Raw genomic sequence first — 57,671 nt, 5'->3', positions numbered from 1 at the left:
ATAGAAATAAAACAATGAAAAACACTTTTTTTTCGGTGGCTATCGCAGCTACTGTATTGTCTCTAGCTGCTTGCAAAGAGACTGCTCCTCAAGCTACTAGTGAAACTGCTCTTGAGTCTTCAGAAACTACTATCGAAGTGATAGAAAATGCACCAACTATGGAAGTAGAAGGTACTGAGGAAATTCAGACAGAAGTAACAGGAGAAGTAGAGGCTACTACTCCTGCTATAGATGAGCAAAACTAAGAAGGTATCCTAATAAGATAGTAAGAGGCAGGTCAGTTGACCTGCTTTTTTCGTTAATACGATTACCCCCTTTGCTTTACCCACAAATTAAGTAGCATTCCAAAAATGAGTAGTCCCATCCCAATCATTGGGTAAAAGCCATAGGTTTCTCCAAAAATAAAATAGCCTAATAGCAATGCATAAACTAGTTCCATATACTTTATGGGCGCCACAGTAGCTGTATCTGCAAGTTGAAATGCGCGGGTAAGAAATACTTGACCAAAAAGCCCAAAAACACCGATACCACAAACATACCACCATTCTTGACCTACAGGCATACGCCACTTACTTAAAAAGAAAAGACTACCAACTATAGAAAAAACCATAAAATAATTAATGATCGTAAGGTAATGCTCACGAGATCCTAGATATCGGACAATCGTAAACACACCACCTACCAAGATGGATGAGAGGATGACGAGTGTAAAACTCAAAGTGTCTATTCTTAAATCAACTTCTTTCATTACAAACGCACCTGCAATGGAAATTGCAATGGCAATCCATTGCCAAAATTTTACGTACTCCTTTAGGAATATTAATGCAAATACTGCGCTAAAAACAGGAGCGGTATATCGTAATGCTACCGCAGATCCTAGCGGTATTCTTTGTATTACAATAAAGTAAAGTGCAAGTGATACAAAACTTAGTACACCTCTAAAACTTAACCAAAACACATTTTTACCGATTATAGGAAGCTTTCGCGAAAGCATAAAAGGAAATATAAAAATAAAAGTTCCAAAAGCTCTAAAAAAGACTACTTGAAGCGGGTGAAAGTTCTCGAGGTATTTTGCAAACAGGTTCATCCACGAAAAGGCGAAAGCGGCAATGAGCATATAAATGACTCCTCTGAGCAAAAGAATGGTTTTGCACAAAGATACATTTAAGATTTTGCTAAGTTAAAAATAACGACATCTTAAGCACAACGTAGTCCAATATTTCATACTTTGCGTATATAACTAAAAACCATAACAACATGAAAAAAGTATTTGTAATTCTAGCATTAACAGCATTCACATTCTCGACTGTTTCTTGTAGAGAGACAACACAAGAAAAAATGGAAAACGCGGCAGAGTCTGCTGGAGAAGACATAGAAAATGGATTAGAAAACGCAGGAGAAGCTATCGAAAATGCAGCCGAGGAAACCGGTGATGCTATCGAAAATGCAGCTGAGGAAACTGGCGCTGCTATCGAAAACGCAGCTCAAGAAGTAGAAGATGAAATAGAAGGAAACGACGATAACTAGGTCGTCCTTTTAATACCTGAAAAAAAAGTCGGATGTTCTGAAACATCCGACTTTTTTATTTAGAAACTCATTTGTTTTACCCCTTTATCAAACTTCTAGAAATCACAATTTTCTGTATCTCTGAGGTTCCCTCGTAAATCTGAGTAATTTTAGCATCACGCATCATACGCTCTACGTGGTATTCCTTTACGAAACCGTTACCACCGTGTATTTGCACCGCTTCTACAGATTGTTCCATTGCAACTTTAGAGGCGTAGAGTTTTGCCATTGCGCTAGACTGGTCGTAGTTGTTTCCTTGGTCTTTATCCCAGGCCGCTTTCATCACAAGGTGACGTGCTGCTTCTATCTCCACAAACATATCTGCTAGTTTAAAGGCAATGGCCTGGTGGTTACAAATCTCCGTACCAAAGGCTTTACGCTCTTTAGAATACTTAAGCGCAAGCTCATAAGCACCAGAAGCAATCCCGAGTGCCTGAGCAGCAATCCCGATACGTCCCCCAGAAAGGGTCTTCATCGCAAATTTGAACCCAAAACCATCCTCTCCTATGCGATTTTCCTTAGGAACTTTCACATCGTTAAACTGTAAAGTGTGCGTATCACTCCCACGTATGCCCAACTTATCCTCCTTAGGTCCTATTTCAAAACCTTCCATCCCTTTCTCTACGATAAAAGCGTTTATCCCACGGTGTCCTTTTTCTCTATCTGTCTGCGCGATAACTAGATAAACGTCAGAGCGTCCTCCATTTGTAATCCAGTTTTTGGTTCCATTTATTACGTAATGGTCACCTTTATCTATTGCCGTTGTCGCTTGTGAAGTTGCGTCAGATCCAGCTTCTGGCTCACTTAAACAAAAAGCGCCTACAAACTCACCAGTCGCAAGTTTTGTAAGGTATTTTTGCTTCTGCTCTTCTGTTCCGTAAGACTCTAATCCGTAACACACCAGCGAATTGTTAACCGAAACAATTACAGAGGCAGAGGCATCAATTTTAGAAAGCTCCTCCATAATTAGCACATAAGAGATCGCGTCCATACCGCTTCCGCCGTATTTTGGGTCTACCATAATGCCCATAAATCCCAGGTCACCCATTTTCTTTACAAGCTCGTCTGGAAACGATTGTTTCTCATCGCGTTCTATAACGCCGTCCAGTAATTCTGTTCGGGCAAAATCGCGAGCAGCGTCGCGTATCATTAAATGTTCTTCGGTTAAGCCAAAATCCATATCGTGGTTTTATTATGATTTATGTAAAAAAAGCACACAAAGATACTTGATTTTTGCGTTTTCTTCAATAGATTTAACGTGATGAAGGGAAAAATCTACAACGTTATCGGAGTGATGAGTGGCACAAGTCTAGACGGGGTAGATTGCGCTTACGCGAAAATTGTTAAAACCAAAACCTATTCCGCCGAAATCCTGCTTGCCGAAACGATTCCGTATCCGGCAAATTGGCAAAAAAAACTAGCCCAAGCCCACAATCTCCCAAAAGCCGAAAGAGATGCTTTAAACGTCCAATACACTGCATATTTAGGCGAAATCATAAATAATTTCATAGACCAAAACAATCTAAGAGATATAGATGCCATCTGTTCCCACGGACACACGGTATTACATCAGCCCGACAAGGGATTCACATTGCAGATAGGTAATTTACCTAAAATTTCTATGATTACCGGTCATAAAGTGGTTTGTGATTTCCGCGAGCAGGACGTGCGACTAGGTGGTCAGGGAGCGCCTTTAGTTCCTATAGGAGACAGCATATTGTTTTCGGAATATGACTACTGCCTCAATCTGGGCGGATTTGCAAATGTTTCGACAGAGCAGGATGGTAAACGCATTGCATACGATATTTGCCCTGTTAATGTGGTACTGAATAGATATGCAAAGGAACTCGGAGCAGATTATGATAAAGGTGGCGCTTTCGCGAAAGCGGGAAACATCCACACCCCATTGTTTGAAAAATTAAACGCCTTGCCGTATTACGAAGCACCCGCTCCCAAATCGCTGGGCATCGAGTGGGTCCATCAGCATATTTTTCCGATTATCGAGCCTTTTCAGCTTTCGGCAAATGATGTGCTGGCTACATTTACGGAGCACGTAGCGTTTCAGCTGGCTCAGAATTTCGGCAATGGCGGGAAAGTTTTAGTTACTGGAGGAGGAGCTTTTAACGAATATCTGGTAGAACGAGTAAAGAAGTTGCACGATTCTGAAATACGTTTTCGCGAACCTGTCTCGCCGGCAGGCAGGAGCGTACAAATTATCGTTCCTGAAAATAAGCTCGTTGAGTTTAAAGAAGCGCTCGTGTTTGCATTACTGGGCGTGCTAAAAATGGAAGGTGATGATAATTGTCTAGCGAGTGTGACAGGCGCAAAAAAGGATCACAGTTCCGGAAAAATCTACGTTCCTGACCTCAATATTAAATAAATGTAAAATTCGGGTGCTGGCAATCAAGTTTATTATATTTGTGTTTCAACTACTAACCAAACTTAATGAGAGAACTCCTCCAGCGTTACGAAGATAAATCTCCAGAAATTGTTTTCCATTGGAACGACCCAGAAACCGAAGCCGAAGGTTGGGTGGTTATAAATTCCCTACGTGGCGGTGCCGCGGGAGGCGGAACGCGTATGCGCAAAGGGCTTGATAAGAACGAGGTACTATCACTTGCTAAAACGATGGAAGTTAAGTTTACCGTGTCTGGTCCCGCTATAGGTGGAGCAAAATCAGGGATTAACTTTGACCCGAAAGACCCTCGTAAGAAGGGCGTTCTAGAGCGTTGGTACAGAGCAGTTTCACCTTTGCTTAAAAGCTATTACGGTACGGGAGGTGATCTTAATGTAGATGAAATACACGAGGTGATTCCAATTACCGAGGAAAGTGGCGTGTGGCATCCTCAAGAAGGCGTGTTTAACGGTCATTTTCAACCCTCTGAGGCAGATAAGATTAACCGCATCGGGCAATTGCGCCAGGGTGTGATCAAGGTTATAGAAAATCCAGCATTTTCTCCAGACGTGCGGAGAAAATATACGGTGGCAGATATGATTACGGGCTATGGCGTTGCCGAAGCTGTTCATCATTATTATGATATTTATGGGGGTAGTATAAAAGGTAAACGTGCGGTGGTCCAAGGTTTTGGAAACGTGGGTGCTGCTGCAGCTTACTATCTCGCTCAGATGGACGCAAAGATTGTAGGAATAATAGACATCGTGGGCGGTCTTATAAAAGAAGACGGGTTCTCTTTTGAAGAGGTTAGGGAGTTGTATCTTAATAAAGATGGAAATACCTTGGGGAAGGACAATCTAATTCCATTTTCCGAAATGAACGAGCGTATCTGGAATCTTGAGACGGAGATTTTTGCACCTTGTGCTGCGTCGCGACTTATTACCCAAGACCAGATAGACCGTATGATAAGCACGGGGTTAGAGGTGATTTCCTGCGGGGCAAACGTGCCATTTGCAGATAAGGAGATTTTCTTTGGTTCTATTATGGAACATACAGATGCTCAGGTAAGTCTTATCCCAGATTTTATATCAAACTGTGGGATGGCACGCGTTTTTGCCTATTTTATGGAACGTAAGGTGCAAATGACAGATGATGCTATCTTTAACGATACATCGATCACAATAAAAAATGCTATTCAAAATACCTTTGATAATAGCAGCGACAAGAAAAACATAAGTAAAACCGCTTTTGAAATCGCTCTTAAAGAGCTACTATAAAATTTAAAACCAACTTTTATGGAATCAGTAATTATTCTCATTTTCGTAATAGGCTATTTGTCCATTACCTTAGAACATCCTTTAAAACTTGATAAAACAGTACCGGCGCTAATAATGGCGTCCCTGATTTGGGCAGTTCTTGCTGTAGGTTTCCACGCAGGTTGGTTTGATGTGATTGACACACACGAGCACGCTTGGAGCTTATTTCCTGACGGAAGTCTAATTACAGGAGATGCAGCAGAGGCTGCAGACGAAGGGTTTAAGAATACCTTACTACATCACTTAGGGAAAACAGCAGAAATACTCATATTCCTAATTGGGGCGATGACTATCGTAGAGATTATTGACCTACACAGAGGTTTTGAAGTGCTCAAAGGAGCGGTACGTACCAGAAGTAAGAAAAAATTATTATGGATTATTGGAATCCTTGCATTCGTTCTTTCGGCGATAATTGATAACCTTACGGCTACTATTGTACTAATTACGCTACTGCGCAAGTTAATAACAAACAGAGATCAGCGTCTTTGGTTTGCGGCTATGGTAGTAATCGCTGCAAATGCTGGTGGTGCTTGGTCACCTATTGGGGATGTAACGACTACAATGCTTTGGATTGCAGATAACGTAACGGCGATGAAACTTATAGAGTACGTTGTAGTTCCATCTCTTATCTGTTTTGCGTTACCATTTTTTATTGCAACCTACTTACCGGCATTTAAAGGCGATATTATAGTAGACACAACCGAAGACGAGGAGGCAGAACGATTACTAAGTAGTAAGACAATGCTTTTCTTAGGATTAGGGATGATCGTTTCTGTACCTATTTTTAAAACGTTGACACATCTTCCTCCGTATATGGGAATGATGTTAGCTCTTGGAGTTGTTTGGTTAGTTTCAGAATACATCCACCCTGAAGAAGACTTTACAAAGGAGCGCAAGCACCTGTATAGCGCTCACAAAGCATTATCTCGTATAGAGATTTCAAGCATTCTTTTCTTCCTAGGAATTCTTATGGCGGTAGCAGGATTAGAGAGTTTAGTGTATGGTGTGTCTGAATCTGGAGATCCAGTAGGCACATTACGTTATGTGGCTGAGATTCTAAACGCGGCAATTCCTAATCAGGATATCGTTGTAGCGATTCTAGGAGTGTTATCTGCAATTATTGACAATGTTCCTCTTGTAGCAGCTTCTATGGGTATGTATACTGCGCCTACAGATAGTCTACTATGGCACTTCATTGCTTACTCGGCAGGAACAGGAGGTAGTATGCTCATCATAGGATCTGCGGCAGGAGTTGCGGCGATGGGAATGGAGAAAATCGATTTTATCTGGTATTTAAAGAAAATAACTTGGCTCGCGTTTTTAGGCTTTGCGGCGGGAGCATTGGTATTTATCTTACTTACTGGAGGAACTATGGCTTCATAGGTACATACAATTTTATTATACAACCATCGTTTCACTTTAAAGCCTCAACTAAAACAAAATATGCTTTATACCCTAATTCAAGACGGAGCCCAAGATGCAACAGATGCACTTGGAACCGAAGAACCTGTTGAAAAGACACTTTCTATTATCGATTTGCTTGTTACCGGTGGTACGGCAGGGATAATTATTATAGCTGTACTTTTTGTGTTGCTATTTGTGGCGATTTACATTTATTTTGAACGTCTCTTTGCGATAAAAGCTGCCTCAAAAATAGATAGCAACTTTATGAATCAGATACGTGATAATGTCGCTTCTGGAAATATCGAATCTGCAAAGATTTACTGTGCGCAGGCTAATTCTCCCGTATCAAGACTAACGGCAAAGGGTATCTCACGTATCGGTAGTCCGCTTGAGGATATTAATACTGCCATAGAGAATCAAGGACGTCTTGAAGTATATAAACTTGAGAAGAACGTTTCAGTACTAGCGACTATAGCAGGCGCCGCGCCTATGATCGGTTTCTTAGGAACTGTTATTGGGATGGTACTCGCTTTCCACACGCTTGCAACCAGCAGTGGTCAAGCAGAAATGGGAACTTTAGCCGAAGGTATCTATACAGCAATGACAACAACTGTGGCCGGTCTTATTGTAGGTATTATTGCCTATATGGGATATAACCACCTTGTAGTGCGTACAGATAAAGTAGTGCACTCTATGGAAGCAAATGCGGTGGACTTCCTTGATATGTTAAACGAACCGAGCTAATATGAATTTACGCGGAAGAAATAAAGTGAGCCCAGAGTTCAGTATGAGTTCCATGACGGACATTGTTTTCCTGTTGTTGGTTTTCTTCCTACTTACTTCCCCGGCCATCACCCCAGACGCACTAGACCTCATATTACCTAAGGCAAAAGGAAAGACAAGCAACAAGCAAAACCTGTCCGTAAGTATTACAAAGGATTTAGATTACTATGTAAACAAGGAACGTGTAAGCGAGAACGGCATTGAGGCTTTCATCACAAGTGAGTTGCGAGGAGTTGAGGAGCCTACTATAATTTTAAGGGCAGAAGAGGGAGTTCCCATCGAAAATGCCGTTAAAGTTATGGACATTGCAAACAGGAATAAGTATAAGATTGTTTTGGCGGTGAGGCCTAATTAGGGTACTTCTTACGCTTTCGCGAAAGCGTACTCAAAATCAATCAAGTATTACAACCAGTTCAGAAGATTTAATTTTACTCACAACTCACAACTCACAACTCATAACTCAATAGTGGCATACCTAGACACCGTACATAAACGTAAATCCTTTACCATAAGTAGCATTATTATGGCAATTATCTTGTTGCTGATGTTTGTGGTAGGAATGAAGTACCTAGACCCACCTATAGAAGGAGGAATTGCAGTTAATTTTGGAACCTCAGATACTGGGTCGGGGGATATACAGCCTACACAACCTGTTGCGTCTGCACCTAAAAATACTGCTCCGCAACCAGAACCTACACCTCCGGAACCAGAAATAAAGGATGAGGTCGTCACTCAGGATAATGAAGACGCCCCAGTAATTGAGGAGAAACCTAAAGAAACTCCAAAACCCAAGGTTGAAAAGCCAAAAGATAAACCTGTAGAAAAGCCTAAGGAAGAAGCAAAGCCAGATCCAAAGCCGGATCAATCTACGACTAGTGCACTCGATGCACTCATTAATGGTCCCAAAAGTGATGGTGCAGCCCAACAAGGACAGGGTAATGATAGCTCTGGAGGAGATAAAGGCGACCCAAACGGAGACCCAAACGCCTCAAGCTACTACGGGACAGGAACAGGTTTGGATGGTGACGGAAACTACCAACTCGGCGGTAGAAAAGCTTTAGGTAAACCAAAACGCCAGCAAGACTGTAATGAAGCAGGAATTGTCGTCGTAAGTATAGAAGTGGATCGTAACGGGAAAGTGATAAAAGCTGTTCCTGGTGTTCGTGGTACGACAAACAATTCCAGATGTCTTACAGAACCTGCAAAAGCTGCTGCACTTGCAACGAAGTTTAATGCAGATTCTAAAGCTCCTTCCAAGCAAATTGGGAAAATTGTGTACCGCTTCAGTCTTTCAGATTAGGACATATTTTTACGTTTAAATCATCATACTATCACATATCAAGAAACACTAGACTGGCTATTTGCTCAGCTCCCAATGTACCAACGTCAGGGGGCAGCAAACTATAAGATAAATCTAGACAAAATTCAGGCGCTTGCCCAATATCTAGAAAACCCGCAAAAGGAATTTAAATCCATTCACGTTGCAGGGACTAATGGTAAGGGATCTACGAGTCATATGTTAGCCTCGGTTTTACAAGAAGCAGGATATAACGTCGGGTTGTATACATCACCCCATCTCAAGGATTTTCGAGAGCGCATCCGGCTTAATGGAGAAGTGGTTTCTAAACAATTTGTGATAGGGTTTGTAAAAAAGCACAAAGCCTATTTTGAAGCACATCAACTTTCATTTTTTGAAATGACCGTGGGTATGGCCTTTGCCTTTTTTGCTTCAAAAAAGGTAGACGTAGCCGTTATTGAAGTAGGACTGGGAGGACGTCTTGATGCGACAAACATCATTACGCCAGAACTTTCTGTAATAACTAATATAGGGATGGATCATACGCAGTTTTTAGGAAATACACTCCCAGAGATTGCAACCGAAAAAGCTGGAATCATAAAAGAAGGAGTTCCCGTAATCATTGGCGAGTATCAAAAGGAAACGGAGGAGGTTTTTAGTACGCTTTCGCGAAAGCGTAATGCTCCCTTACACAAAGCTTATGATTTTAATCTAATGCCGATGGAGTCTGACCTATTGGGCTCATATCAAAAACAGAATATGCGTACCGTTCAAGTTGCGATTTCTGTATTGCAGGACCAGGGATTTGCCGTTGGGATACAGCATATTGCAAAAGGTTTAAAAAACGTCGTTAAAAATACAGGGCTTTTAGGGCGATGGCAAACATTACAGGAATCACCAAAAGTGATATGCGACACAGGCCACAACGCCGAAGGTTTGCACTACGTGGTAGATCAACTTTCTAAAGAAAAATTTGAGCGCTTACATATCGTTCTAGGTATGGTGTCGGATAAAGATCTGGTTGAAGTATTACCAATATTTCCCACGTATGCGACCTATTATTTTTGCAAACCAGACATTCCAAGAGGAATGGAGGTAGCGCAATTAAGTGAAGCTGCCAAAAGTCATAAACTAATTGGTGAAGCTTATGCTTCGGTAAATGAAGCATTAGATACAGCAAAAAAGACAGCAAGCCCTGCCGATTTGATTTTTGTGGGCGGAAGTACCTTTGTAGTGGCTGAAGTGGTTTAGTTTTTCTTTTTAAAATTTTTTGTTTTCTTTTTTTCTGGATTTGTAAATAGTCTCTTTAAGAAACCATCTCTTACAAGGTCTGGGCAATCCATCGCTACGCTAACATCATTGCTCATCGGTTTAAATTTCGTTTTAGTGATAGTGTCGAAGGATGTATCTCGCTCTATTTTCCGAAGGAATTTTGCAACAATGGGAAGCGCTGCATTTGCGCCTTGCCCCACTCTTGTACTTCTAAACCCAATGCGGTGGTCGTCGTGTCCTACCCAAGTGACAGCAACAAGTGTTGGAGTAACGGCTACAAACCAGGCGTCTTTATTGTTTTGAGTGGTTCCAGTTTTACCTGCTACATCCATACGTACGCCATAGGTAGATCGTAAACGCTTTCCAGTACCCTTGTCTATGACAGATTCCATCATGGTAATCATCGTCTGTCTTGTGTTTTCTGAGAAGGCTGGTTTGATTTTGTTTTTTGGTTTGAACTCTTCTAGCATTTTACCATTTGAATCCTCTATTCTCGAAAGGAAATAGGGTTTAACGGGTTTACTTTCGTTTACAAATGCTGCATAAGCACCCGCAAGTTCTTTTACAGAAAGTTCTGCAGTTCCTAGTGCTAGAGAGGGAACAGCTGGGAGTGTGCTTTTAATTTCGAGTTTTTTACCCATTGCAATGACTTTTTCAATCCCTGTTTTTTCAAGAATCTTTACAGATACTGCGTTAAGTGACCGAGTCAAAGCACCTGTCATACTCACGTTCTGATAATAATAATCTGCCTGATCGCTGTTAGATGGACTCCAGTTGTCATAATTTTCATAAGAAACCTCCCTCGCCGAAAAATACTGACAAGGAGATTGTCCTTCTTCTAAGGCGGTCGCATAAACGATAGGTTTAAATGTAGAGCCTACCTGACGCTTGCTCTCAATGTGTCCGTATTTGAATTTTTCAAAATTCACACCACCTACCCAAGTACTTACAGCACCATCTTGTGGATTTATTGCAAGCATTCCCATATTAAGGAACCTGAGGTAGTGTTCTAAACTATCGATAGTGCTATATCTTACTTTCTTATAACCATCATAAGTATAGACTTTCATCTTCCTTTTTATAGAAAGAGAGTCTATGATTTGGCTTTCGATAAGTCCTTTGGCTTTTAGTTTTTGGTAGGATTTTAATTGTTTGAGTTTGCTTTCTACCGTTTTCTTGTCTCTCCAAGGTGCCTTAGAGGCTGGATATTCGCTTTCGAACTGACTTTGCATTTTTTGCATATGTTCTTGTGCGGCGGTTTCGGCGAGGCGTTGCATTTTTAGATCTATGGTCGTGTAAATTTTTAGACCGCTCGTGTACAGGTTAAAAGGTTTGTCACTATCGCTGTTTTCCTTGCACCAAGCTACCATCTTTTGCCTTAAGTTTTCACGAAAGTGTGGCGCCACGCCTTGTTGCTCATCATAGGTGTTGAAGTCAAGTTCGAGAGCTTCTTTTTTAAGTATGTCGAGTGAGTCTACAGTTAAAAATCCATATTTTGCCATTTGATTAAGCACTGTATTCCTTCTTTGCGTACTTCTAGCAGGAGCACGCTGGGGATTATAATAGTGTGTTGCTTTAAGTGTTCCTATGAGCGTTGCTCCTTCGGTTACGGTAAGGTCGATAGCAGACTTGCCAAAATACTTGAGAGAGGCACTTTCAATCCCATACGTATTCCCGCTAAAAGGAACAGCATTGAGATAGAGCTCCAGAATCTGTTCCTTAGTAAAGAGTTTCTCTATTCTCTGGGCGATGATCATTTCTTTGACTTTGGCGACGGGAAGAGTAAGAAAGCTTAAATTTTTGCGGTCAAACATATTTTTAGCTAGTTGCTGGGTAAGTGTACTACCACCTCCAGACGACGCATCTTGAAGTGCAAGTGATTTTACAATTACTCTTAATGCACTTCTAGCATCAACGCCATTGTGGTCATAAAAACGGGCGTCCTCTGTGGCTATCAATGCGTGAACAACGTGCTGAGGAATACTGTCCAGAGACACTGGAACACGATTATTGAGGTAGTATATTCCTATAAGTTCATTGTTAATATCAAATATCTGTGATGGTTTATAAGACGAGACTTCAGTAAGGTCTGCTTTAGAAGGGAGTGCTCCCCAAATACCTATATAAACGGTAAGTATGAAGAGTATGAGTGCTAATCCTAAATAGTTCATCACTCTAACAATAGTGCGCAGTGTGCGCAATATTGTTTCCTTTTTTTTCTGAAGCATACGCTATGTTTTGTAATTGCAAAATAATAGAAAGTCCTCGCAATAGCAGCAGACATCAACCAAAGTTTAACAACTCAAATAATTTGCAAAATTTCTTAGATTTTTATTTGCGGGAATTAAAAACAGCTGTATATTTGCACCCGCTAACACAAAGAACGAGAACGGATAGTTCAAAATTCGAGTTAGGGCAATTAGCTCAGTTGGTTCAGAGCACCTCGTTTACACCGAGGGGGTCGGGGGTTCGAATCCCTCATTGCCCACATAAAGCTTCCAGAAATGGGAGCTTTTTTTGTTTATGAAATACTTCACTTATATATTATATTCAAAGGCCTTAGACCGTTATTATATTGGTTCGACCGGGGATATTGACATACGGTTGAAAGAACATCTTTGGGATCATACAGGTTTTACTGGGAAGGCAAAGGATTGGTTTGTTGTACATACTGAAGAGTACGATAGCAAGGTTGATGCTTACGCTCGAGAACGGCAGATTAAGAAGTGGAAAAGCCGAATAATGATTGAGAAGTTGATTGGTAATTAGCTCAGTTGGTTCAGAGCATCCCGAATTTACTTCGGGAGGGTCGGGGGTTCGAATCCCTCATTGCCCACATAAAGCTTCCAGAAATGGGAGCTTTTTTTGTTAGTAGACGTTTCGCTTTCGCGAAAGCGGAAATGAAACTAACTCTAAATATCCTATCAAGAGAACATCATTTTTACTCAAATACAAGACGCTTGATTTTTTCCATCCCAAACCTACCCATCTTGGGTAGTTCAGTGTAAGATTTACCCTACTAGTTTTGGAACTTAATCTTAAACTTATAATTATGAGAAAATTACTATTTATGTTGAGCTTTATTTTAAGCTTTAATGGTTTGCTAGCCCAAATGTTTGACCAAGAGTCTACTCCTATATATTTAGGAGACAACAATCTTGGTGCGAGTAATCTGTCCCCAGACTATTTTCAAGCAGACAATGGTATTACTTATTTTGTTGGGGTAAGGCCTAACAGTAATAATATAAATGATGGCGCATTATATCAAACGGATGGAACTTTGGCAGGAACTTTTCCCGTTGATCCAGCAGGTAGCGCCAGCATTGTGCCAGTCTTTTTAAATCCTACATCTAGTGACATACAAAATTTTGCAGTATTCAAAGATAAAGTCTACTACGCAGTTCGACTAAGCGCTTCAGAATTTGAATTGGGAATATATGATATTACTACGGGAGCAGTTTCAATAGTTAATCTCAGACCGAGTGGAAGTAGTCTACCTGCTCAATTTCTAGCTACTGATGACTTTCTATACTTTACAGCTGAAGGCGTAAATACACCAGGAGTTCAACTATATGCTACTGATGGAAATACTATTACGGAGATTGCACCTACTGGATCAGGCTCTACCTCTGCCCGACGTAATGGATCTGCTTATGTTTTTACAAAAAATGATGGTTCTAAAATTTATGTAGCTTCTCAATTCTTAACTACAAATGGTGTGTTTCGTGAGGAACTATTTATGGGTGATGGATTTAATATTCCTGTTCAAATCACGGACATTAATACTTCTGGAGGAGCAAGTCCAGCTGCTTTTAAACAAATTGATAACTACTTATACTTTTCAGCACGTGATACCAACGAAGATTTTGAGGTTCATCGTATAGATTTAGAAAATAATGGATCTGTTGAACTGGTTTCTGATTTAACTTTTTCAGGAGCAAATCCTGGCTTGTTTGCGCAACTAGGAAATGAACTATTTTATTCTGCGAGAAGATCTAGTAATTTACGATTGCTATATAAAACAGATCTATCTTCAGGAATTACTAGTGAAGTTAATTTTCCAACATCTGGGAATGGTTTAATTACTTCTCCTAGGGATTTAACGCTTTACAATAACGAGATCTTTTTTAGTGCGAGTACAAATAATAGCTTAGGAAGAGAATTATACAAAATAGATGCAGGGGGTAATGCCGTACTGGTAAATGATTTGAATTTAGGAATGAACGGTTCAGATATCAGCGGAATTACATTGTTTACGGATCGTTTATATTTCAATGCGCTTCAAGATGATGCAATTGGCAACGAGTTATATGAATATAAATCATCAAATGATTTAGTTCGATTAGTATCTGACATAAATACAACTGCAAATACAGGAAGTGATCCTTTGTTTTTTCCAACCGGGACAGGCTTATTTATAAGTGCAAATACGGCAACTTCTGGTAGAGAATTATATACGCTCACGTTTGAAGACGAATGTAATGCTCCAGAAGCGCCAACTGTTGTTTCTGAAAGTACTAACGGGATAACAGTTACCTGGCCTGCCACGCCAAATAATACAGGAATCTATAGAATAACAACGATGTTAAGTGGAGAGAATCCTAACTTTGACACCCCAGTTTCTACCGAGGTAGAAGGGCAAAATGGCTCGTTTATTATCGGGCTCACTCCAGGAGTGGAGTATGATATTTATGTGCGTAGTGATTGTAGCCTGGGAACAAGTGATTTCTCCCCTAGATTACGCATCACAAAAGCAGATTGTCTTACGCCCCAAAATGTATCAATCTCAAACATCACAGGAACAGGGGCAACCGTAACCTGGGATGCCACGGCAGATAATGATAGTGGTTATAATGTATTAATAATGGCGCAGGGGGATGATCCTACTATGGATACTCCAGTACAATCTAGTTTAGTATCCTCGGGAACATCTACAGATACTATAGGACTTGAAGCAGATACAACGTATGACGTTTATGTGAGCTCTATTTGTGCTGGCGGTGACAGTCCATTCTCTACGGTGGTTTCATTTACAACGCTTGCTTGTACTGTGGTGAGTGATATATCTATACAGAATGTTACAACAGATAGTTTTGATATCTTATGGGTAGGTACTACGGACAATGAAGGAACGTATCAAGTTCTTATTATGGGAGATGGAGCAGATCCTAGTATGGATACTCCTATAAGGGACTTTATCACCACGGGTACTGCGACATCCATCACAGGTTTAAATGCTGATACTGCTTATGATGTTTATATAGTTTCTCAATGTGATGGTGTAGATAGTGGTTTTTCTGAAGTTACAGAGGTTACAACCGCTGCTTGTACAACACCTGTAAACGTCGAGGTTTCTGAAATATCATCAGATAGTGTTGTTGTAAATTGGACAGGGCCAGAAGGTGATGCTGTTGATTTTGAAATAGTGTTGATGGCAACAGGTGATGACCCTAATACAGATACACCTATTCAAACAGGTCTAACGGATGAAACAATGTTTGCATTTTCTTCTCTTGAAATCGAGACCGAGTATGATGTTTATGTCAAAGCATTGTGTAATGGGGCTGATACCGAGTTTAGCGATGTATTGAGTTTTACAACAAGCTCTCTGAGTCTCAATGATTTTTCTTCTAATGGTACTGCAAGGATATATCCAAATCCAGTTTCAGATTTCTTTTCAATAGAAACATCAAACTTTAATGTAAAAGAGGTGACGGTGTATACCTTAAATGGAAGTAAAATAAAGCGTTTTACAAAGGAGGAAAATTATAATATTCAAGATCTAAGCTCAGGGATATATATTATTCAAATTATAAGTGAAAACGATAACGCACAAGTAATGAAATTAATTAAAGTTTAAATTTTTCTCATATCAAGTTAATAAGTTATTTGTGTAAAAACCCCAGCGCGAGCTGGGGTTTAGTGTTACCTACCCATTTTGGGTAGGTTCATTTGTTCTAGGAGGACTTAGATTTACGCCTATGCAAAACGGCAGATTCATTTTATACATATTTATTTTATTTACGATACCCGTAAACTCTCAATCTGCTCAAACCTTTAAGAAATTAAAAGACAGCGCAAGTATACTATTGCGTGGTGGTAATGGTAAAGAAGCCTTCCATTTATTACAGGAAATGGATACCATTGCAAAACGAGAAAAATCAGATTCTTTAAAACTGCAAGTCTTTGACAGATTAGGTTTTTATTATTTTGTTCAAGGAGATTATGAGGCCTCTACAGATAATGTCATTAAGGCAATCGATTTAGCGAAAGCGATAGGAAAACGACAAACCTATTTAGATCTAAGTAATAATTTGGGAATGATTTGGTCTAAAATAGATGAATACGAAAGAGCAGAGAAGGTTTACAAAACTCTACTGTCAGAAGTTACTTTAGAGGAGGATGCGGAGATCTATGTTTCAACAATATCTAACCTTGGGAGTGTCTATTTGAGTCTGAACCAACTTGAAAAATCTGAACTTCTCTTAAAACAGGCAAGAGTACTAAGCAAGGAAAAAGGAATTAGATTTCTAGAAGCAGCAGTTTTAAAATTTTTAGCCAAAAATAAATTATTACAAGGTGAATATGTTGAGGTTATAGAACTAGTAAAGAGTATCAAAAATGATTTTTGGGATATCATACAGCGTACTCAAAAAGATGATGCTATTTTTTATCGAGCACAAGCGTATTTCCATTTAGGTGAATATAATCTTGCCGCTAGCGATATAGATGAGGCGTTGTCGCTAATGAATATTCTTAAAAAAGATCCAGCCTATATTGAAAGGGTTGAGTTTAAAAGCAAGATACTCCAAGCTCAAAGAAAATATAAAGATGCACTTTCTGTTCAACAAGAGGCTGTGAAACTTAGAGATAGCTTTAATAATGAGCAACGACTAGCTAATGTTCTCGAGATCGAATCCAAATACGAGGCAGAAAAAAAAGAAAGGGAAAACGCAGAATTGAAAGCACAAAATTCTCAACAGGAACTTATAATTGCAAATAAAAACAACCTAATTTTAGTTGTCGTAATCATCGCCATTTTAATTTTAAGTGTATTGTTTATATGGCAATTGCGTAAGTCAAAAAATAAGAATAAGCAATTAAAGTCACTTATAAATAATCGGTCAAAACTGCTTATCGAGCTTAAGGAAGTAAGAGATAATATTGCCAAAGATTTTCACGATGATATGGGGAATAAGTTGGCTCGTATAACAACAATATCGGACCATATTATTCAAGAAAAAGAAACAAAAACCCAAGCAGACTTTCTCGATGCGCTCACAATTATTAAGCGAGATGCAAATGAGTTGTATAGCGGTACCAGAGATTTTATGTTCTCATTACGTGCAGAGAGTGATACCCTAGAGGATGTGTATGCTTACATTGCAGACTTTGCTCTGGACTATATTAATAGTTTTGATAAGGACATAGATTTGATTTTTAAAAATGACGCTAATCCTCAAATCCCTTATTATTGGAACAGGCAAATCATACTTATCTGTAAAGAGGCAATAACCAATGCCATTAAACACAGTAATTGTGAGACAATTATTTTATCTTTTATACTTAAGAATAATTTCTTATTCATTACCATTAAGGACAATGGAGCAGGGTTTAAACAAGAGAAACTTTCTAGGAAAAATGGTCTTAATAATATGGTCCATAGAGCAAGGAGGATTCATTGTAGTCTAGCAGTAGTCTCAAACGACTCAGGAACGGAAATAAAATTTGAAGGACAATTACCAGATTTTGAAATTCTTAAAATAGCATAGCTTTATGTATAAAGTAGTCATTATAGAGGATAACGAGACACTAAATGAAGTCTTTAGTAGGAGTGTAGATAAGTTAGATAATTTTAAGATTGCGGCGACATATCTCAATTGCGAAGACGCCATAGAAAATTTTAGAAACGACGCGCCAGATATCGTTTTAATGGATATAGAACTTCCGGGAATGAGCGGGATTCAAGGCACTAAAGAAATAAAGAAAATAAAACCTAGTACGCTTATAATAATGGTTACCGTTTTTGAGCATTCTAACTACGTTTTTGATGCCTTATGTGCAGGAGCTTGTGGATACCTAACAAAAAATGCCACAGGCTCAAAAATAGAAGATGCCTTAAATGAAGCTGTTCAAGGAGGTGCTCCTATGAGTATTCAAATAGCAAAAATGGTCGTAAATTCTTTCCAGAAAGCTCCAGAAAGTATTCTTACTGACCGTGAAACGGAGGTGCTTACTTTGCTGTCACAAGGAAGCAGTTACAAAGGTGTAGCAATAAAAATGGATGTAAGTCCTAATACCATAAAATTTCACATAAAGAATATTTACGATAAGTTACAGGTGCATGATAAGGAAAGTGCTATCCAGATCGCGTCTGATCAAAAGCTTATTTGATTACTTTTAGATACAAATACTCTTTAGTGCGTTACCACATTACACTTATCTTCCTCTGTTGTTTTTACAACAGCATTAGTCAAAATCGTTTTGCTCATTTTACAACCGTAGACGGTCTACCTAATAATTTATGTTATGGCTTGGAGCAAGATGATAAAGGATACATTTGGGTTGGTACTGATGATGGCTTATCTAAGTTTGACGGGAACACTTTTAAAAATTTTAGAACGGGTCAAGGTTTTCATTCTAATTATGTAATAGCACCTATTCTACACAAAAACAATCTTGTTGCAGGTACATGGGGACGAGGATTGTATCAGCTTGACAACCAGTCTTTCAGAAGATTAGTGCCACGAGACAGCCTGTCAAAAGTAAATAATCTTGTCTCTGCTTACGGTGCTCTTTGGAGTACTTCTATATCTGATAATTTCCTGTTTAGAAAAAATAATAATGGAGTTTACGAAAAGACAAATTTTCAACTGAGCTTTCAGAACGATTCACTTAGAATAGTTGTAAACCAGAAACCCGTACAAGTCCCTATACAATTTCATAAAATTAAGGATAAACTGTACATAACAGGCAGGAATCATCCTATCAAAAACACCGTAAATGGGGTGTATGAAATAAGCCAAAACCTAGAGCTCACAAGGGCATTTAACGCGCTTAAAGAGTTTAATATTTCCACACTTTCCTACAAGGATGATATCATTTATGCCGGTAGCGGAAACACTATAATGATGGTCCAAGGCAATAGAATCATTAAAAAAATAGTACTGAAGGATTTTAATGACGTGCTATTTAAAGCGATACGCTATTTTGATAAGATTTTAATCCTGAGTGGAAAAAGTACACTACCTCAAAAATTAGTAACCTACGACCTGGAAGGCAATAAGATTCAGGATGTTACCGCAGCATTGAATATAAAAACGAACATTTCTGACATATTGCTGGATCACGAGTCAAATATTTGGGTTTCTTCTTATGGACAAGGAGTATATTGTTTTTTTGCTCCAGAGAAGTATGCTTTTAAAGAATATAAAGGGACACGAAATAAATTGATAAAAGATATAGAAGGTCTCGATGACCAAGTATTTCTGCTCTCAGATAATAGTTTATTTATTTATAAAGATCATAAGTTAGAGATGGAGAGATCTCTTAAAAATTCACCTAACAAAATTTCAAAAATTGAAAATAAAATAAGATTAAGTGTTTTTGAGAGGGATTTAAATGACCAAATATCGATTCCTAAAATTGAGATAGGTATAGAGTCTATAGCTTATGAAACGCAACAAGGCGTTTATAGAATAAAAGAGGATACACTACTATTTCCTAATGATACTAAACTCATCAAAGACAGAAAACTTGTAGCGCTACTTATGAATGATATGGTGGTGTTTAACGACAAGTTGATGATTGCTACTAATTCAGGGCTTCTGGTTGAGAGTAATAATGAGCTTCTTTCCTATCCAAAAATAGACTATCAGATACATCAATTTTACAAAGACGATGACCAGATGTTTATGGCTACTAGTAATGGTCTTTTTGTGGTGGATAAGAATGAAAATATAACCCAAATAGAAGGAACAGAGAAATTAGAAATAAATGCAGTAACCATAGATTTTAAAGGTCAAATCTGGTTAGGTACAAATAACGGAATCGTAATTTATAAAGACGAAAAGCTGGAGCGACTTTATCTTAAAAACAGTTTGGGGTCTTCTTACATCACAAGTTTTTATGAAGATTCAGGTAAAGAGATGTGGTTCGGAACAAATGATGGGGGATATAGTATAGATAATACTATGGATATTCAGTATCAGGAGGCACCTCTCATACATATTAATCAAAGCGGAAATAAATTTGACCTTAATATTATTTCCTATAACCGGGCTGATGCTCTAATTTCTCAATACCAGATCAATGATGACCCCTGGATTAGTACAAAAGAGACTGTTTTAGACTTTAACAATCTGGAACAAGGTGATTATAACTTCCAGCTTCGATCAAAGAAAATAGATGGAGTCTGGGGATATAGTGACACATTTCAATTCCAGCTTAGAGACCCGTGGTATATGCAGCCTGTGTTTTTGATAGGGAGCACAGCAATCCTCTCATTATTTATGATACTTATTATTTCTGCTAAGCTTAAGAATACTAGAAAGAGAAATACGATTCTTAATGAGGCAATTACTTCAAAGACAACGCTAGAGAAAGAACTTGCGCAGGTGCGTGATAGAATGGCAAAAGATTTTCACGATGAGATGGGAAATAAACTTGCTAGAATAACAATGGTCTCAGAGCACATTCTTTCAGAAACAGATGCCGCTCTAGACTCCTTTACCCATAAATCCCTCACTACGGTAAAAACAGATGCTGAGGATCTTTATAGGGGAACTCGAGATTTTATGTTTTCCTTGCAACCTGATAGTGATTATCTTCTTGAGGTGGTAGATTATATCATTGATTTCTCGCGAGACTATTTATCGAGTTGGAATATAGAGTGTGAGATCGAAAAGGATATACCTAATAATCCCAGATTACCCTACTACTATAACAGACAGATCATCTTGATTTTTAAGGAAGCCATTACAAATGTGGCAAAGCACTCAGATGCGACAATGGTGCATTTAAAATTTCAGTACGACCATCCTTTGGTAAAGATGCAATGTATCGATAATGGCAAAGGGTACGCTTTCGCGAAAGCAAAAAAAACAAGAGGCCTATCCTATATGAAAGAGCGAGCATCAAAAATAAACTTCACGTTCCATATCGATACACTTCCCACAGGTACTACCGTCGTCCTACAAGGATCAATAGCCTAAATATTTGATTTACTACCCTTTGCGGGTAGGACAAGGCACCACCTTACAGACTAATTTTAACATCGTATTAACTATCAATTCTAAATATGATGAAAAATTATTTAAAATCCTTTACGCTATTATTTGCACTACTCATATACAGTAGCACACTATATAGTCAGGAAGTAAACAAGTCAAGTTCAGTAATTCATCTGGATGGAAAGACGATTTTTAACTCGACAGATAGTAAGGGAGCGCTGCTAAGTCTAACAAAAACCAAAGGGGATAAATTCAAATTTATTAAGAAATCTGAGTCCACAGATGAACTAGGTTTTAAAATTGAAAAATATAGCAGTTCTTATAATGGGATTCCTATCGCTTTTTCTACTACGACAGTCATAAGTAAGGATGGTGTGATTAAGAAAGTAATAAATGACCTTCCTGATATGAACGTCTATAATACCGACCAAAACTTTATTGCAAAAACAACAGCATTCCTTAAAGCAAAGGATGCTTTTCCTTCTGAAAATTATGCCTGGGAAGACAGCGAGCAGTCCAAGAAAATGGGATATACAAAGCCAGAGGGTACACTTACTATTCTTCCTAAACTTGCTGGAATAAGTGATCAATCTCGTGCTGTATACGCGTTTGATATGATGAGTTTGAAACCCGTAAATAGAGAGGTGGTTTACATAGATGCTGTTACTGGAGATTTTGTTTTTAGCAAAGCATTAATCTACCATCAGGACACGCCAGCTCAAGGTCAGAGTGTTTATAATGGCCTTGTGCAGTTTACAGCAAGAGAATATATTCCAGGAAATTATGAATTGCGTAATACGTCTTTAGGAGCAGAAATCGAAACCAAAGATGCTCAAGGCTCTCTTGCTTTTAATGCGGCTCCTGTGACCAGTACAAGTACCGTGTTTAATAATCAGAGTGCTGTGCAAGCGCATTTTGGGATGGAGTCTGCGTATAACTATTTTAAGAACGAGCACAACCGAAACTCCTTTGATGGCAATGGAACAAAAATTAGAAGCACAGTAAATACTGCAGATTTTGGCTATGTAAACAATGCTTTTTGGTACCAAGATCAGATATATTTTACGAGAACTTCGGGTACGTCAAATCCGCTGAGCCATCTTGAGGTCGCGGGGCACGAGCTTAGTCACGGTGTTGTTCAGTATTCGGCAAGTTTAATTTATAGTAATGAGTCGGGACAACTCAACGAGAGCTTTGCAGATATTTTTGGGTTTATGTCTAAGTATAAGGCTATAAATGTAAAAGACTGGGAAATTGGACGAGGCCTCGATCCTGCTAAACCTACGGAGGGTTTTAGAAATATGGAAAACCCAAATATTCATTTTGACCCTAAATTTTATCACGGCACCCATTGGACAGATGATCCATTTAATTTAGATAATGGCGGTGTTCACACAAATAGCGGTGTCCAGAATCATTGGTTTTATTTAATTACTGAAGGTCAGTCTGGTACAAACGAAGTTGGAAATACTTATAATATTACGGGAATAGGTCCAGATAAAGCCGCAGCTATTGCTTACAGAAATCTAACCGTTTACCTCTCGCCCAGCTCACAATATCACGACTCGAGAGTGGGAAGTATTGAGGCTGCTCGTGATTTATATGGGATAGGAAGTCCAGAGGAAATTGCCGTAACAGATGCGTGGCATACAGTAGGAGTGGGGCCAGCTTATGGACAGACTTCAATTACTTGTGGCCCTGCAGATGTTATTTTTGAAATAGATATTGACGGTAATCCACAGGATATAATGCTATACGTAATTGATCAAAATGGTGGACTTGTTGTAGGCGCTGGTCCTGGAAGTTTTGAAAACGAAGTACCAGGGACTACCTATGTGAGTCAACCTCTCGCACTACCATCTTTGGGATCTTATAAAATACATATTTACGATTTAGATGGTGACGGTCTAACAACCGGGGGTTATTCTGGTGGGTTTAGAATGAAGGATTTGAATGGTAATATTTTAATGGAGCTAAATAACTTCGACTTTTCCAAAGGAGCAGAATATTGCGTGGGCAATGCGGGAACTAGAGTTTTTGATTTTGAACAGCCCGTAGGACCTAGCTATTTTAACTTAACAAGTGTTTCAGACACTACTGCAGATTTTGAATGGGGAACGTATACAGATAACGTAGCTGTTGTCGCTTCTTATTTATATTTAAATAAGCAGATACAGCCTTACTATGCTGGAAACACAGGAACTATTACAGGACTTCTGCCTTGTACAACCTACACGGTGGTGGCTTTTGCTACAGATCCTGATAACAATGTGTCCTCGCCAGGCGGTAAAATCACTTTTACAACTACTGGTGCTTCTTGTGACAGTCAGGCTCCCTCTATACCTATAAATCTGGTAGCAAACAATGTGGCTGAGCAAAGTCTAGACTTAAGCTGGGATGCCTCTGTTGATAATGTTGGGGTAGCAGGATATAAAGTATTTCAGGACGGAGTTCAAATTGCCGATGTATCTTCAAACGCGGCTACGGTTACTGGACTTATAACAGGAACTGCTTATGGGTTTGAAGTGCTGGCCTATGATGGCGCTGGTAATGAGTCTGCAAAAAGTGCTGTGCTCAACATTACTACTGCTGCCAGTTCTTGTGCGCAGTCCTTACAATTAGAAATGACCTTTGGAACTAATCCAGAGTTTTTACAATGGATAATAAAGGACGCAAACTATGTGGTCGTGAAAGCTAGTGCAAATGGTCAATATTATAATCAAACGCCAGGAAGTTCGCTTACAGAAAACATTGATATATCAACATTACCTGATGGTGATTACAACTTCATTTTTGTGGATTTCGGTTCAAATGGAACTTCTTACGAATTAAAAGATGGTAATAATGTATTGACTTCTGGAAGTAATATAATTTACGGGCAGACAGATCAAATATGCTTGAGAGTTTCAAATGGTGATACTCTAGATTTAATCCCGCCATCTACGATTACAGATCTTTCACTAGTGAGTAATACGGCTACAGAGGCTACCTTAAGCTGGACACCAGCAACAGATAATGAAGGGATATTTTCTCAACTTTTATTAGTAAATGGTAGCGTGTGGGCAAATATTTGGCAAGCAGGAACAAACCAATATACCATAGGCAATTTAACGCCAGGGATCACTTATAATTTTGAAATTTTAACTTGGGATGTAGGCGGTAACTTTTCGGGGGAAAGTAATACCGTTACCGCTACTACCCAAGGTGCAATGACAAGTGTGACATTAAACCAAGGTTATTTTGAGACCAGTTGGGACGGATGGATAGATGGAGGCTGGGATGCTCACAGAAGAACAGACGCGAGATCCTTAGAAGGGAATAGGAGTATAAGACTAAGAGATAATTCTGGGCAAAACTCTAGTATGATATCACCTACGTTTGACTTAACTGCTTACGATTATATGAATTTTGAATTTCTCGTTCACGTTTTCAGTTTTGAAGGTCAAGAAAATTTCTTCTTAGAATTCAATAATGGATCTGGATGGCAAGTTGTTTCTAACTTCGTAAATAATGTTGAGATATTTAACAACGGCGATTTCCAGATGAATGCAACGATAAGAAACAGCGATTTTGCATTTTCTCAAAACTCTAGATTGAGATTGCGTTGTGATGCAAGTGGAAATGGAGATCAGATTTTTGTCGATGCCACGCTTATTGAAGGGATTACTGGAGGAAACTTACCTTCCACCTCTGGAACTGTTGTAACTACGTTAGGGGCAAATTCAATTAAAGAATCAAACGATGTAATAGAATATGATGAAATCATTGTATATCCTAACCCAGTTCAAAATACATTTGAGTTAAAGGGTCTTACAGAGGAAGATTTTATTCAAATCTCTGTATATGATATGAAAGGAAGTCTAGTAAAGACTTTTAATGATTATGATCAGTCCTATGATATATCAACTTTACAAGCCGGAGTTTATATTGTACGATGCACAATGATCGATGGTGAGGAGACTAATCAAAGATTAATTAAGAAATAGTAAAAGTACTTTTTAAGTAGTTAGTGTTTTGGAAGTAAGAGGGGTTACCTATTTGGGTAGCCCTTTTTACGTTACCTACCTGTTTTGGGTAGTATTCTATGAGATTATTGTCGCTAGTTTTAGTTCTTAATACACTATACAATGAAATCAAAATATCACCTACCATTTATTTTAATTTTTTGTTTTTCGCTTACAGATCCCAGTCTAAGAGCCCAGCAAGCAAACCCTTGCGTCGGTGGTTCTGGTTCTGTTACTGTGGGATCAGAAAGTCGTGCGGCTACTTCTTTTAAAAATCTAAATAAACAATTAGACCTAGCAGAAAAAGCAAAGGAGCAAGGGGAATTGCTTAAAATGGAAAATAATTTAAAGAATGCTAGACGCTATATGGACTTTGTTATAAAAAAAGAGCCAGAAGCAGACTTATCTGTTCCTTGTGATAGATTGAACAAACTTAACGAAGCGAGTCAGGCATTAAGTGCAAATAAGGCAGATTTTGCAAAAGCAAATTACAATTTTACATTCTTTATTGATAATTACCAGAATTTTGCAGGAGGTACTTTTGAAAATGAGCGCTTTGCAGAGCAGAACAACGTTTTTGATGAGGTGTTGTCATTTGATAGAGCGGCGATGATGAAACAAATGTCAGAAGCACAAGCGGCTGGGAAACTAGACGGACAAGGTAAGCAGCTTAAGAGTAAACTAGAGAATCTAGATGAAACCTTGAACTTATATCAGATCCCAACAAATCTTTACACACTACTTGACCAAGTAAACACGATGGATGGTGTTAAAAAGAGTAAGATGTCAAAAAGAGTTCTCAAGGTCGTAAGAGGATTTGCCGCGATAGGAGGAGATAATCCTACCTTAAATGATATAAAAAATGCCGCCGAAAGACAACTCGAAGCAGCCGAAGAAGAACTTGCTTCTATATATACGGGAGACTTCCACAAAGAACACGTAAATGAGATTGTCTTTACAAAAGTGCCGTATAAAGCAGGCAATGAAGCATCAGTAGAAATTAATCCAGTATTTGAGCCTGGTGATGCGATATATGGTACCATCTACTTTGGCGCTACAATAATGGATGCCGTAGGAGATCCCAACACATTGAGTGCATCAGGAAAACCTATGGGAACTGGAGGCGAGTTTACGGTAAGGGATGCTGCCGGCCTAACGCTAGACCGTTATTTTACAGATGATGATTCTGGAAAGAATACGACAATGCTCATTTTTCCAGGTTGGGACGCATCTGCCACAACCTATCAATTTATCGTTGTCCCAAATCTAACAACAGACCTAAAACAAGAGGCCAAATATAAAAATATCACACCATTGCAAATGGCTCGTGGTTTATCTAAAGAATCTCCAAGGAAAAAGAAATGGAATGCACAGGTGGCATTAGTCACCGCAAAAACAGGAGCAGTCTTATACAAAGGTTCTTTTGAGGTAGATTTATCAAAAGGTGAGGGTCCTGAATATTATCAAAAAGTTGAGGTGAAGCAGGAAGAAGTGTTTATCGCGGCAAACAACTTACCTAGAGCCGTCACCAGAAATGCTGGTCTCGAAGCACAGTTACTCAGTATTATGAATAATCAAGGGTTCAAAGAAAAATTTACCCGCACTATAATAACAAGAGACTGGAAGGTCATACAGCGACCACTAGAAAAATACAGGGAACTTTATGCAGCTTTTCCCTACAAAACGCCAGAGGGAAAATGTGGGTATCTAGAGTTTGTGTTCAGATCTGACTATGTGGGGGGCTGGTCTAAACCACAAAAAAGCGGTGGTCGCATTATGAAAGAACGAGTGACCTGCGATAAGGTGAACTAATCTAATATAGAATTATGATAAACTTAAAGAAAATCATCGGACAAGGATTTGAAGCTAGAGATAAGGGTCTGGAGTTAATAGGAAGCACAATTCAGAAAGCAGCAGAGAGTGTTGGTCTTGGTATAGATGATTCTGGACTCGTGAGAAAACTCCCGGTAGATATTGCTAATGATCCTGCTTTAAATAAGGAATTCTTAACTGTTTTTGAGAAAAATTACCCCACCATAAAGGGAGCAAAAATTGTTATTAACGGTAGCAAAGATTGGATAAGAGAATACCAATTTAATAGACTAATAGAACGCAATAGGATTGCCGCAGCAATATTTGAGGAAGATGGTGCCCACTACTCGCAATGGTTCACATTTACACAAAACTGGGCAGATGATGGTTGGGGGGATACACTAATAAAAATAGCGCATAGTAAATCCAAAATAGATCCAACAATATTATAATTATGGCAACGACGATCTTTGAAGATAAATTAAGCGAGTATATAGGAATTGCTCAAAAAGCCTCTCACGGCCTCTATATTTCGAATGGAGTATATCATCAAAATTTAGAAAATGTTGAAATTAATTATTTCATAGAGGCAGTTCTCACAGCCCAAAAAATGTTTGATGTTGCATTGGATAATCAATCTAAGCTTATAACAATTGAAGGCAGTAAGATGGAACAAAAAGCATTTTGGAATGGTCTAAAAAGACAAAAAGATCGGTTTGACGGTATAACTAAGGTCGAGCTTGATCTGAAATCAAATAAAAACAATGTGGCAGAGATTATAGCCGAATATAAAAACAATAACCAACAAGTAATTGTTCAACTAGGGAAAGCAATTGCTTATAATCTAGTCGATTTACCAGTTGTATTCTTTGCTATTGTGGGAGATACCAAAAAGCAAGCTGATTTTAGAGCATTAGCTCTAGAACTAAAACGTGTTTGTCTCGCCAGCCCAGAGGACATTGATGTAGAAAAATTATTGGCTGCGCAAAGAAATATTGCCTCAGAAGAGGAAATATTATCGTGGTTTACATTAAAAGCGAATCAAACCTTAAAACAGAAAGCGCAAGCAGAACTTGCACGCAACGAAGAAAAAAATCGTATCGCATCAGAAAAGCAGAGAGCTATAGACGAGGCAAACGATCAAGTCAGACAGGCAGAGATAGAAGCAAAAAAGGCACAAAAAGATGCTTTAAGGCTTATGGAAGAAATGAAGAAGAAATATGGTTTGTAAGTTCTTGCAATCTATAAGCATTATAGATTATAGGAGTAAATTATTTTGTTTAAATGTCTAAAAATGAGACATTTGTTTTCAACCACCCATTTCGGGTAGTACAAATACTTTAATTATTGGAGACATTGTAAGTGAATTTAAAACCACATTCCAATGAAAAAATCACTCACAATTTTAACTGGTATTCTATTTTGCATCCTTTTAAATACTCAAGATGCAAACGCACAATTTGGGCTCAAGAAGTTAAAAAATGACGCAGTAAAAGGGCTCAAAAGCGATGTTAAGAAAAAGAAAGATTCTATCCAGCGACAACTTGTCCTAGGACTTCTAGAAAAAACAACCTCTTTTTGTAAGAATGAGGGGTCAGAAAAAGTGGTAATTACTTCTCAAAGTGTTGCTTATCCAGCTTACACAGATTTGAGAAAAGAACTTGATGCTTTAGAAACTAATTTACTTTCAGATGGTTTCAATAAATCGATGGTCAAGCGTATAAAGAAGATAGGGGAGCACAGTGCTGCGGTATTTCTAAAGGAGCCTAATGCAGATCTTAGTACGGAGTGCACACGACTAAGTAGGATTCAGGAATCTTTTTTGAGTTCCTTAAAACTGTAGGAAATGGATATAGGGGTAAGTACGCTTTCGCGAAAGCGTAAGAATACCACATCACCATTATTACAATATTTTAAGTGCACTCAATCCAAAAAAGAGTATAAGACCATTTTATGAAATTGTCAATTGTCATCTCATTATTATTCTTATTGTCGTCTTGTGTAAATGAAAAAAATGATCAAGTGTTCAAAGTTTATGGACAGCTCAAAGATATCAAAGATGAGTCTACAGTACTACTTATGATGCATAATGAGGTTATGGACTCTAGTCTAGTGCAAGACGGAAATTTTGAATTTCAAGGTGTGATCGAGCAACCTACATCGGCAATTTTACTCATAAAAGGGACTGCAAATTACAAGTCACTTTGGTTAGAGCCGAGAGAAATTAGAATTTCTGGAAATAGTGATCAGTTAAAATTGGCAACAATAACTGGGTCCAAACTCAACGCGCAATCATCGATTTTAAAAAATAGACTTAAAAAAGAGAAAGACATTTATTATGCTACCAGCGATAAGATTGTCGAGCTAGAAAGTCTATCACTTTATACATCGCGACGGGAGGAGATAAAAAGGCTTAAGAAAAAGATGGAGCTTAAAAAATTTAAGATAGATAGTATAACAGCTGCCTTTATCGCCGAGTTTCCTAACAGTCCTATAAGCCTTAATAATCTGAATGTATACAAATTCAGTTTTGGAAAAGAAATGACAGCGGCGCTTTACGACTTAATGAATGAAAACTCAAAGGCAACCGAAAAGGGGAAGCTTATTCAGGAATTTATAGCAAAGTCTCTAAAACCAGAAGTAGGTGATCCATATGTAGACTTTGCGCAACCTGATGCTGCAGGTGAGATTGTAAAAATTTCAGATGTTTCAGGGGATACATATACTTTAATTGAGTTTTGGGCCTCGTGGTGTGCGCCTTGTATTAAGGCAAATCCAGATTTAATAGCGCTTTACAATTCCTATAATAAGAGTGGTTTTGAAATCATAGGGATTTCCCACGATGCGAGTAAGGAGGCTTGGATTAATGCGATTAACCGCCAGCAATTACCGTGGACAAATCTTAGCGAGCTTAAAGGCGAAGAGAATAATGGCGCCGCCATATATGAGGTAAATATTATTCCAGATAATGTCTTGATTAATAGTGAAGGGATAATAGTTGCGAGATGTATAAAGTCAGATTCTTTACAAGCCATTTTAGAGACAAATCTGGGAGCTAAATAATTAAAAAAGCAAATTGAAAGTTTTTTTTCGCTTAAAGCGAAAATCTAATCGTCCCGAAAACAAAAATCTATAGGAAAAAAATACAAACCTACCTTTTTAGGGTGGGACGATGAATCATTTTCTGATAGATATTTGAGAAATTAAAATTCTGACTATGAGGCCATTCTACGTATTAATCGCTTTTTTGCTTTTTGTAACTTCTGTCGAGGCACAGACGGTACAATTTAACGATCCTGTTTTTGAAGCGTACTGTTTAAATAATTTTGACAGTAATCAGGACGGGGTAATTCAGGTAAGTGAGGTGAGTCAGATGACCACTTTAGTGGTAATGAATGAAAATATTTCTGATCTCCAGGGTATTGAGCATTTTAGTGCACTTACAAGATTGAATGCAGGTGGCAACAAACTCACTTCGTTAGATTTGTCATTAAATTCTAATCTCAAAATAGTCCGAGTAAATACTCCGGTGGCTAATTTTGGGTTGACATCTATTATTCTTCCATTGAATAGTGTTTTAGAGATTCTATCGCTCAATGATAATAATTTAGTAAACTTGAATTTAAGTCAGCAATCTCAGTTGCAAAAACTTTTTGTTAATAATAACCAGCTCATTTCATTAGATGTTCAGAATAATTTATTATTGAATCAGTTAGAAGTTGGTAATAATTCTATTTCGAATATAGATGTCTCAAAAAATGTTTTACTAGGCACTTTACTATTGGAGAATAATCTTTTATCAACTATTGATGTTTCGAACAATGTAGATTTAACAAGATTACAACTTCAGGGTAATAACTTAAGCAGCGTGGATCTTACTAACAATGACGAGCTTCGAGTTTTAAACCTCTCTTCTAATTCTATTTCAAGCATCGCTTTACAGGATAAATTAGAGCTGCAATTTTTACAACTTAGAAATACGAACATAACAAATCTTAACCTCCTTAATAATAAGAAAATAATAAATGTAAGTGTTTCAGGGAGTTCTAATCTGGAAGTTATGGAGCTGGCTCCCGATAATATGGATGGGGCAAGTATAACTGCTCAACACTGCAAGTTAGAAAATATTAATTGGCAATTTAATAATACTCCTAATCCATACACTATTGGTATTAGTGGTGGACAGACCAAAGATCTTAAGCTTTCTGGTAATATAATGTGGCTAGTAGCTAGTGGTAGTCAAATAGAAACAGTCGATCTCAATAATCTTACGGGAGTTCAATACGTGAACCTTTCGAATAATAGCCTCAAAGAGCTTGATTTTTCAAACGTCACGTTGATGCCTGGAGGAGCAGTGTTCAATATAATTAATAACGATCTTGAAAATATAACTGCAAACAATCTTAATGCAATATCCTTTGATGCTCGAGGTAATCCTAATGCTTGTATCTCTGTAGATAGTCCAGTAGATGCTCAAAATCAAACAAACGGATATTCTGGCTGGAAAAAAGATAGTTCTGCTACATATACTTGGAAGTGCCGCACCTACATCCCAGACGATGCCTTTGAGCAATGGGTAATAAATAACACCCCAGAAAATGGACCCATAGACGACTGGGTAGAAACAAGCAATCTTACCTCAATAACGAATTATAGTGCTTTCTTTAGCCAAGTGCAAGATTATACAGGGATAGAAGATTTTATAAATCTAGAGACGTTCTCTCTGTCTTATAGTCCTGTCCAGTCACTCGATCTCTCTGGAAACGAAAACCTCAAAAATCTTACTTTAACAAACGCTAGTCAGATAACATCTTTTCTTCCCCCGGCCTATGCAAATTCCAGTCTTGAAAATGTTCAGATAAGCTTTACTAATTTGACAAATATAGATTTTGACGGATACAATCATCTGCAAGAGCTCAAGCTTAATGATAATGCACAATTGACCACCGTTGCAGTCGAGAATAATACATCCCTAGAATATCTTTTATTAGAGGATTCACCTAATTTGAGCTTACAAATGGGAAACAACCCTATGGTTGAAAGATTCACGGGACAAAATATAGGTCTGTCAGATTTAGACGCGACCTTGCTCCCTAAACTTAAAGAGCTCAGATTGAGAGGCAATAATATTGATAGGCTTAACTTAAGCAATAATGCTCATCTTAATTTAGTTCAAGTTGAGGACAATACATTAGAAGTTGTTTCTGTAAAAAACGGGAACAATTCCCAGCTTACGTATCTTGCGTTAACAGGCTGTCCTAATTTAGTGTGCATTAACGTAGATGACCCACAGCAAGCCTCTAGTGGGCAGTCGCTCCCATATTCTAACTGGCAAAAAGATGCTACAGCGACATATTCAAACCAATGTCTTACGTATGTTCCAGATGATGCCTTTGAACAATGGATAATATCAAACACTCCAGAAAATGGCGTAGTAGATGATTGGGTTTACACTTCAAACATAGAAAATATTGTTACTTTAAACTTAAATAATACAGCCATACAAGATTTTACAGGATTAGAAGATTTCTCGAGTCTTGAGAACTTTAAAGTGAAGAATGCAGTTAATCTTTCTAGTTTAGATTTAAAGGATTTATATGATCTCAAAAAAGTAACTGTCCTAAGTTGCCTCAATCTTACTACATTAAAACTCCCTAAGGCCGTTAGTTCAAGTTTAGAGGAGATATTTCTTGCAGACTTACCTATTACTGAACTTAAATTAAAGGGGTATAATCAGTTAGAAAATATTAAGCTCAAGAAGCTCACTGCGCTTACGAGCCTCAAAATCAAGAATAACCCTGTCTTGAATTATATTACAGCAAAGAATGCTACATTTTCAAATCCAATACTTGACAATAATCCAGAGGTAAGAAGTCTTAGTCTTATAAAAATGGGCTTAACAAGTCTGGATACAAGTGCGTTGCTAGAACTTGAAGAATTAAATATTCACAATAATAGCCTTATAGATTTGGATGTTTCTTCTAACGTAAAATTAGCTTCACTTACGTGTACAAAAAATGAGTTGAAAGTCCTTAACGCGAAAAATGGCAATAATGCTAATTTTACAGCTATGGACGCCTCCAACAATGCAGATCTTTTCTGTGTCCAGGTAGATAATCCTAATAATGCTTCCCTATATCAAAACTGGCAACTTGATTCACAAACCTCAATAGATGATAATTGCAGTCCATATATTGAGATGCAAGGAGATCAGGATATATGCGATAAAACGTGTATAAATCTTAATGACTATATCGTATATCAAGAGAGTTTCTGCCCCACAGCGAGTATAACTTTTTATGACATCAGTAATCCTCAAAATCCAACATTAGTTATAAACCCAGAGTTTCAGATCACACAATCCTCAACATTTCAAGTTGTGCTGGACGACTCTTGCAATAATGGTCAATTAGCATCAGATGAAATTACATTAACCGTAATTAATACTCCGCAATGCATAAATAATCCACCTGTGCCTTGTAGTGGGAATGCTACTGCTTCCTTTTCTCAAGACTTAGAAGAGCACACCTTCTTGTATCCTAATCCAAATAATGGAAAGTTTACTCTTGAAAGTACCCTAGATTTTGGGGTGGATTACCGTATTCAAAATCAATTTGGGACCATAATCAGCGAAGGGAAATTGAAGAAAATTGATAACGCATTTATTGATCTATCGTCTAAGAGAGCAGGTGTTTATTTTCTAACTATAATAGCACCTAACCAAGAGCAAATCGTTAAGAAGATCATTAAACGGTAAGCTTAAGTTTATTTATTATCCAGGTAGAAGGGTGGCATTTATTTTTGTCACTCTTCTTAAATACATTTATGAAACTAGTTAAGATTTTTTCTGTACTTACATTGATATTTTGGTTTCTAGCATTCCTGTTTAAGGAGCCATTAGTTCAAACAGCACAAATTACTACAGCGGTACTTGTCCTTGCTATTGTTATGAGGGTCTTTAATATAAAACGACTGGATAAGTGATTTTGCCGCTACCTCAAAATTTTATTCTGTCGCGCAATAAACATATTAAGGGGGCTTTAGCTTTCGCTAAAGCACAAAAAAGTGAAGCCCATCAAGAGCTTGATGGGCTTCACTTTTTCTATAAACAAAAATAATTAATTCGCTGCCTCAATAATAGTCTCTGCAAGTGTCGGGAAATGCCATTGAAGATTTGCACGATTTAAAATTCTAAAGTTACCTCCGTCGTCCCAAACAATAGGCAGTAAGCCGCGTTCTAAACTTTTTTCTACATAAAACTGGAAGTAGTCTTCTCTGACGTTCAGATTGTTTCTATCTCTAGCTCCCCATTCTCCTAAAATAACAGGACGCTGCTCTTGAATAATCCATTTATCACGGATATAGTCAAATTCTGCTTCGAGAGCTGCTTTTTCTTCGTCAGTTCCCCAAGTCGATACACCTCCTTCTTCTCCCGTAAATTGCCAAGGAAAATAAGTGTGCAGAGAGATAATCACTCTTTCGTCATTATTAGGTATTACAAGACCATCCATAGCCACAGGTAATGTGCTTGCGGCGTACGTGCTTATCATTATGTGTCTGTTTGCATTGTTACCGCCCGTTGCACGGATGGCATCGAGAGCCGTTTTGTGATACTCGTTTAATACCGCTCTGCCTTCTTCGGTTCCTCCTGTCCATTCTTCTGGAGAATTGAGAAGTCTATTCTCATTAAGCGTTTCAAAAATAAGCTTGTCCCCGTAGGTTTTAAATCTATTTGCTACTTGGGTCCACAGACTTCCCAGACGAGCCTTAACAGCTGTAGCATCTGTCTGCGTTGGTCTTATCCAGCTATTGTCGTGGTGCACATCTATAATAACGTGCATTCCTTTGCTTATTCCATAATTTACAGTCTTTTGTACGGTAGTCAGGTAGCTATTTTCGATTGTAAATGGAGCTGTAGATTGCATATTGTAACTCCAAGTAATTGGGATCCGTAATGTTCTGAATCCCATCGCATACACCCTATCAATAATAGCCTGTGATGGTAGCGGATTTCCCCAAGCGGTCTTATCTCTACTCTCCACATCTAAGCTGTTTCCTAGGTTCCAGCCCACACCCATTTCTTCAACTAAAGCAGAAGATGAAATATCTCTAATTGTACCCGCAATAGACAGATCTGTATCTACTGGAGGATTTTCTTCCTGTTGCTCCTCCTGTCCTACTGTTTCGACTTCAGAGCTATCATCTTTTGTGCAACCTAATGTCACGAGGCTAAACAAGAATATCAGAGTATATTTTAATAGGGTACTTGTAGTTTTCATACTTAAATTTTTTATAAATATAAAGAAAGTCTGTTTTGGTACTGTTTTATTTACGTTTAGAACTTACATTCAGATCGCATATATGATAGAAAATGCCGCATTACGCTTTCGCGAAAGCGCAAGTCCAAGTCCAAGCATAACAATATCTTAATTAAATAGTCACATTGCAGAGAATTGCTACTTAAAAATAATTGAATCAACATGCTATTGTATCGTAATGTGCTTAAAAAAGTAAAGTAATCTCAGTACCTACTTCTTCTTGACTATTTATCGCAATCTTGCCTTGGTGTAATGTCATAATCTGCTTGCAAAGGCTTAAGCCGATACCGCTTCCCGTGGCTTTTGTGGTAAAAAACGGAATGAAAATACTCTCTTGAACCTCTTCTGGGATCCCTTTTCCATTATCTCTAACAGAAATTTGAGGTGCGCCCTTGGTATTTGTTTTGGCAGTAATTGTAATCTGAGCCTTTTGTATTGCAGACGTTGCGTCTATGGCGTTCAGAATAAGGTTTATAAGAACTTGTTCGATAAGATGAGTATCTATCTGGAGTGCTAAATTCTGATTCTCACAATGAAATGCTATCTCGATTTCCTTTTCCATAATGGTGGGGCGCATAAGGTCTTCTATATTTTGGAAAAGTTCGACTGCCAGTATGGAGGTACGGTGAACTTTAGTAACCTTATTGAGACTTCTGTAGGTTTTGGCAAATTTCATCAGACCTTGACTTCGCTTTTGGATACTAGAAATGCCCGCGTAAAGGTCTTCTAGCTCCAGCGTATGCTCTTCAGGAGCTTCTTGCACATCCTTTATGTGTCCTTGTAGTGTTTCTGCAAGAGAAGAAATAGGAGCAATACTATTCATAATTTCGTGCGTCATTACACTAAGTAGCTTCTTCCATGCCTCGCTCTCATTTTTATTTAGAGTTTCATCTATGTTCTGAACAACAACAAGTTTAAAAGATTCTTCTTCTATTTCAAAAACCGTATCGGAGATTAGTGCTTTTATACTTTCTTGGTTTACTTTAAGAATGACAGATGCTGCAGTAGGGTGATAGGTTTCAAACAACTCATCATATAACTCTGGTTTTCGACTTTCGACAAAATGTACATTCTTAAAGGATGGGAAATCCATAATTTTAAGAAAAGAGTCATTTGACCAAAGTACCTCCCCAGTTTCTAGATTGTAGGCTATAATCCCTACGTCTACCATTTCGAGAATCTTATGGAGATAGACAAACTGCGCCTGGCGTTCATTATTTATAGATTTTATAGTTTTATTTACGAGGTTAAAACCTTTATGTAATTGTCTGACATCTTGTGTGCCGTGCTTCTCAGAAAACCATCTTGAAAAATCTCGGTACTTTACAGATTCAAAAAAATCATCCATCGCAACGAAGCGTTTCATTACAAACTGTATGAGATTAAATACTAAAATGATGGATATTAAACCACCTGTAATGAGGATATAAAGTTCCCCCTTGACAATCCCAAAAGCTAATGCAACCATTCCTAGAAGCAGTAAAGCAATTCTTAGCAATAGGGAGATGACATAGCTTCTATAAATCATATTTATTTAGTCTACGGTAGAGTGCCGTTCGAGTGAGTCCTAACTCCTTTGCGCTTTTTGAAATATTACCATTGTTCTTTTCGATAACATTGAGAATAGTAAGTTTCTCTACTTCTTCCAGGTTTGTGTGCTCTGGAATGGAAGTAGTTTGAGATTTTTCAATAGAAGAAAAAACGATGTCAGAACCTTCTAGAACTGTATCTTCTGCCATGATAACAACACGCTCAAGAGCGTATTGTAATTCACGTACATTACCAGGGAAGGAATGACTCTTTAATTTAGAAATAAAACTCGGCGATAGTTTTAATGGTGCTTTCCCATATTTTAGAGCATACATCTCTATAAAATAATGAGCTAGTAATGTAATATCTGTCCCACGATTTCTTAAAGGTGGTATGGTAATATCGACTGTATTGATGCGATAAATAAGGTCTTTGCGAAAGGTGTTTTCATCTGCCAAGTCGCTCAAGTTGAGGTTGGTTGCACAAATAAGTCTGATATCTATAGGAATAGGAACATTTGATCCCAATGGTATCACTGTTCTATTTTGTAATACGCTTAAAAGTCGCGCTTGCTGGCGCAAAGTTATATTTCCTATTTCATCTAGGAATAAGGTGCCGCCGTTTGCACTTTCAAAACGCCCTTTTCTATCCTCGCGCGCATCTGTAAATGCTCCTTTTTTATAACCAAAAAGTTCGCTCTCAAAAAGCGATTCCGTAAGTGCGCCTACATCTACTTTTACAAAAGGTTTGTCCTTACGCAATGAGTTATCGTGTATTGCTTGAGCGATAAGTTCTTTACCCGTGCCGTTTTCACCCAGTACAAGAATGTTTGCATCGGTAGGGGCAACTTTTTTTAATTTGACAAAAACATCCTGCATCGGAGCACTTTCTCCTATGATTTTAGTTTCTGAGTCTAGCTGTAAATTGTGTTTTGACGTTCCTGTCTTTTTATTCAGGATTTCGCTTATTGTGTCTAAGAGTTTGTCATTTTTCCAAGGCTTAACAAGGAAGTCCGAAGCACCTTCTTTAAGAGACCGTATGGCAAGGTCAATATCTGCATAGGCTGTAATCAAAATCACGGCGATGTCTGGATTATACTTCTTAATCTTATTTAGCCAGAAAATTCCCTCATTACCTGTGTTCACAAGCCCATTAAAATTCATGTCTAGGACAACGACATCGTACTTTTGCTTTTCCAGAAGTCCTATAATAGCATTAGGATTCTTGTTTGTGACAACTTCTTTTGCCTTTGACTTAAGCAATAGTCGCAACGCCACGAGCACATCTTCGTCGTCATCTATAACTAATATGTTTGCGTTTTTAAGCAGCATTGTTACAATATTACAAATTTAGGATACGCTTTCGCGAAAGCGTAATCAGAAATTTTACTATCCCCCAAAACTGTATCGCCATCGCACAGCATGTGTATCAAAACCGAACACTTTAAATCGTCAAAATATATGTAAAATACTGTAAAACAGATGTTTAGTTTTTTGGCACGTTCTTCCTAATAGACCTAGCAGAATTAAACGACAGAATAGAACTGAAATGGATATACCAATAGAAAAGAAACGATTTGACGCTAAAAAGATAGGCTATATTATAGGAGGACTTGCCATCCTAGCGCTGATCATATTTGTTTTGATTTCAAGCACAGGAAACTCAAAGCTGAATGTCGAAAAAGAGCGCATTAGTATAGCAAATGCTACGCAAGGCGTTTTTCAAGAAAACATACCTGTAAACGGAATTGTCCTTCCTATCACCACCATTTACCTAGATGCACTGGAGGGCGGCCGTGTAGAAGAAAAATTTGTGGAGGACGGTGCGATAATGAAAAAAGGAGACCCTATTCTAAGACTGTCTAATACAGATTTGGAACTTAGCTTGGTAAACCAAGAAACGCAGGTGTATAATCTCCTAACACAGATGCAAATCTCTCAGAACGCGGCACGTCAAAATACTATTAATCGTGTGAATCAATTTACAGACGTAGAGAACAGTCTCATCGAAGCAAAGCGTGTGTACGATTTAAATAAGAAACTTTACGACAAGGACGCTGTAGCCCGCCAGGACCTTATACAAGCAGAAAATAATTATAACTACCAAAAAGAACGTATGGCACTGAGCAAGCAAATTCTCGCTCAGGATTCCATCGCCGTAAAAATAGAAAGCGGACAAGCGCAAAATTCTTACGCCCGTACGCAGAACGCCCTAGAATTAATGCGTCGTAAGGTTGCAGACCTTGTCGTAAGAGCCCCAGTAGATGGCCAACTAACTTCACTGGATGCAGAAATAGGGCAATCCAAAAACAAAGGTGAACGCCTCGGACAAATAGACGTACTCAGCGGTTTCAAAGTAAGAGCCGATATCGACGAGCACTACATCTCTAGAATTTACACAGGGCAGAAGGGAAGTTTTAACTACAATGGTGAGCGTTACACTTTAGAAATCAAAAAAGTATACACCCAAGTCACAAACGGAAGATTCCAAGTAGATATGGTCTTCGAAAAAGTAGCCGAAGGCATCCGCCGTGGGCAGACCTTACAGATACGTCTCGCACTCAGCGATGAAAAACAAGCCTTACTCATCCCAAAAGGAGGATTCTTCCAAAAAACAGGAGGTAACTGGATTTTTAAAGTAAGCGAAGACGGAAACACCGCCTACCGAGTGGACATCACTCTAGGCTCACAAAATACAGAATATTACGAAGTACTATCAGGGCTAGAGCCTGGAGATAAAGTTATCACGAGCAGTTATGATAATTATGGAGATGTGCAGGAATTAGTTTTGAAGGAATAGTTATGAGTTCAGAGTTATGAGTGGGATGACATAAATCTTGGCGATGAAACAAATGAATGAACACGTTCGACCTGCGAGGTGTCACCCGAGGCACGAGGGTCTCCTTGTAGGTCTGAATGGAAAGACAAATTTTCTCACAACAGTGTCCCTCTTTGAAGAGGGAGTCAGGGAGATGTTCGCAACAGTTAGAAGTCGATAAGAATTAAAATAAAAGACCAATCAAAGGTGGTTGAGTGATCCCGATAGCAATCGGGATAGTATCGAAACCTCCGGAATGAAATGAGTAGATAAAATAATAATAAGAAAACCCCTTGACTGGATAAGATTTCCGCCTTCGCGGAAATGACAATTAATTACTGAATTATGATAAAAATAACAAACCTAGAAAAGTACTACGCTACGGAAGAAGTCAAAACTGTAGCGCTCAACAAGCTCTCGTTTAACGTACAAGAAGGAGAATTTGTAGCCATTATGGGGCCATCAGGTTGCGGGAAATCTACGCTCTTGAACATCCTCGGTTTGCTGGACGACCCAGATGGTGGCAGCTTCCTCTTTAATGGGACAGAAGTCGCGGGCTACAACGAGCGCAAACGCGCCGAACTCAGAAAGCACAACATCGGTTTCGTATTCCAGAGCTTTAACCTTATCGACGAGCTTACAGTGTATGAAAATGTGGAGCTACCGCTTATTTACACAAAAGTGCCTGCCAGCGAGCGCAAGGCAAGAGTAGAAGAAGTCCTTGAGAAAATGCAGATTATGCATCGCCGTAAGCACTTCCCACAGCAACTATCTGGAGGACAGCAACAGCGTGTCGCCGTCGCCAGAGCCGTGGTAAACAACCCAAAAATCATCCTAGCCGATGAGCCCACAGGTAACCTGGACAGTAGCAACGGTAACGAAGTGATGGATTTGCTCACAGAGCTCAATGACGCGGGAACTACCATCATAATGGTAACCCACAGCGAGCACGACGCAAAATACAGCCACCGCATCATCCGCATGTTGGATGGTCAGAAAGTGACAGAAAACGTGCTTTCGGAGTATAAGAAGGCAACAGTGGTTTGATTACGCTTTCGCGAAAGCGTGATTAAATTAGCACTAGGGTGAATAGGATATCCGCCTTCGCGGATATGAAGTGAAAACAAAAGCACCATCAAAGGTGGTTGAGTGATTCTGACGCCCCCTGAGCGAAGCCGAAGGGAAGTCAGAATTGTACCGAAACCTCCGAAACGAAAAGAATAATCAACAAACGAACAGACCTATTAAACCTAATCAGTTTAGTAAAAAGATATCCGCCTTGGTGGATATTGAATGAAACATACCGAGCCCTGAGCGCTCGCACTGAGCGAAGTCGAAGTGTAGTCGAAGGGCAACATCAAAAACCGAAGAATTATGATTAAGAATTATATCAAAATAGCATTTAGAAACCTTAAACGGCAACCGCTGTTCACGGGAATTAACGTCTTGGGACTTGCTGTCGGGATGGTGGGGAGTTTACTCATTGCCCTTTTTATAATCGATGAGTTGAGCTACAATAAAATGTTCACAGATGTAGACCAAATCTATCGTATCGACACAGATGTAAAATTTGGTGGTGCCGAAATCCAAACGGCCGAAGCTTCTGCCCCAATGGCTGGAGCGATGCAACGGGATTTTCCAGAAGTGGAGCAAACCGTTCGTTTCCGAGACCGAGGAGAGTTACTCATACGCAGTACCGAAACACAGGAGAACACTAAGGGAAGCGATGCGACGTTTGTGGACCCCAGCTTTTTTGAGTTTTTTGATATTCAACTGCTGTCGGGTAATTCGGCGACGGCTCTTAATGACGCAAATACACTCGTACTTTCTGAAACTGTCGCACAGCGCGTTTTCAATACCACAGATGTAGTAGGCAAAACGGTACTGTTGAGTAATAAGAACACCTACAAAGTCACCGGCGTTTTAAAGGACCTTCCTAAAAACTCTTTCCTCAAAGACCACGGAATCTTTATGGCGATGGACGGTTATCCTGACTCTAAAGGCGACCTCTGGGGAAGTATGAATTATTACACTTACGTGAAATTGCAACCGGGAACCAATATACAAGCGTTCGACAAAAAAGTTGCTGGGATGCTAGAAACCTATATGCTCCCGTGGGCCAAAAAAATCTTCCCAGGGATGACTCCCGAAGCCTTTGAGGCTTCAGGCGATTATATAGAGTACCATACTATCCCACTTAAAGATATTTACTTGCACTCAGACCGTGAGGCCGAAATGAGCGAGACAGGAAGCATTCAGAATGTGTACATTCTAGGGGTTGTCGGTTTGTTTCTCGTGTTTTTGGCCTGTGTCAATTTTATGAATCTTTCTACCGCGCAGTCTCTCAGACGCGCCAGAGAAATAGGAATACGCAAGACGCTGGGGTCTAGTAAGGGTACGTTGATTTGGCAATTTATAAGTGAGTCGCAATTGGTCGCTCTTGTGGCGATGGTTATTGCGATAGCAGTTTCCTTTTTGGTCTTACCCCATTTTAACGAACTTGCCCAGAAGGACATCAGTGTACCTCTTGCAAATCCATTGTTTTGGGTAGTAATATTAGCGGTGACACTTTTGTTGGGATTTGTTTCTGGAAGCTACCCAGCATTTTTTATGTCTCGTTTTAATCCAGTGGATACGCTCAAGGGAGAAATTAAAGGAAACGTGGGTGGTGGTGCCATTCGTAGTGGCCTGGTCATTTTTCAATTCACCGTAGCTGTTGTTTTGATTGTAGGTACGCTAGTCGTTTTTAAACAACTCCAATTTATACAGAATAAGGATCTAGGTTTTGAAAAAGAACAGGTACTGCTTATTGACAATGTCTTTTCGGCTGGCAATCAACTGGACGCATTTAAAGCTGAGGTGGAAAAAATAGGTGCCGTAGAAAGTGCGACCATAAGTAGCCAAATGCCCACACCGTCAGACCGGTCTAATAGTACCTACTTTTTAGAAGGAAAAACAAATCAAGGGGATGCTATACAGATACAGGAGTGGTCGGTAGATTATGATTATCTAAATACAATTGGCTTAGAGTTGGTCGCAGGTAGGGATTTTGACAGAAGCATCACGACAGACGCAGAAGGGGTTATCATTAATGAAGCAAGTCTAGATATTATAGGTTTAGATGCACAAGAGGCTTTAGGTTCCAGAATCATCGAGCTGGACTCGGGTAATGAGCCTGTAAAATATACTATCGTAGGAGTGGTCAAGAATTTCCACTACGAACCATTGCGAGAAAAGATAGGAGCACTTGCACTCTTTCTAGACAAGTCCAGCGGAATGATGGCTGTCAAAATGCAATCTGAAGACTATGCCAGTACCATCGCACTCATAGAAAACCTCTGGAAGCAACAAGCACCCGGACAGCCATTTGATTACAGCTTTATGGATGAAGATTTTGAAGAAACCTATAGCCAAGACCGTCGTATCAGCACCATACTACTCATCTTTACGGGATTATCCATTTTTATTGCCTGTCTCGGGCTATTTGGATTGGCCACTTTCAATGCTCAACGACGCTTTAAGGAAATAGGCGTGCGCAAAGTCTTGGGCGCCAGCGTGAGCCAGATTACCGTCGGACTTACCCTTGACTTTCTAAAACTCGTATCGATTGCCACATTGATTGCACTGCCATTAGGTTGGTACGCGATGCACACCTGGTTGCAGGACTTCTCATACCGTACAACCATAGGATGGGAAGTTTTGGTGGGCGCGGTAGTTTTAGTCGCATTCATAGCAATTATTACCGTAAGCTATCAAAGCATTAAAGCGGCCACAGCAAATCCCGTGAAGAGTTTGAAGACGGAGTAAGCCCCTACCCCAAAAGGGAATGAATGAAATTGATTTGAGCACGCTTTCGCGAAAGCGTGTAAATAAAAAATAATAAGGAACAGAACAATTAAAAGTGGTTGAGTGATTTTTCAAAAAGCTAAAGGCTTTTTAAAAAATTGTATCGAAACCTCCAGAATGAAATAAAAAATTATGTTCAAAAACAACCTAAAAATAGCCTGGAGAAACCTTAGAAACAATAAGGTGTATTCTTTTATAAACATTTTTGGCCTTGCTTTAGGTCTCACTGTAACGATAATAATAGGTCTGTGGATTGCAGATGAGTTTGACTACGATAATCACTTTGAAAATAAACATCGCATTGCTCGAGTGATGCAACACCAAACGGTTAACGGAGAGGTTCAATCTAATGAGACCATCCCACTAGCGTTAGAATTTCAGTTGCGCGATAATTTTGGCGATGTGTTTGAGAATATTGTGATGTCGTCCCGTAATAACGGTCGGTATCTGTCTGTAGGTGACAAGGTAATATCGAGCAGAGGTCGCTTTATGCAAGAAAGTGCTACAAGCCTTTTGGAACTAGAAATGATCGAGGGAACTCGTGGTGGCTTAAAAGCTAAGAACTCCATCTTATTATCTCAAACTACAGCAAAATCATTGTTCGGAAATGACAATGCTGTAGGTAGGGTCATTGTTTCAAATAACGAGCACAGTATGGAAGTCACGGGGGTATATAAAGACATTCCCGCAAACAATAGCTTTACAGATCTTGGATTCCTAATGACTTTTGAGCATTACAAGGATGTCCGATGGAGCTGGTTAGAAAATCAGGATACAAACTGGGATTATAACTCCTTTGACCTGTTTGTAAAACTATCAGAAAATGCAGATTTAACTGCTGTAAATACGAGAATCGAGAATGTAAAAAAGGACAATGACCCTAGGGGAGATACATTTGACCCGAGGTTGTTTGTGTTCCCAATGACGGACTGGTATTTATATGGTCAATTTGAAAATGGTGTGCAGGCTGGAGGGAGAATAGATAACGTTTGGTTATTTGGTCTGATTGGTCTTTTTGTGCTTATACTGGCGAGTATTAATTTTATGAACCTCAGTACCGCTCGTTCAGAAAAGCGCGCGCTAGAAGTTGGGATTCGCAAGTCCATAGGTTCATCACGTAGCCAACTCATAAATCAATTTTTGAGCGAGTCATTTTTAGTGGTGGTGTTTGCTTATATCATTGCTATAGGATTGGTTTTATTATCTATTAACTCTTTTAATTTGCTAGCGGGTAAGACGGTGAGTTTCCCTTGGACTAATCCAGTTTTTTGGGGAGTCTCTATATTGTTTATTATACTCACAGCATTTATCTCGGGTAGTTATCCTGCATTCTATTTATCATCGTTTAAACCCATAAAAGTGCTTAAAGGAACATTTAAAATGGGTAGAAATGCTTCGCTTCCGCGAAAGGTGCTGGTCGTTACACAATTTACAGTTTCAATAGCGCTTATTATCGGGACGCTGGTTGTGAAAAACCAAATAGATTTCAGTAAAAACAGACCCGTCGGGCTCGACACAGCGCAGCTGATTCAAATACCGACCTCCAGTCAGGATTTTTCAGAAAAGTATGAAATGATGCGCAATCAGTTTTTACAATCTGGCGCTGTTTCTCAAATGGGATGGGGTACGAGTCCGAGTACTACAATATGGAATTATTCTTCTGGATTTGTGTGGGATGGGAAGCCAGCCGATTTTGACGAGAGCTTTGCACAGATGGCTATTTCTTTTGATTATATGGATGCTGTTGGGATGGAAATAGCAAAAGGCAGATTTTTTTCGCGTGACTTTGCAACAGACTCTACTTCTGTCATTCTAAACGAAACAGCCGTCGCCTATATGGGGATTGAAGATCCAGTAGGTAAGTTTATTAGGTTTAAAGATCCTGATCCTAACGATATACCAATGCAAATTGTAGGCGTAGTAAAGGATGTAGTTAATGAAAGCGCTTATGAGCCCGTTTACCCACAAATGTATCTATTTGGTCACGGGACAGGAGGCTATTATTTTGTAAGATTAAAAGAAGATAAAGCAATAGGTGAGAGCCTATCAACGATTGAAAACATATTCAAATCTAATTTTCCTGATTTGCCCTTCTCCTACGATTTTGTAGATGATGAGTATGCACAAAATTTTATTGCAGAAGAACGCATCGCCAGCCTTTCTAGTATATTCACACTCCTCGCCATTCTCATAAGTTGCTTAGGATTATTTGGTCTCGCCTCCTTTGTTGCCGAACAGCGCACCAAAGAAATAGGCGTGCGTAAAGTATTGGGCGCGACGGTTACTAACCTCTGGATACTACTTTCAAAAGACTTCGTAATTCTCGTTGGGATTGCGTTATTAATTGCAGCGCCACTCGCTTATTATTTTATGAGCGGATGGGTAGAGAAGTTCTCGTATCGAACAGATATTTCGGCGGAAATATTCTTAATTGCTGGCGCAGGTGCGTTATTGATTACGATTATAACCGTGAGTTTTCAAGCGATTAAAGCCGCGGTTGCAAATCCTGTAAAGAGTTTGAGGACGGAATAGTAATGAGCAAATGAGGTAATTAGAAGATGAGAAGATGAGAAAATTTGAGGATGAATTTTACGGTTTCGCGAAAGCGTAAAAGAAAACACCGCTAGGGTGGATGGGATATCCCCCTCCGCAGATATTAAGTGAATAAACCGAGCCCTGAGCGCAGTCGAAGGGCAAAAATTATAAAGACTATGTTCAAAAACAGTTTACGTATCGCACTTAGAGGTTTAAAGGGGAATCCACTTTTTACAGTATTAAATATAACTAGTCTAGTAGTGGGCTTGCTCGTGATATATATCGCGATAGGATATCTCAAGTTTGAAAATAGTTATGATGAATTTCACCAGAATAGCGACCATTTATATCGTGTGGGGAGAACTTACCGAGCCCAAGATTATGCGGTAGTAGGTTTTGGCAACTATAGTTCATCTGTAGGTGAGGAACAGCAAAAGCAAATAGCGGGAATTAAAAATGTCGCTGGGATTGAAAATGCGACTCAGTTTTTTGTAACGAACGATACGGAGTACTTGCGTTACAACAATGTGCAGATTGAACAAGATAAAATTTTATCCACAAATGCTGCCGCGGGATTTGTCGAGATGTTTACGTGGGAGCTCCTCGCGGGTAGTTTTGATAGATTTAAAAATCTAAGAAATACTGTAATTCTAAATGAAACTACGGCAGATAAACTCAAAGGTCAAGCAGATTTAAATAGCCTCATAGACGAACCAGTTACCATCGCAGGTCAAACGTTTACAGTTGCCGCTGTAATCAAGGATGTGCCAGCAAACTCACATTTTGACTATAACATTGCGACAAATGTAGAAAGAATAGATTATTGGGGAAGTCATATGTATGTACAGTTGCTACCCGCAACTAACCCTGATATTGTCACAAAAGGCTACAATGCTGAAATGCTGAAAATTGACCCATCACTTGCAACAAATAAAACCTACAAGGGAAATTTTCTTCAAAAAGTTACAGACATCCACCTTAAGTCTAATATTCTCTATGAATTAAAGCCTCCAGGTAATGCTAACTATATGTATTTAATAGGTGCTTTTGGGATTCTAATAATTCTCATCACGCTATTTAATTATGCAAATTTCACACTTGCGCTTAAAACCAAACAGTCTAAAGTCATAGGCGTACGTAAAGTGTTAGGCGCTTCTAGTAATAGGATTGCATCTCAATTTTTAATGGAAGCTGTTATACTTGTGTTGGTTTCGCTTCCAGTATTACTTATAACCATTTTTGTAGCCGTTCCATTTTTTAATGACTTTATGGGAGTTGCTTTAGCAAGCAATCCATTTTCTGATATAGGAGTATTTGCAATAGTGCTTGCCGTTGCGTTGGTTGTCGGGATTTTAGCAAGTCTGGCACCTGCTATTCTTTTATCATCTAAAAATACGCTAAGCCTTTTTAAAGAAAAACTTAGTGAGAAGCAGTTCGAACGTTTCTCGATGCGCAAGTATTTAATCGTAAGCCAGTTTGCAATATTGATAGGGGTGACATCGGTTTCATATTTTATGTATAAGCAAATCCAGTTTATTGAGAATAAAGATCTCGGTTTTCAGAAAGAAGGAATCTTGTTTGCCTATTCATCTCCCGATAATATTGATGTTTTCCAGCAACAATTAGAGGCGATTCCTGAAATTAAAAAGGTGGGAAACGGTTCTTCTTTTGGAATTGAAACATTCAACAACATACGTTATAAACTGGAAGGGTTAGAAACAATTTATGAGGATTCTAATCAGTTTTATCTGGATTATGATGCCGTGCAAGCGTATGACTTAAAGACAACGCTGGCGCCTTCCGTTTTTGAAAACATAGAAGAGCATACTCGCCGGACACTAATTAATAGGTCTGCGGCTACCCGTTTTGCAAAACTCAAAAGAATCTCTACTGATCAACTTATAGGAACGCAAATCATAACAGAACCTGATTATCAAAATGAAGATGGTTCGTACGGGTTCCCATTTACCATAGACGGTATTTATGAAGATATCAATGTGTTTTCTTTACGAGAATCTGTGGCGCCCTATTTCATTACAGTTTCAGATCGAGTTCGGATGGGTGGGATGAGCATTGTTTCTTATGATACTAATGCAACTGAAAGTACACTTGCCAAAATCAACGCTGCCTATGAAAAAATGGATAATACTTTCCCGCTGAATATTGAGTTTCTCGATGAGAATTTTCAACGACTGCACCAGACGGATACAAAAACTGCAACACTCGTTTTTGTTCTTAACGGTATAGCGATTTTTCTCGCAAGTATTGGGATTATAGGAATTACGCTACTCTTAATTGTGGGTAAAACGAAAGAGATTGGGATACGTAAGGTGCTTGGAGCGACGATTCCTCAAATTTTAAAACTTTCTGTTAGGGAGTATGTTTCTTTTGTAGTCATTGCTCTCATTGTAAGTACGCCGCTGGCGTGGTGGGTAACTCAGAATTGGTTAGATAATTTTGCATATCGCGTAGATATACAACCACTTACGTTCATTTTCGTAGGACTCGCTGTGTTAGCACTTGCCGCAACGATTGTCAGTGTTGTTTCATACAGATCTGCAGCAGCAAATCCTGTAAAGAGTTTAAAAACAGAATAATTCCTCTAGCCCCAAAGGGGAACAAATGGGGGAGTTAGAATTACGCTTTCGCGAAAGCGTAAAAAGAAAATATCACTAAGATGGACGGGATATCCGTCTCACGGATATTAAGTGAAAACATAAGCACAATCAAAGGTGGTTGAGTGATTTTATCATTTCGTGAAAGCGAAATCATAAAATTGTATCGAAACCTCCGGAATAAAATTAGCAATTGCGAAGTACGGAATGAGATTTCCACCTTCGCGGAAGTGAAAAAAAATATGATAAGCAATTATTTCAAAATAGCGTGGCGCAATCTGTGGAAGCACAAAGTGTTTTCTGCAATTAACATCATTAGCCTTTCTATAGGATTAAGCGCGGCTTTTGTCATCGGGATGATGGTGTATTATGATTTTACGTTCGATACGTTTCATAAAGACGGGGATAGAATTTATAGAATAGTCTCTGACTTTGAATCACCGGATGGTTTGAGTTATAACCCGGGCGTCCCGATACCACTTCGCCTAACTGCTAAAACAGATCTTCCTGGAATAGAAGCAGCAGGTTACTTCTATACCTGGAACGCTAATTCTGTAAAATCCAAAAGTATGGACGAGGAGTTCAAAAGGCCTACTTTTATGGTGTTTGCAGAGGCAGACTATTTTGACATTTTTACGTATAAGTGGCTTGCCGGAACTAAGGAAGGACTTTTTAAAAATCCCAATGAGGTGGTGCTTTCGCAAAAACGAGCTCAACGTTATTTCCCTAACCAAGAACCTAGTGATATTATCGGTAAGGAGCTTGTCTATAACGATTCCATACGAACAGTTGTCAAAGGTGTAGTAGCAAATTTTGACAAACGTACAGACATCGTTTTTGAAGAATTTATCTCCCTTCCTACAGCTATACAAACGGGACAAAAAGATGCCGTTGTAGACGGGCAATGGGGATGGACAAACTCGTCAAGTCAAGTCTTTGTAAAGTTAACACCTGCCGCTCGTATCGAACTTATTGAACGTGAACTAGAAGAAATCTCTTTAAAAAATAGGGATAAATATGCTAAGGAATTTAACCAGAAACAATATTTTAAACTACAGCCTCTAAGTGATATTCATTTTAATGAAAACTATGGGATTTATGATTATAATCAAGAACAAGCAAACAAAGAAACGCTAGTAGGTCTTGCTATCGTTGCGCTATTCCTTCTGCTTCTAGGCTGCGTGAACTTTATTAACCTTAACACCGCGCAAGCGGCACAGCGAGCAAAAGAAATAGGAATACGCAAAACATTAGGTGGTTCTAAAAAACAACTCATTGCGCAGTTTCTAGGAGAAACATTTATTCTCACCTTAATAGCAACAATTGTATCTATCATACTCGCCATTTGGTTACTACAGGTTTTTAGTGATTTTGTACCCGCCCAATTCGATATTAGTCTTTTGTTAAATCCTATAGTAATTACCGCTATAATTGTTTTGTTAGTCATTGTTACAATACTTTCTGGATTTTATCCGAGTCTGGTATTATCAAGATTTCAACCCGCGAAAGTATTAAAAGGTCAAGAAGTTAGTGCGGGCGACAAAAACAACTTACGCAAGTTCCTAACGGTATTTCAATTTTCAATTGCTCAGATTTTTATTATAGCAACCTTACTTGTAAGTAAGCAAATCTATTTTTTAATGAGTCAGGATATGGGTTTTAAAACTACAGCTATTGCCTACATTCAAACCCCCTGGAGCGATGCTGGAATTACAAAGAAGCAAGTCCTCGCAAATGCGATAAAGACGATTCCCGGATTAAAAGATGTCAGTTTAGGAGGCTCACCTCCAGCATCATTCAGTGAGCATTCTGGTGGGATGCAATTATTAGATGGGGATAAGGATATACGTATGGAGGTCGAGCTTATTTATGGTGACCACCGTTATCTAGAATTGTACGATATACAACTTTTAGCTGGTCGTAAACCTTTAAATGATACAATAAATGAGTTTGTAATTAATCAGACTGGGCTTGAAAAGTTTGGTTTTCAGAATCCTCACGATATTATTGGAAAAACTTTAAAAAGAGATGGAGAGGATATAGAAATTGTAGGGGTTATGAGTGATTTTAATCAGCGCTCATTAAGGAGTGGCGTATCACCTATGGTTTTTAGCGGTGACCTACAAAGGAGCTGGCGCTCTATGTATAAAAATGTACACCTCTCCTTACCAGCAAGTGATACAGAAAGCTGGCAAAAAATACTTGCAAGTGTCGAAGGAAAATACTTAAGTATTTATCCCGAGGCACAATTTAAAGTGCAATTTATGGATGAAACGATAGCTAGATTTTATGCGAGAGAACAACGAATCTCAAACCTCTTAAATTGGTCCACAGGACTCTCAGTAGTAATTAGTTGTCTAGGTTTGTTCGGATTAGTTATACACACCACAGAACGGAGAACCAAAGAAATAGGCATACGCAAAGTTTTAGGCGCTTCTCTGCTACAACTAAACACCTTACTCTGTAAAGATTTTCTAATACTAGTAGGTATTGCATTTATTATCGCTCTACCATTGGCTTATCTGGGAATAAAAAGCTGGCTTCAAGACTATGCTTACAAAACCGAAATGAGCTGGTGGGTATTTGCCCTGAGCGGTATTGCGATGGTTGTTGTGGCTCTCGTCATAATGAGTATAAGAACCATCTCCACCGCGATGAAAAATCCTGTGGAAAGTCTGAAAACGGAGTAAATACTTTAGCCAAAAAGGGGGGATGCTTGGTCTTGGCTTTATTACACTTTACCGCTGTGCTCTCTCTTTGGTCGTGTTTTTTTGAGTTCGCTTTCGCGAAAGCGTATCCAGAAAAACAACCTGTATCACTACCGAACGCGAGTGTATCATTATCGAACAGTCTATTCTTTCGATTTAGTTGTAAAGTATTGATAAATAGAAACTTACAGTTTTGGCATCATTGTTACCTTTATTAGAACAGATTGGGAAATGGGTAGTTTTCCGCTTTCGCGAAAGCGTAATATCACACCTCTTAAAAGGAAATAACACTAGTGAAAAATGGGATGAAATTCCAGACGTCGCATAAAAGACAAAACTATGTTTAAGAACCACATTAAAATTGCTTGGCGAAACTTACGATCAGACCCTAAGTTTTCTGTACTCAATATTCTAGGCCTTTCTGTGGGACTAGCGATAACATTACTGCTTTTTTTATTTATAAGTCACGAGCGCAGTTTTGACACGATGTATGCTCAAAAAGAAAATATACAGCGTGTCCTTCTCTTTACAGATGGCGACCAGGGCGAAGAAACGTGGACAAACGCTCCCGCAGCCCTCGCTCCAGCAATTGTGGCAGACATTCCTGAGGTTAAGAAAGCATCACGTATGTATCGTCATAACTTTGGCGGAAATGCTTTTGTAAAAGCTGGAGACGAGCAGTTTATAGAAAAGGATTTGTACTGGGCAGACGCCGAGTTGTTCCAAATTTTTAATGTCCCCTTCCTGCGTGGCAATGGTCAAAAAGCGTTAGATAAGCCTAATGCAGTTGCACTTTCTCAAAGTCGTGCTTTACAGTATTTTGGAACGATAGATATTATAGGGAAAACCCTAAACATAGATAATGGCCTCGAACTTGAAGTGACCGGAGTATACGAAGATTTGCCTAGCAACAGCACCCTAGATGCGGCAATGGTAGGCTCTTTTAAAACCCTCAATTTTTATAAAAACCCTTCTTGGAGTAATTCTAGTTTTGAAACCTACATATATACAGTAGACAACACAAACATAGATGAGGTTGTAAGTAAGATCCAAACAACTTTAAATAAGAATGTGGTTAAAGAAGACCAATGGTACTCCTTCGGCTTACAACCGTTGGAGGAGGTCCACTTATATTCTGGAGGTTACCTGGATAGTTACAGCAAGCGTGACGGGGATATTAATGAAGTGCGCAATCTCACACTACTAGCTTTTCTTATACTTATTATTGCCTGCATTAATTATATGAATCTTACGACAGCGCGCTCTCAAAAGCGCACAAAAGATGTAGGCATAAGTAAAACGTTAGGAGCATCTACACAAAGCCTCATACTCAGATTTTATACGGAAACATTTTTAATTACTGGGATTGCTATTGCACTTGGGATTGTACTCACTATAGTTGCACTACCATTTTTTAACGATATTACAAGCAGAACGATAGTTGTAGCAGAGGTACTCTCTCCTACCTTTCTTTTCTTGCTCCTAGGCGTATGGATTATTACTACGCTAGTGGCTGGATCGTACCCAGCATTACATCTCTCTAAATTTTCACCCAAAGAAATAATGAACCCCTCTCCAGCTAGAAAGGGAGCAGCAAAATTAGTGCGCAAAGGACTTGTGGTGGTGCAGTTTGCCGCCTCAGTCATATTAATTGTGAGCGTTGCTGTTATGTACAAACAAATGACGTTTATGCAGACGAAGGACTTAGGTTTTAACCCTAATCAAGTCTTGGCCATAAACGCAACAGTTGCATTAGAGAACAAGTCTGAAGATGCGCTCCTTAATAAATTTAAAAACAACCCTATAGTCCAGAGTGTATCACTCGCACAGGGCTACCCGGGACTAGGTGTAAGTGGCCGCACACTGCGTAAAAACGACCAAGATGAATCTGGGACCAATCTCCAAACCAATCATAGTGATGCAGCCATTGTAGATGTACTCAATTTAAAGCTACTTGCTGGACAACCGTTGCCCAGAGTAAAGCAACGCTCAGATACTATTGTAGAGGTGTTATTAAACAAAAAAGCGGTAGCATATCTAGGCCTTAGTCCAGAAGAAGCCATAGGTAAAAAAATAAACGCACAGTTAGGAAGTAATGCCTACATAAGAGGCGTGGTAGACGATTTTAACTTCACCTCACTACGTGCACCCATAGGCGCTTATGCTTTTCATAATAGGCCTATAGGAGAATATAAAAACTATTTATTGGTACGCTTTCGCGAAAGCGACCTCTCAACAACATTATCTACTTTTGAAGCAGATTTTAAAGAGATCATTCCTGGCGGAGCATTTGATTATTCGTTCTTAGATAAAAACACAGAAAAACTTTACGAAGCCGAACAGCGTACAGCGCAAATAGGACTTATTTTTTCTATCCTAGCCATCTTTGTAGCCTGTCTCGGTCTTTTCGGCCTAGCAGCATTTACCGCAGAGCAACGCGACAAGGAAATCGGTATACGTAAAGTACTAGGCGCAAGTGTTTTTGGCATTACAAAACTACTATCTACAGACTTTATCAAGCTCGTGGGAATAGCGTTAATCATTGCCTTTCCGCTAGCATATTATGTGATGAATAATTGGCTACAGGAATTTGCCTATCGTATTTCTATAGGCTGGGAGCCATTCATCTTTACAGGACTTTGTGCACTATTTGTGGCGTTACTCACCGTGAGTTTACAAAGTATAAAAGCCGCGCTCAGAAACCCAATAGGTGCTTTAAGGAAAGAATAATTTTGAGTACGCTTTAGCGAAAGTGTATAAAAAGCACAACACTAAGGTGCAAGAGATATCCGCCTTCGCGGATATAGCCAAATCAAAGGTGGTTGAGTGATCCCGACGCCCCCTGAGCGCCTGCACTGTGTAGCCGAAGCGTGAGTCGGAAGGGAAGCGAGGCTTGTATCGAAAACTTTAGAATGAAAATAATAATCGTGATAGGCGGGATGAGATTTCCGCCTACGCGGAAATGACAACAAAAATACACTTATGCTACTACAACTAAAAAACATCTACAAATGGGTCACACAAGGTGGCCGAAGAATCTTTCTTTTAAATGATTTAAACCTCGAGGTACAAGAGGGCGAGTTTATTTCCATTATGGGGCCTTCTGGCTCTGGGAAATCTACTTTGCTTAATGTGATTGGGATGTTGGATGGTTTTCAAGAAGGAGAATATGATTTTCTGGACGAGCCTGTGCACGCGATGAAAGAGAAGAGCAGGTCAAAACTTTATAAGGAATATATTGGTTTTGTTTTCCAACAATACCATTTGATCGATGAGCTTACGGTGTACGAAAACATTGAGACGCCCTTGCTCTATAAAAATGTAAAAAGTTCAGAACGCAAAGCGCTGGTGGCAGATATGCTGGACCGTTTTAATATCGTGGGAAAAAAGGATCTGTTTCCGAGCCAATTAAGTGGAGGGCAACAACAACTCGTAGGAATTGCGCGAGCACTCGTCGCAAAGCCCAAACTCATACTGGCAGATGAGCCTACGGGGAATCTCAACTCACAACAGAGTACGGAGATTATGGAACTTTTTAGAGACTTAAATAAAGAAGGTGTCACCATTATTCAGGCAACACACTCGGAGTCTAATGCTTCTTATGGGACACGTACGATTCATCTTTTAGATGGGATGCGGGACCGTTCGAAGGAATAGAGGATAAACGTCAATCAAAAATAATCAGGATGAAATATAGAATTTTAATAGGGCTTGTGCTTTTTGGGTCTACTCACATTTTTGCGCAAAGCAAAACATATACACTCGAAGATTGCCTCAAGATTGCATTTAAAAACAATCTTGATCTGGAAGCAGCACAGCTTACTTATGAAACAGCAAGTGTAAATTATAAGCAAAATCGCAACGCCCTGTTGCCTAGTATAAATGGAGATTACAATCTCGGTATTTCTAGAGGACGGAGCATTGACCCGTTTACAAATGACTTTGTAAACGAGGAACTCACTTTTTCAAATGCTCGATTGGGTCTAGATGCGGTAGTCTTTAACGGTTTTCGATTACTGAATAGCCTTAAACAATCCAAGCTCAACCGCGCGGCAAGTGAGATGGAAACAGCTGAGGCAAAGCAAAACTTGGCCATTAATGTTACTCTAGCCTTTCTTCAAGTGCTTAATGCGCGAGACGTTGTAAGCCTCACGGCAACGAGACTTGAAAGTACAAATGAGCAGGTAAAGCGATTAGAAACACTGTTTGCAGAAGAAACTGGAAATCCAGCTGAATTTCGCGACCTGCAGGGGCAAATTTCTAATGACGAGGCGGCGCTTATTCTAGCAAGAAATAATCTGAAAACGGCAACACTCAATCTGAACCAATTACTGAATACGTCCGAAAAAATAGAGGCTTCTCAACTTGATATTCTCATTAATTTTCAACCCTATGAAGCTTCCGTGCAAGAAGTTTTTGCAAGCGCACAGGAGAATTTCCCAACCTTTAAAGCGCGTAGTTTGAGAGTTCAAGCGGCTCAAAAAGGAGTAGCAGTGGCCCGTGCTCAGTATATTCCAGAAATTAACGTTTTTGCAAATTTGGGTACAAACTACTCGAGTGCGGCGCGTTTATTTACAGAGAGCGGAACCGCAATACAGGAGACTGGAGACTTTGTAAATCTGGATAACCAGACGATTCCAGTGCTTACAAATCAGACTTCATTTACTGCAGAGGAAATTACATACCGAGATCAGTTTGATAATAACCTCAATTCGGTAATGGGAGTAGCTGTCAGTGTACCAATATTTAATGGTTTTCGAGCGAAAAATAATATCGCTCTGGAAAAAATTAAAAAGCAAGAAGCTCAGGTTGCTCTAGAAAGAACGGAAATAGAGATTAAACAAGCCATCGAGCAATCTTATAATACGATGCAAGCCGCATATGATCGCTATAATGTTTTAGAAAAGCAGGTTGCAGCCTACGCAGAATCTTTTCGGATTAATGAGATCCGTTTTGAAAATGGAGTTTCTACAAGTGTTGAATATATTGCTAGCAAGAATAATCTAGAGAATGCTCAAGTGAGCTTGGCAACTGCAAAGTACGAGTATGAGCTTCAAGTAAGAATTTTAAATTACTATCAAACAGCAGGTGTAGCTATTTAAAAAGCGCAACCTGCAGGTTGTGGCGCGCTATTCTCTAATGCTGTGGCAAATCCATCGGGAAAGGTATACCCTGTAAAACCTCCTACGGCAGAACCCCGAAAACCGTTTACACTGTATCCAGTCGTATTCATATGTAAGCGTACAAGTACAGTTTGGTTTGCGTCAATCTCCACAGGACCACCAGAGCGTGTAAAAGGTTGCTCATCCACATGGCTATGTGCCAGAATACGACGATAAAGTAGGTCGCCAGTGAGAGATAGTACTTCCCACCAGTCTGCATATTGATCACAACCTGTATCTGGACTTTGAACTGTTACATTAAAGGTGTAAGCATTTGCCACACCATCTACCACTACACCGGTGATGCTTGGGGTAGTGCCAGTGGTACCATCATTTGTAGTGGACTCATCATTGCTTTGCGCACAGGATACGGCAATGCACATTAAAAATATTAAGAAAAGCCTCTTTTTCATAGTTTGGTTTTAGCTAAAATTACGCGTTTTAAACATAATGAATGCTCAATTCTGTCCTCCATAAAAGAAAAATTTCTGTACATAGCAAGAATCTATGCAATTAATTTGGTCAAAATATTAATAAGCGCTTAATTTGTCCAAAATTATTGTACATGGATATTTTAAATGAAGCCCTCGCATTTGAAAATGAAAAGATGAGCAACATGTCTACCAGTGACAGAGTTGTAGCTTCTCGAGAAGCAAAGCGTCTTATATTAGCATTGAACGAGGTTTATAAAACGACGAAAGACAGTGAATTAATGGACGTTATGAAACGTCTCACTGAAAAAAAGCGCAAAATAGAGAAGCGATTGAAGGGAAGACCGGATCCCGCTTAGTAAATAACCCCCTAAAGAAAAAGAGATTTATCGTGAGATAAGTCTCTTTTTTATGCAAATACCTCACGCCTCGGGAATTAAGCATAAATTAATGCTAATTAATTTGCTTTAGGCGCGATTTTTGTAATTTTACACATTAAATGAAACAATTCTTACGTCAGATAACAGCTTTCTTACTCGCATTTCTTGTGGTCGGGTCTACATCTTCTTTCAGTATTGCAAAGCACTACTGTGGAGGACACTTGATGGATGTGGCGTATTTTGGTGATG

Annotated in this window: 42 protein-coding genes and 1 tRNA gene (1 of these 43 only partly in view); 35 read left to right on the top strand and 8 right to left on the bottom strand. The window is 39.0% G+C overall.

Annotation, left to right across the window (positions count from 1 at the left end):
• The first annotated feature begins 14 nt into the window (after positions 1-14).
• Positions 15-245 carry a hypothetical protein gene (locus tag EAX61_RS12350; RefSeq protein ID WP_147448371.1) on the top strand — a complete coding sequence of 77 codons (231 nt, stop codon included), beginning with the start codon at positions 15-17 and terminating at the stop codon, positions 243-245.
• 62 nt (positions 246-307) lie between these two features.
• Here the strand turns inward: EAX61_RS12350 and EAX61_RS12345 are convergent, their stop codons facing one another.
• Positions 308-1,138, bottom strand: a complete 831-nt coding sequence (locus tag EAX61_RS12345; RefSeq protein ID WP_236642040.1) for a DMT family transporter — start codon at positions 1,136-1,138, stop codon at positions 308-310.
• Between the two features lie 119 nt (positions 1,139-1,257).
• Between EAX61_RS12345 and EAX61_RS12340 the strand changes: the two genes are divergently transcribed.
• Entirely contained in the window at positions 1,258-1,527 is a 270-nt protein-coding gene (locus EAX61_RS12340; protein WP_121918008.1) for a hypothetical protein, read from the top strand.
• A gap of 76 nt (positions 1,528-1,603) precedes the next feature.
• Here EAX61_RS12340 and EAX61_RS12335 read toward each other — a convergent pair whose 3' ends face one another.
• Positions 1,604-2,746 (bottom strand): acyl-CoA dehydrogenase, encoded by a 1,143-nt coding sequence (locus EAX61_RS12335; RefSeq protein ID WP_121918007.1) that lies wholly within the window; start codon positions 2,744-2,746, stop codon positions 1,604-1,606.
• An 81-nt stretch (positions 2,747-2,827) separates the two neighbouring features.
• On the opposite strand from EAX61_RS12335, the gene EAX61_RS12330 reads away from it, so the two are divergent.
• From EAX61_RS12330 to EAX61_RS12300, 7 genes are all read left to right on the top strand, one after another.
• Positions 2,828-3,946 (top strand): anhydro-N-acetylmuramic acid kinase, encoded by a 1,119-nt coding sequence (locus tag EAX61_RS12330; protein WP_121918006.1) that lies wholly within the window; start codon positions 2,828-2,830, stop codon positions 3,944-3,946.
• Between the two features lie 65 nt (positions 3,947-4,011).
• Positions 4,012-5,238: a Glu/Leu/Phe/Val dehydrogenase dimerization domain-containing protein gene (locus EAX61_RS12325; protein ID WP_121918005.1), complete on the top strand. Its 1,227-nt coding sequence runs from the start codon at positions 4,012-4,014 to the stop codon at positions 5,236-5,238.
• An 18-nt stretch (positions 5,239-5,256) separates the two neighbouring features.
• Positions 5,257-6,660 (top strand): sodium:proton antiporter NhaD, encoded by a 1,404-nt coding sequence (gene nhaD / locus EAX61_RS12320; RefSeq protein WP_121918004.1) that lies wholly within the window; start codon positions 5,257-5,259, stop codon positions 6,658-6,660.
• Positions 6,661-6,720: 60 nt separating this feature from the next.
• A complete protein-coding gene (locus EAX61_RS12315; RefSeq protein ID WP_121918003.1) occupies positions 6,721-7,425 on the top strand; it encodes a MotA/TolQ/ExbB proton channel family protein in 705 nt (234 codons plus the stop codon).
• Between the two features lies 1 nt (position 7,426).
• Positions 7,427-7,819: an ExbD/TolR family protein gene (locus EAX61_RS12310; protein ID WP_121918002.1), complete on the top strand. Its 393-nt coding sequence runs from the start codon at positions 7,427-7,429 to the stop codon at positions 7,817-7,819.
• Between the two features lie 111 nt (positions 7,820-7,930).
• Positions 7,931-8,764, top strand: a complete 834-nt coding sequence (locus tag EAX61_RS12305) for an energy transducer TonB (protein ID WP_121918001.1) — start codon at positions 7,931-7,933, stop codon at positions 8,762-8,764.
• Between the two features lie 30 nt (positions 8,765-8,794).
• On the top strand, positions 8,795-10,012 hold the full coding sequence (locus EAX61_RS12300; protein WP_121918000.1) for a bifunctional folylpolyglutamate synthase/dihydrofolate synthase: 1,218 nt from the start codon (positions 8,795-8,797) through the stop codon (positions 10,010-10,012).
• Here the strand turns inward: EAX61_RS12300 and EAX61_RS12295 are convergent.
• Positions 10,009-12,261: a transglycosylase domain-containing protein gene (locus EAX61_RS12295; RefSeq protein WP_121917999.1), complete on the bottom strand. Its 2,253-nt coding sequence runs from the start codon at positions 12,259-12,261 to the stop codon at positions 10,009-10,011. The two genes, EAX61_RS12300 and EAX61_RS12295, sit on opposite strands and share 4 nt — an antisense overlap.
• Positions 12,262-12,446: 185 nt before the next feature.
• Between EAX61_RS12295 and EAX61_RS12290 the strand changes: the two genes are divergently transcribed.
• The 14 genes from EAX61_RS12290 to EAX61_RS16480 all read left to right on the top strand — a co-directional run bounded on the left by EAX61_RS12290 (position 12,447) and on the right by EAX61_RS16480 (position 34,064).
• A tRNA-Val gene (locus tag EAX61_RS12290) sits at positions 12,447-12,521 on the top strand.
• Positions 12,522-12,556: 35 nt separating this feature from the next.
• On the top strand, positions 12,557-12,802 hold the full coding sequence (locus EAX61_RS12285; protein ID WP_121917998.1) for a GIY-YIG nuclease family protein: 246 nt from the start codon (positions 12,557-12,559) through the stop codon (positions 12,800-12,802).
• A 283-nt stretch (positions 12,803-13,085) separates the two neighbouring features.
• On the top strand, positions 13,086-15,893 hold the full coding sequence (locus tag EAX61_RS12275) for a fibronectin type III domain-containing protein (RefSeq protein ID WP_121917997.1): 2,808 nt from the start codon (positions 13,086-13,088) through the stop codon (positions 15,891-15,893).
• A 121-nt stretch (positions 15,894-16,014) separates the two neighbouring features.
• Positions 16,015-17,805 (top strand): tetratricopeptide repeat-containing sensor histidine kinase, encoded by a 1,791-nt coding sequence (locus EAX61_RS12270; RefSeq protein WP_121917996.1) that lies wholly within the window; start codon positions 16,015-16,017, stop codon positions 17,803-17,805.
• Positions 17,806-17,809: 4 nt separating this feature from the next.
• On the top strand, positions 17,810-18,427 hold the full coding sequence (locus tag EAX61_RS12265) for a response regulator transcription factor (RefSeq protein WP_121917995.1): 618 nt from the start codon (positions 17,810-17,812) through the stop codon (positions 18,425-18,427).
• Positions 18,428-18,453: 26 nt separating this feature from the next.
• Positions 18,454-21,246, top strand: a complete 2,793-nt coding sequence (locus tag EAX61_RS12260) for a sensor histidine kinase (protein WP_161555229.1) — start codon at positions 18,454-18,456, stop codon at positions 21,244-21,246.
• An 86-nt stretch (positions 21,247-21,332) separates the two neighbouring features.
• A complete protein-coding gene (locus EAX61_RS12255; RefSeq protein WP_121917993.1) occupies positions 21,333-25,250 on the top strand; it encodes a M4 family metallopeptidase in 3,918 nt (1,305 codons plus the stop codon).
• A gap of 141 nt (positions 25,251-25,391) precedes the next feature.
• The gene (locus EAX61_RS12250) at positions 25,392-27,080 is read left to right on the top strand and encodes a hypothetical protein (RefSeq protein ID WP_121917992.1); all 1,689 of its coding nucleotides are present in this window, start codon (positions 25,392-25,394) and stop codon (positions 27,078-27,080) included.
• A gap of 14 nt (positions 27,081-27,094) precedes the next feature.
• On the top strand, positions 27,095-27,532 hold the full coding sequence (locus EAX61_RS12245) for a hypothetical protein (RefSeq protein WP_121917991.1): 438 nt from the start codon (positions 27,095-27,097) through the stop codon (positions 27,530-27,532).
• A gap of 2 nt (positions 27,533-27,534) precedes the next feature.
• Complete coding sequence (locus EAX61_RS12240) at positions 27,535-28,311, top strand: hypothetical protein (RefSeq protein ID WP_121917990.1); 777 nt, start codon at positions 27,535-27,537, stop codon at positions 28,309-28,311.
• A gap of 153 nt (positions 28,312-28,464) precedes the next feature.
• Positions 28,465-28,923 carry a hypothetical protein gene (locus EAX61_RS12235; protein ID WP_121917989.1) on the top strand — a complete coding sequence of 153 codons (459 nt, stop codon included), beginning with the start codon at positions 28,465-28,467 and terminating at the stop codon, positions 28,921-28,923.
• A 110-nt stretch (positions 28,924-29,033) separates the two neighbouring features.
• Positions 29,034-30,143 carry a TlpA disulfide reductase family protein gene (locus tag EAX61_RS12230; RefSeq protein ID WP_121917988.1) on the top strand — a complete coding sequence of 370 codons (1,110 nt, stop codon included), beginning with the start codon at positions 29,034-29,036 and terminating at the stop codon, positions 30,141-30,143.
• Between the two features lie 154 nt (positions 30,144-30,297).
• Positions 30,298-33,837, top strand: coding sequence for a T9SS type A sorting domain-containing protein (locus tag EAX61_RS12225; protein ID WP_121917987.1), 3,540 nt, complete (start codon positions 30,298-30,300; stop codon positions 33,835-33,837).
• A 68-nt stretch (positions 33,838-33,905) separates the two neighbouring features.
• Complete coding sequence (locus tag EAX61_RS16480; RefSeq protein ID WP_161555228.1) at positions 33,906-34,064, top strand: hypothetical protein; 159 nt, start codon at positions 33,906-33,908, stop codon at positions 34,062-34,064.
• Positions 34,065-34,198: 134 nt separating this feature from the next.
• Here the strand turns inward: EAX61_RS16480 and EAX61_RS12220 are convergent, their stop codons facing one another.
• The 3 genes from EAX61_RS12220 to EAX61_RS12210 form a co-directional block, all read right to left on the bottom strand.
• Positions 34,199-35,359 (bottom strand): glycoside hydrolase family 5 protein, encoded by a 1,161-nt coding sequence (locus tag EAX61_RS12220; RefSeq protein WP_121917986.1) that lies wholly within the window; start codon positions 35,357-35,359, stop codon positions 34,199-34,201.
• A gap of 223 nt (positions 35,360-35,582) precedes the next feature.
• Entirely contained in the window at positions 35,583-36,926 is a 1,344-nt protein-coding gene (locus EAX61_RS12215) for a sensor histidine kinase (protein ID WP_121917985.1), read from the bottom strand.
• On the bottom strand, positions 36,916-38,259 hold the full coding sequence (locus EAX61_RS12210) for a sigma-54-dependent transcriptional regulator (RefSeq protein ID WP_121917984.1): 1,344 nt from the start codon (positions 38,257-38,259) through the stop codon (positions 36,916-36,918). Before EAX61_RS12210 ends, EAX61_RS12215 begins: the two co-directional genes overlap by 11 nt.
• 217 nt (positions 38,260-38,476) lie before the next feature.
• On the opposite strand from EAX61_RS12210, the gene EAX61_RS12205 reads away from it, so the two are divergent.
• The 5 genes from EAX61_RS12205 to EAX61_RS12185 all read left to right on the top strand — a co-directional run bounded on the left by EAX61_RS12205 (position 38,477) and on the right by EAX61_RS12185 (position 48,723).
• On the top strand, positions 38,477-39,727 hold the full coding sequence (locus EAX61_RS12205; protein WP_121917983.1) for an efflux RND transporter periplasmic adaptor subunit: 1,251 nt from the start codon (positions 38,477-38,479) through the stop codon (positions 39,725-39,727).
• A 363-nt stretch (positions 39,728-40,090) separates the two neighbouring features.
• Entirely contained in the window at positions 40,091-40,792 is a 702-nt protein-coding gene (locus tag EAX61_RS12200) for an ABC transporter ATP-binding protein (protein ID WP_121917982.1), read from the top strand.
• Positions 40,793-41,119: 327 nt separating this feature from the next.
• Positions 41,120-43,552 carry an ABC transporter permease gene (locus EAX61_RS12195; RefSeq protein ID WP_121917981.1) on the top strand — a complete coding sequence of 811 codons (2,433 nt, stop codon included), beginning with the start codon at positions 41,120-41,122 and terminating at the stop codon, positions 43,550-43,552.
• Between the two features lie 171 nt (positions 43,553-43,723).
• Positions 43,724-46,123: an ABC transporter permease gene (locus EAX61_RS12190; RefSeq protein WP_121917980.1), complete on the top strand. Its 2,400-nt coding sequence runs from the start codon at positions 43,724-43,726 to the stop codon at positions 46,121-46,123.
• 179 nt (positions 46,124-46,302) lie between these two features.
• On the top strand, positions 46,303-48,723 hold the full coding sequence (locus EAX61_RS12185) for an ABC transporter permease (RefSeq protein ID WP_121917979.1): 2,421 nt from the start codon (positions 46,303-46,305) through the stop codon (positions 48,721-48,723).
• Positions 48,724-48,763: 40 nt separating this feature from the next.
• On the opposite strand, the gene EAX61_RS16710 is transcribed toward EAX61_RS12185, so the two are convergent.
• Positions 48,764-48,898 (bottom strand): hypothetical protein, encoded by a 135-nt coding sequence (locus EAX61_RS16710; protein ID WP_283806748.1) that lies wholly within the window; start codon positions 48,896-48,898, stop codon positions 48,764-48,766.
• Positions 48,899-48,983: 85 nt separating this feature from the next.
• Between EAX61_RS16710 and EAX61_RS12180 the strand changes: the two genes are divergently transcribed.
• The 5 genes from EAX61_RS12180 to EAX61_RS12165 all read left to right on the top strand — a co-directional run bounded on the left by EAX61_RS12180 (position 48,984) and on the right by EAX61_RS12165 (position 56,551).
• Positions 48,984-51,431 carry an FtsX-like permease family protein gene (locus tag EAX61_RS12180; RefSeq protein ID WP_121917978.1) on the top strand — a complete coding sequence of 816 codons (2,448 nt, stop codon included), beginning with the start codon at positions 48,984-48,986 and terminating at the stop codon, positions 51,429-51,431.
• Between the two features lie 211 nt (positions 51,432-51,642).
• On the top strand, positions 51,643-51,777 hold the full coding sequence (locus EAX61_RS16705) for a hypothetical protein (RefSeq protein WP_283806747.1): 135 nt from the start codon (positions 51,643-51,645) through the stop codon (positions 51,775-51,777).
• Between the two features lie 11 nt (positions 51,778-51,788).
• On the top strand, positions 51,789-54,179 hold the full coding sequence (locus EAX61_RS12175) for an ABC transporter permease (RefSeq protein ID WP_121917977.1): 2,391 nt from the start codon (positions 51,789-51,791) through the stop codon (positions 54,177-54,179).
• A 252-nt stretch (positions 54,180-54,431) separates the two neighbouring features.
• Positions 54,432-55,106 (top strand): ABC transporter ATP-binding protein, encoded by a 675-nt coding sequence (locus tag EAX61_RS12170; RefSeq protein WP_121917976.1) that lies wholly within the window; start codon positions 54,432-54,434, stop codon positions 55,104-55,106.
• Positions 55,107-55,135: 29 nt separating this feature from the next.
• Positions 55,136-56,551, top strand: coding sequence for a TolC family protein (locus EAX61_RS12165; protein WP_121917975.1), 1,416 nt, complete (start codon positions 55,136-55,138; stop codon positions 56,549-56,551).
• Here the strand turns inward: EAX61_RS12165 and EAX61_RS16565 are convergent.
• Positions 56,548-57,024 (bottom strand): hypothetical protein, encoded by a 477-nt coding sequence (locus EAX61_RS16565; RefSeq protein ID WP_201739454.1) that lies wholly within the window; start codon positions 57,022-57,024, stop codon positions 56,548-56,550. The two genes, EAX61_RS12165 and EAX61_RS16565, sit on opposite strands and share 4 nt — an antisense overlap.
• A 152-nt stretch (positions 57,025-57,176) precedes the next feature.
• On the opposite strand from EAX61_RS16565, the gene EAX61_RS12155 reads away from it, so the two are divergent.
• Positions 57,177-57,401, top strand: a complete 225-nt coding sequence (locus EAX61_RS12155; protein WP_121917974.1) for a hypothetical protein — start codon at positions 57,177-57,179, stop codon at positions 57,399-57,401.
• 140 nt (positions 57,402-57,541) lie between these two features.
• Positions 57,542-57,671, top strand: partial view of an HYC_CC_PP family protein gene (locus tag EAX61_RS12150; RefSeq protein WP_121917973.1) — the start only. It continues 287 nt past the right edge of the window; only the first 130 of its 417 coding nucleotides appear in the window; its start codon is at positions 57,542-57,544; its stop codon lies off the right edge, out of view.

It is taken from the genome of Dokdonia sinensis (genome assembly GCF_003688895.1).
GTDB classification, from domain to species: domain Bacteria; phylum Bacteroidota; class Bacteroidia; order Flavobacteriales; family Flavobacteriaceae; genus Dokdonia; species Dokdonia sinensis.
Note: the sequence above shows the minus strand (reverse complement) of the source record. Positions and strands in the feature narration are given on the sequence as shown.

Bases quoted from the DNA above. Each gene is read 5' to 3' on its own strand.
- EAX61_RS12330 (WP_121918006.1), top strand. From the start codon at position 2,828: ATGAAGGGAAAAATCTACAACGTTATCGGAGTGATGAGTGGCACAAGT.
- EAX61_RS12295 (WP_121917999.1), bottom strand. From the start codon at position 12,261: ATGCTTCAGAAAAAAAAGGAAACAATATTGCGCACACTGCGCACTATT.
- EAX61_RS12245 (WP_121917991.1), top strand. From the start codon at position 27,095: ATGATAAACTTAAAGAAAATCATCGGACAAGGATTTGAAGCTAGAGAT.
- EAX61_RS12275 (WP_121917997.1), top strand. From the start codon at position 13,086: ATGAGAAAATTACTATTTATGTTGAGCTTTATTTTAAGCTTTAATGGT.
- EAX61_RS12310 (WP_121918002.1), top strand. From the start codon at position 7,427: ATGAATTTACGCGGAAGAAATAAAGTGAGCCCAGAGTTCAGTATGAGT.
- EAX61_RS12190 (WP_121917980.1), top strand. From the start codon at position 43,724: ATGTTCAAAAACAACCTAAAAATAGCCTGGAGAAACCTTAGAAACAAT.
- EAX61_RS12180 (WP_121917978.1), top strand. From the start codon at position 48,984: ATGATAAGCAATTATTTCAAAATAGCGTGGCGCAATCTGTGGAAGCAC.
- EAX61_RS16710 (WP_283806748.1), bottom strand. From the start codon at position 48,898: ATGATTTCGCTTTCACGAAATGATAAAATCACTCAACCACCTTTGATT.
- EAX61_RS16480 (WP_161555228.1), top strand. From the start codon at position 33,906: ATGAAACTAGTTAAGATTTTTTCTGTACTTACATTGATATTTTGGTTT.
- EAX61_RS12270 (WP_121917996.1), top strand. From the start codon at position 16,015: ATGCAAAACGGCAGATTCATTTTATACATATTTATTTTATTTACGATA.
- EAX61_RS12215 (WP_121917985.1), bottom strand. From the start codon at position 36,926: ATGATTTATAGAAGCTATGTCATCTCCCTATTGCTAAGAATTGCTTTA.
- EAX61_RS12230 (WP_121917988.1), top strand. From the start codon at position 29,034: ATGAAATTGTCAATTGTCATCTCATTATTATTCTTATTGTCGTCTTGT.
- EAX61_RS12285 (WP_121917998.1), top strand. From the start codon at position 12,557: ATGAAATACTTCACTTATATATTATATTCAAAGGCCTTAGACCGTTAT.
- EAX61_RS12170 (WP_121917976.1), top strand. From the start codon at position 54,432: ATGCTACTACAACTAAAAAACATCTACAAATGGGTCACACAAGGTGGC.
- EAX61_RS12315 (WP_121918003.1), top strand. From the start codon at position 6,721: ATGCTTTATACCCTAATTCAAGACGGAGCCCAAGATGCAACAGATGCA.
- EAX61_RS12325 (WP_121918005.1), top strand. From the start codon at position 4,012: ATGAGAGAACTCCTCCAGCGTTACGAAGATAAATCTCCAGAAATTGTT.
- EAX61_RS12255 (WP_121917993.1), top strand. From the start codon at position 21,333: ATGATGAAAAATTATTTAAAATCCTTTACGCTATTATTTGCACTACTC.
- EAX61_RS12210 (WP_121917984.1), bottom strand. From the start codon at position 38,259: ATGCTGCTTAAAAACGCAAACATATTAGTTATAGATGACGACGAAGAT.
- EAX61_RS12335 (WP_121918007.1), bottom strand. From the start codon at position 2,746: ATGGATTTTGGCTTAACCGAAGAACATTTAATGATACGCGACGCTGCT.
- EAX61_RS12155 (WP_121917974.1), top strand. From the start codon at position 57,177: ATGGATATTTTAAATGAAGCCCTCGCATTTGAAAATGAAAAGATGAGC.
- EAX61_RS12185 (WP_121917979.1), top strand. From the start codon at position 46,303: ATGTTCAAAAACAGTTTACGTATCGCACTTAGAGGTTTAAAGGGGAAT.
- EAX61_RS12220 (WP_121917986.1), bottom strand. From the start codon at position 35,359: ATGAAAACTACAAGTACCCTATTAAAATATACTCTGATATTCTTGTTT.
- EAX61_RS12350 (WP_147448371.1), top strand. From the start codon at position 15: ATGAAAAACACTTTTTTTTCGGTGGCTATCGCAGCTACTGTATTGTCT.
- EAX61_RS12265 (WP_121917995.1), top strand. From the start codon at position 17,810: ATGTATAAAGTAGTCATTATAGAGGATAACGAGACACTAAATGAAGTC.
- EAX61_RS12240 (WP_121917990.1), top strand. From the start codon at position 27,535: ATGGCAACGACGATCTTTGAAGATAAATTAAGCGAGTATATAGGAATT.
- EAX61_RS12340 (WP_121918008.1), top strand. From the start codon at position 1,258: ATGAAAAAAGTATTTGTAATTCTAGCATTAACAGCATTCACATTCTCG.
- nhaD (WP_121918004.1), top strand. From the start codon at position 5,257: ATGGAATCAGTAATTATTCTCATTTTCGTAATAGGCTATTTGTCCATT.
- EAX61_RS12225 (WP_121917987.1), top strand. From the start codon at position 30,298: ATGAGGCCATTCTACGTATTAATCGCTTTTTTGCTTTTTGTAACTTCT.
- EAX61_RS12165 (WP_121917975.1), top strand. From the start codon at position 55,136: ATGAAATATAGAATTTTAATAGGGCTTGTGCTTTTTGGGTCTACTCAC.
- EAX61_RS12200 (WP_121917982.1), top strand. From the start codon at position 40,091: ATGATAAAAATAACAAACCTAGAAAAGTACTACGCTACGGAAGAAGTC.
- EAX61_RS12205 (WP_121917983.1), top strand. From the start codon at position 38,477: ATGGATATACCAATAGAAAAGAAACGATTTGACGCTAAAAAGATAGGC.
- EAX61_RS12195 (WP_121917981.1), top strand. From the start codon at position 41,120: ATGATTAAGAATTATATCAAAATAGCATTTAGAAACCTTAAACGGCAA.
- EAX61_RS12175 (WP_121917977.1), top strand. From the start codon at position 51,789: ATGTTTAAGAACCACATTAAAATTGCTTGGCGAAACTTACGATCAGAC.
- EAX61_RS12250 (WP_121917992.1), top strand. From the start codon at position 25,392: ATGAAATCAAAATATCACCTACCATTTATTTTAATTTTTTGTTTTTCG.
- EAX61_RS12235 (WP_121917989.1), top strand. From the start codon at position 28,465: ATGAAAAAATCACTCACAATTTTAACTGGTATTCTATTTTGCATCCTT.
- EAX61_RS16565 (WP_201739454.1), bottom strand. From the start codon at position 57,024: ATGAAAAAGAGGCTTTTCTTAATATTTTTAATGTGCATTGCCGTATCC.